43 protein-coding genes, 3 tRNA genes and 1 pseudogene are annotated in these 42,397 nt (G+C 68.5%); 22 read left to right on the forward strand and 25 right to left on the reverse strand.

Annotation, left to right across the window (positions count from 1 at the left end):
* Positions 1-281: pseudogene (locus IG08_RS0146380) on the reverse strand (hypothetical protein); the annotation flags it as partial.
* A 64-nt stretch (positions 282-345) separates the two neighbouring features.
* Positions 346-690, reverse strand: coding sequence for a WhiB family transcriptional regulator (locus IG08_RS0146385; RefSeq protein WP_078656018.1), 345 nt, complete (start codon positions 688-690; stop codon positions 346-348).
* Between the two features lie 234 nt (positions 691-924).
* Here IG08_RS0146385 and IG08_RS0146390 point away from each other — a divergent pair, with 234 nt between their 5' ends.
* The 5 genes from IG08_RS0146390 to IG08_RS0146410 all read left to right on the forward strand — a co-directional run bounded on the left by IG08_RS0146390 (position 925) and on the right by IG08_RS0146410 (position 3,641).
* The gene (locus tag IG08_RS0146390; RefSeq protein WP_030618538.1) at positions 925-1,404 is read left to right on the forward strand and encodes a helix-turn-helix domain-containing protein; all 480 of its coding nucleotides are present in this window, start codon (positions 925-927) and stop codon (positions 1,402-1,404) included.
* Positions 1,405-1,679: 275 nt separating this feature from the next.
* Positions 1,680-2,093: a hypothetical protein gene (locus IG08_RS0146395; RefSeq protein ID WP_030618541.1), complete on the forward strand. Its 414-nt coding sequence runs from the start codon at positions 1,680-1,682 to the stop codon at positions 2,091-2,093.
* A 132-nt stretch (positions 2,094-2,225) separates the two neighbouring features.
* Positions 2,226-2,825, forward strand: coding sequence for a phage tail tube protein (locus IG08_RS0146400; RefSeq protein ID WP_030618544.1), 600 nt, complete (start codon positions 2,226-2,228; stop codon positions 2,823-2,825).
* A 91-nt stretch (positions 2,826-2,916) separates the two neighbouring features.
* The gene (locus tag IG08_RS0146405) at positions 2,917-3,207 is read left to right on the forward strand and encodes a hypothetical protein (RefSeq protein ID WP_030618547.1); all 291 of its coding nucleotides are present in this window, start codon (positions 2,917-2,919) and stop codon (positions 3,205-3,207) included.
* Positions 3,208-3,272: 65 nt separating this feature from the next.
* Positions 3,273-3,641 (forward strand): hypothetical protein, encoded by a 369-nt coding sequence (locus IG08_RS0146410; RefSeq protein ID WP_030618551.1) that lies wholly within the window; start codon positions 3,273-3,275, stop codon positions 3,639-3,641.
* A gap of 62 nt (positions 3,642-3,703) precedes the next feature.
* Here IG08_RS0146410 and IG08_RS0146415 read toward each other — a convergent pair whose 3' ends face one another.
* A complete protein-coding gene (locus IG08_RS0146415) occupies positions 3,704-4,507 on the reverse strand; it encodes a hypothetical protein (RefSeq protein WP_030618554.1) in 804 nt (267 codons plus the stop codon).
* A 362-nt stretch (positions 4,508-4,869) separates the two neighbouring features.
* Here IG08_RS0146415 and IG08_RS0146420 point away from each other — a divergent pair, with 362 nt between their 5' ends.
* A complete protein-coding gene (locus IG08_RS0146420) occupies positions 4,870-5,076 on the forward strand; it encodes a hypothetical protein (protein WP_030618556.1) in 207 nt (68 codons plus the stop codon).
* 75 nt (positions 5,077-5,151) lie between these two features.
* Here IG08_RS0146420 and IG08_RS0146425 read toward each other — a convergent pair whose 3' ends face one another.
* Together IG08_RS0146425 and IG08_RS0146430 are read right to left on the reverse strand one after the other, a co-directional pair.
* Positions 5,152-5,445: a hypothetical protein gene (locus IG08_RS0146425; RefSeq protein WP_030618559.1), complete on the reverse strand. Its 294-nt coding sequence runs from the start codon at positions 5,443-5,445 to the stop codon at positions 5,152-5,154.
* Between the two features lie 166 nt (positions 5,446-5,611).
* Entirely contained in the window at positions 5,612-6,007 is a 396-nt protein-coding gene (locus IG08_RS0146430; protein WP_158812371.1) for a DUF3592 domain-containing protein, read from the reverse strand.
* A 118-nt stretch (positions 6,008-6,125) separates the two neighbouring features.
* Between IG08_RS0146430 and IG08_RS0146435 the strand changes: the two genes are divergently transcribed.
* The 13 genes from IG08_RS0146435 to IG08_RS0146495 all read left to right on the forward strand — a co-directional run bounded on the left by IG08_RS0146435 (position 6,126) and on the right by IG08_RS0146495 (position 18,185).
* Positions 6,126-6,992, forward strand: coding sequence for a hypothetical protein (locus IG08_RS0146435; RefSeq protein ID WP_030618566.1), 867 nt, complete (start codon positions 6,126-6,128; stop codon positions 6,990-6,992).
* Positions 6,993-7,022: 30 nt separating this feature from the next.
* The gene (locus IG08_RS0146440) at positions 7,023-8,219 is read left to right on the forward strand and encodes a phage tail protein (RefSeq protein ID WP_030618569.1); all 1,197 of its coding nucleotides are present in this window, start codon (positions 7,023-7,025) and stop codon (positions 8,217-8,219) included.
* Positions 8,216-9,505 (forward strand): phage tail family protein, encoded by a 1,290-nt coding sequence (locus IG08_RS0146445; RefSeq protein ID WP_030618572.1) that lies wholly within the window; start codon positions 8,216-8,218, stop codon positions 9,503-9,505. The genes IG08_RS0146440 and IG08_RS0146445 overlap by 4 nt, the downstream gene beginning before the upstream one ends.
* 19 nt (positions 9,506-9,524) lie before the next feature.
* On the forward strand, positions 9,525-10,445 hold the full coding sequence (locus tag IG08_RS0146450; RefSeq protein WP_030618575.1) for a phage distal tail protein: 921 nt from the start codon (positions 9,525-9,527) through the stop codon (positions 10,443-10,445).
* A 315-nt stretch (positions 10,446-10,760) separates the two neighbouring features.
* Positions 10,761-11,984, forward strand: a complete 1,224-nt coding sequence (locus tag IG08_RS0146455) for a hypothetical protein (protein WP_030618578.1) — start codon at positions 10,761-10,763, stop codon at positions 11,982-11,984.
* A gap of 16 nt (positions 11,985-12,000) precedes the next feature.
* Positions 12,001-13,197, forward strand: a complete 1,197-nt coding sequence (locus IG08_RS0146460) for a hypothetical protein (RefSeq protein ID WP_030618580.1) — start codon at positions 12,001-12,003, stop codon at positions 13,195-13,197.
* A gap of 37 nt (positions 13,198-13,234) precedes the next feature.
* Entirely contained in the window at positions 13,235-14,338 is a 1,104-nt protein-coding gene (locus IG08_RS0146465) for a hypothetical protein (RefSeq protein WP_052425192.1), read from the forward strand.
* A complete protein-coding gene (locus IG08_RS0146470) occupies positions 14,335-15,486 on the forward strand; it encodes a hypothetical protein (RefSeq protein ID WP_030618588.1) in 1,152 nt (383 codons plus the stop codon). The genes IG08_RS0146465 and IG08_RS0146470 overlap by 4 nt, the downstream gene beginning before the upstream one ends.
* Positions 15,486-16,175, forward strand: a complete 690-nt coding sequence (locus IG08_RS0146475; RefSeq protein ID WP_030618590.1) for a hypothetical protein — start codon at positions 15,486-15,488, stop codon at positions 16,173-16,175. The genes IG08_RS0146470 and IG08_RS0146475 overlap by 1 nt, the downstream gene beginning before the upstream one ends.
* Before the next feature lie 40 nt (positions 16,176-16,215).
* Positions 16,216-16,716 carry a carbonic anhydrase family protein gene (locus IG08_RS0146480; protein WP_063757842.1) on the forward strand — a complete coding sequence of 167 codons (501 nt, stop codon included), beginning with the start codon at positions 16,216-16,218 and terminating at the stop codon, positions 16,714-16,716.
* A 103-nt stretch (positions 16,717-16,819) separates the two neighbouring features.
* The gene (locus IG08_RS0146485; protein ID WP_030618595.1) at positions 16,820-17,689 is read left to right on the forward strand and encodes a peptidoglycan-binding protein; all 870 of its coding nucleotides are present in this window, start codon (positions 16,820-16,822) and stop codon (positions 17,687-17,689) included.
* 14 nt (positions 17,690-17,703) lie between these two features.
* On the forward strand, positions 17,704-17,928 hold the full coding sequence (locus IG08_RS0146490; RefSeq protein WP_030618598.1) for a hypothetical protein: 225 nt from the start codon (positions 17,704-17,706) through the stop codon (positions 17,926-17,928).
* Entirely contained in the window at positions 17,925-18,185 is a 261-nt protein-coding gene (locus tag IG08_RS0146495; RefSeq protein WP_030618601.1) for a hypothetical protein, read from the forward strand. Before IG08_RS0146490 ends, IG08_RS0146495 begins: the two co-directional genes overlap by 4 nt.
* 67 nt (positions 18,186-18,252) lie before the next feature.
* Here the strand turns inward: IG08_RS0146495 and IG08_RS0146500 are convergent, their stop codons facing one another.
* The 11 genes from IG08_RS0146500 to IG08_RS0146550 all read right to left on the reverse strand — a co-directional run bounded on the left by IG08_RS0146500 (position 18,253) and on the right by IG08_RS0146550 (position 32,405).
* Positions 18,253-22,152: a DNA-directed RNA polymerase subunit beta' gene (locus IG08_RS0146500; RefSeq protein WP_030618604.1), complete on the reverse strand. Its 3,900-nt coding sequence runs from the start codon at positions 22,150-22,152 to the stop codon at positions 18,253-18,255.
* Between the two features lie 101 nt (positions 22,153-22,253).
* Positions 22,254-25,739 carry a DNA-directed RNA polymerase subunit beta gene (rpoB, locus tag IG08_RS0146505; protein WP_030618607.1) on the reverse strand — a complete coding sequence of 1,162 codons (3,486 nt, stop codon included), beginning with the start codon at positions 25,737-25,739 and terminating at the stop codon, positions 22,254-22,256.
* 575 nt (positions 25,740-26,314) lie between these two features.
* Entirely contained in the window at positions 26,315-26,701 is a 387-nt protein-coding gene (gene rplL / locus IG08_RS0146510) for a 50S ribosomal protein L7/L12 (RefSeq protein WP_030618609.1), read from the reverse strand.
* Between the two features lie 117 nt (positions 26,702-26,818).
* On the reverse strand, positions 26,819-27,349 hold the full coding sequence (gene rplJ, locus IG08_RS0146515; protein ID WP_030618611.1) for a 50S ribosomal protein L10: 531 nt from the start codon (positions 27,347-27,349) through the stop codon (positions 26,819-26,821).
* Positions 27,350-27,636: 287 nt separating this feature from the next.
* Positions 27,637-28,485, reverse strand: a complete 849-nt coding sequence (locus IG08_RS0146520) for an SCO4651 family lipoprotein (RefSeq protein WP_030618613.1) — start codon at positions 28,483-28,485, stop codon at positions 27,637-27,639.
* A gap of 106 nt (positions 28,486-28,591) precedes the next feature.
* A complete protein-coding gene (locus tag IG08_RS0146525) occupies positions 28,592-29,446 on the reverse strand; it encodes an SCO4651 family lipoprotein (RefSeq protein WP_030618617.1) in 855 nt (284 codons plus the stop codon).
* 122 nt (positions 29,447-29,568) lie between these two features.
* Positions 29,569-30,294, reverse strand: a complete 726-nt coding sequence (gene rplA, locus IG08_RS0146530; RefSeq protein WP_030618620.1) for a 50S ribosomal protein L1 — start codon at positions 30,292-30,294, stop codon at positions 29,569-29,571.
* 79 nt (positions 30,295-30,373) lie between these two features.
* The gene (rplK, locus tag IG08_RS0146535; RefSeq protein WP_020135826.1) at positions 30,374-30,808 is read right to left on the reverse strand and encodes a 50S ribosomal protein L11; all 435 of its coding nucleotides are present in this window, start codon (positions 30,806-30,808) and stop codon (positions 30,374-30,376) included.
* 181 nt (positions 30,809-30,989) lie between these two features.
* Entirely contained in the window at positions 30,990-31,859 is an 870-nt protein-coding gene (gene nusG / locus IG08_RS0146540) for a transcription termination/antitermination protein NusG (protein WP_030618625.1), read from the reverse strand.
* A gap of 77 nt (positions 31,860-31,936) precedes the next feature.
* Positions 31,937-32,224 carry a preprotein translocase subunit SecE gene (secE, locus tag IG08_RS0146545; RefSeq protein WP_030618628.1) on the reverse strand — a complete coding sequence of 96 codons (288 nt, stop codon included), beginning with the start codon at positions 32,222-32,224 and terminating at the stop codon, positions 31,937-31,939.
* Between the two features lie 108 nt (positions 32,225-32,332).
* A tRNA-Trp gene (locus IG08_RS0146550) sits at positions 32,333-32,405 on the reverse strand.
* 272 nt (positions 32,406-32,677) lie between these two features.
* Here IG08_RS0146550 and IG08_RS0146555 point away from each other — a divergent pair.
* Positions 32,678-33,904: a pyridoxal phosphate-dependent aminotransferase gene (locus IG08_RS0146555; protein WP_030618631.1), complete on the forward strand. Its 1,227-nt coding sequence runs from the start codon at positions 32,678-32,680 to the stop codon at positions 33,902-33,904.
* Between the two features lie 121 nt (positions 33,905-34,025).
* The gene (locus IG08_RS0146560; RefSeq protein WP_030618634.1) at positions 34,026-35,066 is read left to right on the forward strand and encodes an adenosine deaminase; all 1,041 of its coding nucleotides are present in this window, start codon (positions 34,026-34,028) and stop codon (positions 35,064-35,066) included.
* Here the strand turns inward: IG08_RS0146560 and IG08_RS0146565 are convergent.
* The 9 genes from IG08_RS0146565 to IG08_RS0146605 form a co-directional block, all read right to left on the reverse strand.
* The gene (locus IG08_RS0146565; RefSeq protein WP_030618636.1) at positions 35,047-35,712 is read right to left on the reverse strand and encodes a hypothetical protein; all 666 of its coding nucleotides are present in this window, start codon (positions 35,710-35,712) and stop codon (positions 35,047-35,049) included. The genes IG08_RS0146560 and IG08_RS0146565 overlap by 20 nt on opposite strands.
* An 82-nt stretch (positions 35,713-35,794) precedes the next feature.
* Positions 35,795-36,850 carry a UDP-N-acetylmuramate dehydrogenase gene (locus tag IG08_RS0146570; protein WP_030618638.1) on the reverse strand — a complete coding sequence of 352 codons (1,056 nt, stop codon included), beginning with the start codon at positions 36,848-36,850 and terminating at the stop codon, positions 35,795-35,797.
* A 142-nt stretch (positions 36,851-36,992) separates the two neighbouring features.
* The gene (locus IG08_RS0146575) at positions 36,993-38,426 is read right to left on the reverse strand and encodes an MFS transporter (RefSeq protein WP_030618641.1); all 1,434 of its coding nucleotides are present in this window, start codon (positions 38,424-38,426) and stop codon (positions 36,993-36,995) included.
* Between the two features lie 103 nt (positions 38,427-38,529).
* Positions 38,530-39,099 (reverse strand): TetR/AcrR family transcriptional regulator, encoded by a 570-nt coding sequence (locus IG08_RS0146580; protein WP_030618646.1) that lies wholly within the window; start codon positions 39,097-39,099, stop codon positions 38,530-38,532.
* A 125-nt stretch (positions 39,100-39,224) separates the two neighbouring features.
* Positions 39,225-39,653 (reverse strand): MaoC family dehydratase, encoded by a 429-nt coding sequence (locus IG08_RS0146585; protein ID WP_030618648.1) that lies wholly within the window; start codon positions 39,651-39,653, stop codon positions 39,225-39,227.
* 7 nt (positions 39,654-39,660) lie between these two features.
* The gene (locus tag IG08_RS0146590) at positions 39,661-40,113 is read right to left on the reverse strand and encodes a MaoC family dehydratase N-terminal domain-containing protein (RefSeq protein WP_030618652.1); all 453 of its coding nucleotides are present in this window, start codon (positions 40,111-40,113) and stop codon (positions 39,661-39,663) included.
* Between the two features lie 106 nt (positions 40,114-40,219).
* Complete coding sequence (rpmG, locus tag IG08_RS0146595; protein ID WP_006347275.1) at positions 40,220-40,384, reverse strand: 50S ribosomal protein L33; 165 nt, start codon at positions 40,382-40,384, stop codon at positions 40,220-40,222.
* Positions 40,385-40,472: 88 nt separating this feature from the next.
* Positions 40,473-40,545, reverse strand: a tRNA-Met gene (locus IG08_RS0146600).
* Between the two features lie 46 nt (positions 40,546-40,591).
* Positions 40,592-40,664: transfer RNA gene (locus IG08_RS0146605), tRNA-Thr, on the reverse strand.
* A 265-nt stretch (positions 40,665-40,929) separates the two neighbouring features.
* Between IG08_RS0146605 and IG08_RS0146610 the strand changes: the two genes are divergently transcribed.
* On the forward strand, positions 40,930-42,297 hold the full coding sequence (locus tag IG08_RS0146610; RefSeq protein ID WP_030618662.1) for an amidohydrolase family protein: 1,368 nt from the start codon (positions 40,930-40,932) through the stop codon (positions 42,295-42,297).
* The last annotated feature ends 100 nt before the right edge of the window (positions 42,298-42,397 follow it).

Here is a 42,397-nt window from a genome sequence, read left to right on the forward strand (position 1 = left end):
GGGGCGAGTTCGGTGGAGAGCTCGGGGAACTGCAGGAGGAGCATGCCGATCCAGAGGGCGGCGTTGTCGGTGGGGTGGGTGGTGGGGGACGGGGGTGACGGCGGGGGCGAGGTGGCGAGATTGCGGGGGGTGGGGGTCGGGTGGTCGTCCCGCGTCGGACGGGCGTCCCGAGCCGGACGGGCGTCCCGAGCCGAACGGGCGTCCCGAGCCGAACGGCCGTCGGGAGTCGGGCTTTGGACGGAGGCCGGCAGGTCGTCGGCAGCCTGGCGATCGTCGGACATCCGCCGCCGGCCAAGCGACGGTCTCCCGCCGGGCGTCGGTCGGCGGTCAGGCATAGGGCACTGATCAGGCAACGGAGCCTCCGCGAAGCCCGCCCTGCACGGCCGGCAGGAAGTGCGCCGGAAGCTCCACCGGGCGGCCGCGGCGCCACAGGCGGCCACCGCAGACGCCGTCGAACCAGTTGTCGGCCGGGGCGACGATCTCCTCGCAGTTGCTCCGCACCGGGCAGCCGGCGCAGGCCCGCAGCGCGGGGGCGGCCTCCTTGACCTTCTTCGAGAAGACGACCCCGGGCGGGAGCCCGGCGCAGGCGGCCGCGGTCTGCCAGGCGGCGGAGTCCGCAGGCTCCTCGTCGGGGCGGGCGGCCCCGGACGCTCTCGGTCGGGGCGGTGGGCACGAGCCGGTGACGGACATGGGGCCTCCCAGAGTGACGGGTGTGAAGCGAGCGCCGCCCAGACTTACAGATTGCGCGCGCGCTCGCAACAAATATGCCAACGACCCTTTCGGAAGATCCGGACCACTCGGACGCCACCCACACCGAATCCCCTCCCCTCTCACAGACTTTCCTCATTACTTGCGCGAGAGCACGTAATTCCGCGCGCGCAAGCAAGCTAAACTTGCCGCACTCCATAGGAAGCGAGCCCTCAGATGACCAGCCAGGATCTGGACGCGTTCGCCGCTTGGGTCGAGGACCTGATGCGCGACCGCGGCTACGACATCGACAGCCCACGCGGCGGCGGCAAGTCGCGCATCGCGGACGAGGCGGGGGTCCATCGCGCCGCCGTCACCCGCCTGCTGCAGCGCCAGAGCATGCCGGACCTGGAGACCACGCGCAGACTCGCCCGCGCGCTGGGTGTCCCGGTCCGCGAAATGCTCATCCGCTCCGGCCGGCTGACCGCCGAGGAACTGACCGATCCCCGCGACCACTTGGCCTCCCCCGCCCCCAGCGCGGAGTTCGGCCGTCGCCCCACCCTGGAGGAGGTCGCCGACCTGCTCGGCGTGCCGGCCGACCGACGGGAGATGTTCGTCCGCGTGGTGGAGCAGTTCCTGCCGAACGACGTACCGACCCTGGAGCACGACCACGAGGAGCCCCGCCAGCTGGCGGACGCGGCCACGACCGCCGACTGACCCCTCTTCGACTGCCGGACGCGCCATAGAGGACACCCGTGGGCCGACGGGTGGCCCGCACGGGGGCGGCGCAGCTCCGGCGCTTGTGAACGCCCCTGTGCATCAGTTTTCAGGGGCGCGGGGAACTACGCGACCAGCCCCCACGCACCCGCAGCGACCCCCCAACCTCAAGCCCCTCCCCCCGTGCGCGCACGCTCGCATGTCACAGTTGCTGCAGCGGCGGAGCTGCGCCCACTCACCGCAACCCACCCAACGCTGCCCCGAGGTGACCCGGCATGACCACACCCACTCCCCCGAGCACCTTCCCCGACGTCGAGGCCATGATCGTCGACATCCTGGGGGACGACTCAAGACTCTCCGGCGCGATCGTCGACGTACAGGCACCGTCCGGCTTCGACGGCACCGCCGCCGCCGTGTTCGTCAACCGCCGCGGCGGCGCCTGGGTCGGCGAACTCCACGTCGACCAGCCGCTGATCGAGCTGGAGGTGTACGGCCCGACCAAGCAGGCCGCGCACGTCCTGGCCAACGACGCCCGCCAGGCCGTACTGGCGATGGCCAACACCCGATACGGCACCAGCCTCGTCACGGAGGTGGAGGAACAGGACGGCCCGCGCTGGCTGCCCGACTACCTCTACTCGGCGGCCAACCGCTACGTCGCCGTGATGAAGGTGTACGTGGACGTCTACTGACGGACGCTCCACCGACAGGCGCTCCGCGCCCCACAGACCGAAGGCCCCGCCACCCCCGGCGGGGCCTTCGTCGTACCCGGACCACCACTCGGGCACGACAACCCACCCATATGAACAAGGAGAACCACCACCATGGCAGGAACCAACTCCTCCGAGATCCGCATCGCCGGCGTAGGCCGCCTCTACGTCGCCACCGCCGACACCGACGTACCGACGACCTTCTCCTCCGACACCTCCACCGACTGGGCGAGCTGGAAGAACCTCGGCTTCACCTCGGGTGACGGCGTCACTTTCAGCAAGAAGGACAAGCTGGAGCCGGTCGACGTGTGGCAGGCCGTCAGCCCGGTGCACTTCGTGTACTCGGACCGCGACCTGACCCTGAAGTTCTCGCTGATGCAGTTCAACGAGGACACGCTTCCGTTCTTCATGGGCGGCGGCACGGTCGAGGCCGTCACCGGCTCGACGGGCGTCTACAAGTACGACATCGCCGACCGGCCGTTCGCCGACGTGCGCGCCCTCGGCCTGGAGTTCACGGACGTCAAGGCGAGCGACGGCACCGCCGTCACCTACCGCTTCGGCATCCCGCGCGGCCAGGTCACGGCGGCGGACGACATCAAGCTGGCCCGCAAGTCCGCGGCCCAGCTCGGCATCACCTACACGGCGATGGCCGCCGCCGACGGCTCGGCGCTGGCCAGCTTCGTGATGAAGGACAGCGCGTACGCCGCGTCCTGACCCACCGGGGTGGGACAGGCGCCCCCGTCTGTCCCACCCCGGGCCCCGACCACCCAGCCCCTTTAGAGAACCCCAAGGAGCATCCATCACCATGACCCGTTTCGACGTCAACGCAGCCCGCGCCCAGCGCCTGGAAGCCCTCGGCCGTACCTGGTCGTTCGAGCTCGACGAGGAGAGCTACACCCTGCCCACGGAGCTGACCCGCGCCACCGCGAAGGCGCTGCGCAAGCTCGACGACAACGACGTGGACGGGCTGCTCCAACTGCTCCTGGGCGAGAAGCAGTTCGCCCGCTTCGAACAGCACGAGATCACCATGCAGGACATCGCCGCCATCCTGGAGGCCTACGGCAAGGAGACCGGGCTCGGCCTGGGGGAAGGCTGAGCCTCGTCGGGTTCGTCGACGAACACGCCGAGGCCCTCGAAGCTGACCTGCTCCGCTATTACGGCATCGATCTGCTCGACTGGCACCGCGAGACGCTGTCCGCACGGCGGCTCGCGTTGCTCGTCAAGCACCTGCCGCGCGACAGCGCCCTGAACCGGGAGCTGCACGGCGAGGCCGCGGAGTGGTCGGTGTCCGACCATCTCCTCGCCGCCGCCGTGGACCATCTGGCGGCCGCGAACTGGATGTTCGCCTGCGTCAACTCGGAGGAGGGCGACCAGCCGGAGCCGCCGACGCCGGTGCCGCGTCCGTCGTACGACGACGAAGGCGAGGCACCGCCGACCACCGAGCCGAGCCCGAGCCCGAGCCCGGACCCGGGCTCGACTCCAAATGACGAGGCCCCCTCCGCCGTACAGCTGGCCCGGTTCTTCGGCTGAGCGTGCTTGTACAGCGGGGTCGGTTCGGCCCTGTCGAGCTGAGCGTGCTTGTTACGGCGGACTCAGTGCGGCCTCGTCGGCTCGGCCTGCTCGTCCCGGCGCCGGCCGGGGGCCCGGCCCTCCAGCTCGTCCGCGAGGGTCCGGGCCCGGTCCGAGAGACGGGTCCGCTCCTCCCCTCCCTGGGCGCCGGGCGGATCGGCGGTCTGTTCCTGAGGCGACCAGTCCGCCGAGTCCGTCCTACGCCCCTTGTCCCGGCCACCGCCCGCGTCGCCCGGTCGGCGCAGCGGAGGCACGCTGGGGCGCCCGTTGCGCCGTACGACAGAACGCCGTTCGGGCGGCGCGGCACGCTTCTCCCGCACTTCGCGAGCGGACAGCAGGGGTTCGGCCCCAGGCCCGGCCTCCGCGCCCTCCGGCACCTCGCCCCGGCCGTCCGCCACGCTCCGCTCCCGCTCCCCGCGCTCTTCTACTCGCGTCAACTCGGAGGGTGGACGCAGGAGTTGGACATAAGGCAGCGGAATGACCTCGCCACCATGCTCCCGCTCCCCCTCGGTCCGACGGGCCCGGCGCGGCCGACGCCCGGCACGGGCATCCTCCTGCCCCTGCAGATAAGCAGCGGTGATCCGCTGCTCGTACGCCTCCCGGACGGCCGGGAGCTGCTCGTCGACCACATCGGCCCAGCCGGCGCTGTAGGCGGCGGTCTCACGCCGGTCGAGCTCGGCGCGCGGGAGAATCACCAGATCTTCAGGCTCGTGACCGAGGCGCAGGACCAACTCGGAGAGACGGGCGATGAGATGTGGCAGATCGGAGGCCTGTTCGAGCCAGTCGATCACATGCCTTTGCCGCGCGTTGCTCGCGTCCCCGTCCACCCCGTAGGCCTTGCTCTCGTCCCTGCCCCACCGCGCGCCCCCCGCGCGAGGACGGCTGTCGGTCGCCGCCCACCGTCGTATGACAGGCCCTCAGCTGCCTTGTCAGGCCTCACCGTTCACTTTCGATTCACCGACGGGAGAACGGCCGGATCCTACTCCACGAATCTGACACAACTTCCACCGCACTCCGGTATCTCCGCAGGTCCGGACCTTGATCAGACGGACCGTCACGCAGCGTCTTCGGCAAACACGGAGCGACACCGCCGAGCTACTCGTACACTAGTTCGAACAGACGCTTCGAACGCCCTCGGGAGCGCCACCTGTACCACCAGCCCAGCGGACAGACCGGAAAGCAGGCCGACATGGCGACTGGCACGAGCAACCAGCAGCAGCCGATCGACTCCTACACCCGCCTCGCCCACCTCCTGCACGCCCCCGCGCCCAATCGCGAGGCCCTGCTCGACCAGGTGTACGAAGAGCTGCTCGCTCGCGAGTCCCGCGCCTACGCGGCGGGGTGGACGGACGCGCTGTCGGAGACTCGGCGGGCCCGCAGGGGCAGCCGGCCGTAGCCGCCGAACCGCCCCCGCCACCTCTCGCGCCGCGAGGTCACGGCATCCCAGCCGGTCGACCCCGCGGCCGATGCGTCACATCACGGCACCGACGAGACAGAGCAGCGCCCCGACGCCGACCAGCGCGAGGCCGGCGCCCCCAAGGAGGAGTACGACAGGCCGCTCCTTGTCGAAGTCGAGCTCCTCGCGAGTCCCCGTCTTCGCTCGCTGCGGCTTCCTCCTGTCGTAAACGACCGGCACGACCGTGCCCTCGGGGCCGGGCAGCCCCTGCATGTACTCGTGGAATTGGGCGCGCGGCTCGCCCTCCGGCAGGCAGACGTCGAAATAGACCCGTTGCGATCGCGGGTTCGCGTATTCATGTCCGCCCACCCCTCCCACTCCCATTTTGAAGTCGGCGGATCTTAACAGCCGGTGACAACCGGGAGCCCCCGTCGGCACCAGGCCATCCTGAGCTGAAGGATCAGACCGCATAGTCCCAGGAATGTAAAAAGGAATCCTAGAACGTCGATCAAACCGCCGCGCTCAGCCGGCTGATTCACCAGAAGACGAGCGCGAGTACTGCGCCCGCGGCAATACACGTCAGTCCAGGAACCCAGAAGAACATCACCAGGGACCGCTCTTCGGACAGATCGATGTCCGCCAGCGTTCCGGTCTTGGCGCGGCTCGGCTTCCTCGGGTCATACACCACCGGCACGACGCTACCCACCGGCCCCCGCGGCTCCACCCCCACCTCGATGAACCGAGGCACTCGACGCCTGCTCGGGTCCTCGGGGAGCCGGATCTGGTAGTAGACGCGGTGTCCCTCGCGGATCCATTCCTGACGCTCGGAGAACGCTTCCCCTTCGACGCCGTGGCGTTGCAGATTCCGCCGCTTCAGGAACTTGAGAAGCCCTGTGAGGTCAAGGAAGCAGATCAGGGCGCCCAGGCCCATCAGGACAAATCCCACACCCGCAGTATTACTCATTCCCGCCCCTCCGCATGGAAAATGCGCGCGCAGATTATCAGCAGCACCACCCACAGTCAACCCTCACTTCCACTCTGGAGAAACAATGTCCGAGGCCAAGGAAGATGAAATCCTGAAACAGGTCGGGGAAGTCCAGAAGGACGTCACGACCGTGAAAAACCTCATTTCATCACCGAACGAACCCGCCACCAAAAAGCAACTTGATGACAAGACGACGAAAATCCTGGACGAAATCAAGAAGGGTCCGGAAACCAACAAGAACCTCTTCGAATCACTCTTCGAAGCGCTCGGCCTGAAGGATCTCTTCAGCGCGATCAAGGACGGCGAAAACTGGAGCAGTAAGCTGATGCTTGCCTTCGGCGCCCTTGCTGCCTTGGTGCTCGGGAAACTGCTCGACTTCGGAAAGATTTTCAACGCGGGGCTCGAAAAGGCCACACGGGCTTTCCTGAACCGGAACATACCTGCCGACCAAGCACAGAGAACGGGGCGGGTCCTCGCCGTCGGCGAATCCGGCCTTCCGCAGCACATGACCCGCGCCGACATGGACGGCCTCAACTCCGTCTCCATCAATCCGCGCGGCCTCACCACAGAACTGCTCAACGACCTCAAGACCGCACTCGACGGACTCACCCCGAAAATCCGTGAGTTCAATTCAGCGACCGCGGACATGAAGTCCGCCAGCACGATCAACAAGATCGCCAAGGCTATCGGGGCTCTGAAGAACAAGCTGACCCCGAACCCCACGGAAACCATCAGCGGAGTCAGCACAGCCATCGGGAATCTCGACACAACGCTCGGCTCCTTCAGCAACGACAAGCTCCCCAAGGCCCAGACGCTGAAGGACATCGCCAAAGCCGCCGAGAATGTCCAGCGGAACGCCTCAGGCCTCAAGAAGCTGTTCGAGGAACTGGCCGCCGCGTCCACCGCGACCGCCAACTCCATCACCGGTTAGTGATCCCGCTCTCTCCGAAGGAGGTGTGCAATGAGTCTCGTCAGTTCCCTGAAAAAGGCATCCGGTTCCCTGCAGGACTTCAAGTCCAAGGCGTCCGGTGCCGCGACCGCGGCCAAGGGGATAGGCGGCGCCGGTCAGAAGAGCGCCGGTCAGCTGAAGGCCCTCAAGACGGCCGCCGACGGTTCCGGTAAGGAGCTCAAAGACCTCAAGTCCGCGTCCGACCAGGCCGAGAAGTCCATCAGCAAGGCCGGCAAGACCGGTTCCACCGCCGGCAAGAACCTCGGCAAGTACGAGTCCGGGGCGAGCAAGGCGGCCAAGGGCCAGGACAAGATGAACAAGTCGATGAAGGGCAACTTCTTCGGCATGCTGATGGACCTGCTCATGCCGCTCATCGAGAAGGTCGTCGAGATGGCGACCAGGTCGAAGACCATGCAGAAGGTCCTCAAGACGGCCTTCGGCGCCATCAAGTCCGTGATCAGCAGCGTCATGAAGGCCATCGGGCCGATCATGAAGAACGCCGGCAAGCTCATCAAGTCGGTCTGGAACGGCATCAAGACGGCGATCTCGAAGGTCGTCAAGGCCGTCGCCACCGTCATCAAGACCTACGTCAACATCTGGAAGAAGGTCATCAGCACCGCGCTGAAGGCCATCAAGACGGTCGTCTCCGGTGTCTGGAAGGGCATCAAGGCCGTCATCTCGCCGGTCGTCAACTGGGTCAAGTCCGCGATCCCGAACGCCTTCCGGGCCGTCAAGGACAAGCTGTCCAGTATCTGGGGCGGTCTGAAGGGCATCGCGAGCCGCGCCTTCGACGGCATCAAGAGCGCGGTCAAGGGCCCGATCAACGCGGTCATCGGCATCATCAACCGCGCGATCGGCGCCCTCAACGGCATCAAGGTGTCCATCCCGGGCTGGGTCCCCGGCGTCGGCGGCAAGACCTTCGGCGTCAGCCTGCCGAAGATCCCCATGCTGGCGACCGGCGGTGTGGTCATGCCCCGCTCGGGCGGTGTCCCGGCGATCCTCGCCGAAGCCGGTGAGGCGGAGGCCGTGCTGCCGCTGAGCAAGCTGGACCGGTTGCTGAGGCGGGCCGCCGCGCAGGGTTCGGCGTACGCCGGCGCCTCCGGGGCGGGCAGCGGCGCGCTGCACATCGAGCACTACTACGCGGCCGAGACCGGCAGCCCGCAGCGGACCGCCGACGCCCTGATGTTCCTGGCGAAGGCGCGCGGATGAGTGGCGCCGTCGCCGTAGGCGGTGGCGGCACGTTCCGTAATCCGTTCAAGGGGACCGCCCCCGTCCTGCGTTCCCTCCAGGGCAAGGTGGAGCAGACCCACTCCGCCGTGCGTTCCCTCACCGGCCGGATCAAGGGCGCCGCCTCCGCCGTCGACCGCATCCACCCCGCCACCGACCCCGCCGCCACCGCCCTGCGCCAGGTCAAGGCGAACGCCGACACGGCCGCCCGTTCCGTCACCAGGACCGGCCAGACGGCCACCACCGCCGCGTCCGGGATCAAAGCAGCCGGCGGCAAGGGCTCCACGAGAACCCTGGGCAAGCTCACGTCCGCCCTCGGCGGTGTGTTCGCCCTCGTCGCCGGGTTCATCGACATCGCCGGCATCGTCGGCGACCTGATGGGCGCCTTCGGCCTCGCCATGACCATCGGCTCAGGCGTGATGCTGGTCATCAACGCCCTGACCCGCGCCAACCCCATCGGCTTCGTCACCGGCCTCCTGCTCCCGGTCGCCGGCTGGCTGCTCGATCTCGCGATGAACTCCGAGACCGGTCAGCGGCTGATGGAGCAGCTCGCCACCCTCGTACTGAAGTACGTCGAGGGCTATCTGACCGTCATGACCCCGCTGCTCAAGGCCGTCGCGAGCGCGGTGAACACCTATGTCACCGGCTACCTCGGCCTCTTCACCACCGCCCTCACCGCGATCGGCGCGGTCATCGGCACCGGCTTCGCCGTCCTGAAGGCGCTGACCACCGGAGACACCCGGGCGCTCAGCGGCAAGGTGTCCTCGGTCTGGCGGGGGTTCAAGGACGCGGTCAAGCCGGCCCTGGAGTGGATCACCAAGGACATCCCCAGGATGTTCACCCGGATCAAGGAGGCGACCTCCAACACCCTCGGCGCGATAGGGAAGTTCGTCACCACCGGCGCCCAGACCGTCGCGGGCGTCGTCAAAGGTCCCATCACCGGCCTGATCGCCTTCGCCAACTGGGTCATCGACGGACTCAACAGCCTCAGCGTCAACATCCTCGGCAAGAAGTTCGGCGTCGACCTGGACAAGATCCCGATGCTTGCCGAAGGCGGCGTCGCCGTCCCCGGCGCCACCGCCCGGTCCGGCAAGGTGCTGCCCCTCGCCGACCTGGAGCGCCGGCGAGCCCCGGCCGTCCGGAACCGGACCGCGGCAAAGGCCCAACACCGCCACCGCGTCAGGGAGTTCCACGAGAACGCGCGCGCCGGCGCCCACGGCACCGCGGAGGACCTGCTCTTCCTGGCCGCGGCCCACGCACGCACATGAGAGTGAGGTGACGGCCCAGATGGCCGAGATCACGACAACCGCATACACCGAAGACGTTCCCCCCGGCTCACTCATCACCCGCGACGGGCAGATGCAGTGGGCCGGACTGCTGCTCGGCCCCGGCACGCCGTACGAGATCGGGAGGGACGGGCTCAGCGGCTGGGAGGACCTGCCGGAGTACGACAGCACGGACGCCGACCACCCCACCGCGCACGGCGCCTGGCCGGGCGCCCGCTACGCCAAGCCCCGCAAGATCGGCGGCACGGTGTGGACCGTACCGGCGGCCGACGACACCGCCTCCTCCCTCGCCGCGATACGCGCCCTGCGCCAGGGCCTGCTGCTCGGCGACGCGGAGCGCTGGCTCGCCGTACGGCTGCACGGCGAGACGCTGGCCGTCCGGGCCAGGGTCGGCCAGCGCGTGCTGGCGGCCGACCGGACGTACACCACCCAGGGCGTCTCCAAGGCATCCGTGCAGTGGTACGCCACCGATCCGCGCCGCTACGCCGTCGACGAGCAGGCCGCCGTCACCGGCGCCCCGCAGCCGGAGAGCGGCCTCACCTGGCCGCTGACCTGGCCGCTGTACTGGGGCCAGACGGCCTCCACCGGTGACGTCGGCGCCGACAACAACGGCTCGGCGCCGACCCACCCGGTGCTCACCTTCACCGGCCCCTGCACCAACCCCACGGTCACGGACCGGACTTCGGGCCGCCGACTGCGCTACGAGATCGGGCTCGCGGCGGGCGACGAGCTGGTCGTGGACACCGCGGCCGGAACCGTCACCCTCAACGGCACCGCCTCCCGCCGCCACACCGCGGCCGCCGACAGCAGCCCCGAGGAACTCTTCGCCTTCGAACCGGGCCGTGCCGAACTGGCGTTCCGTCCCGACACCTACGACACCGGCGCGCAGCTCGCGGTCCGGTGGCGCTCGGCGGAGTGGTGACCGCATGACCGTGACAGCGGCCTGGCTCTCCCCCCACCGGCCGGACCCGACAGGACACCGGCTCACGCGGCGCGCGGATCCACCGGAACGGCTCCGGTGTCCCGCGCGCCACCTGGCTGGTCGGCACCGGCCCGGGCGCGACCACCGTCGGCGGCGGCGCGCTGTTCAAGGGCGCGGCCGGCGACAAGCTCGCGCTCCACGGGTTCCAGAACTCGGGCTCCACGATCACCACCCTCGGCGGCTCCGGCTACGCCACCGCCCTCACCGCCGAACGGCTCCCTTCCTGATCCGCACGACACCACAGGAGACCAGCAGATGAACCTGCGCAGCTCATGGGTGGCCGAGACCGGCCAGACCCGCGAGGACACCCGGCTGACCCAGATCGGCGCGACCACCCCGACCAATCCCCTCGAAGTCCGCTCCGGCATCCTGCCCGGCTCCTACGGCGGCCTCTACCGGATGTCCGGCTTCTGGATGGAGGGCACCTCGGGGACCATGAAGGCCAGCGTCCACGAGGGCCGGGCCGTCGTCGCGGCCGCCGCCGGCCAGGGCGCCTATCCGGTCACCCTGGACGAGCCGGCCGCCCTCACCTTCGCCGACGGCGACGCGACCAACCCCCGTATCGACCTCGTCGTACTGAAGATCTACGACTCGCTCTACGACAACTCCGGCCGGACCGAGGCCGTCCTGGAGATCGTCCAGGGCACCCCGGCCGCCGCCCCGGCCGTGCCCGCCGCCCCGGCCATCGGTCTGCCGATCTACCAGGTCAGGGTCGGCGCCGGGATCAGCGCCGGCAAGGGTGGCATCAACTGGAGCACCGACGTCACCGACCTGCGGACGCCCACGGTCGCGATCGGCGGCATCCTGCCGGTGTACGGCGAGACGGGCAACGGCGCCTACCCGGGCCAGTACCGCGACTCGGGCAGCACGCTGCAGCGCTGGGACGGCTCGGCATGGGTGTCGTACCCGAGCGCGCTGGGCGGGATCGCCCCGGCAGGTGCGGTCACCACGGCGACCTACACCGGGCAGTACCGGGACTCCTCCGCCGGGGTGCTGCAGCGCTGGAACGGCACGACCTGGGTGTCGTACCAGCCGGTGCCGACCTGGACCGACTACACGCCGGTCTGGGGCGCCGAGAACGGCACCATCGCGCCCGCGATCGGCGACGGGACGCTCGCCGGGTCGTACGTGAAGATCGGCACGGTCGTGCACGTCCGGATCTATCTGAAGATCGGCTCGACGACCAATCTCTCCGCCCAGGACGCCAACGCCAACTGGACGTTCTCGCTGCCGGCCGCCCCGGTCTCCACCCCCGCCTGGAAGCTGGACGGGCGGGTGCTGAACGCGGAGGCGTTCGACTCCTCGGAGTCGCTGTTCCACCAGGGCGCCGGCCTGCTGTCGACGAACAACGGCGGCGTCGTCCGCTCGCTGCGCGACACCCTCGCGACCAGCACCGGCATCTGGGACAAGTCCCTGCCGTTCACCTGGGGCTCCGGCGACGTCCTGTCCATCCACGGCACCTACGAGTCCGCGTCCTGACGCCGGAGGGTTCTTCATGACCGTACACAGCGCCTGGCTGCCCCCCAGCGGCCAGACCCGACAGGCCACCCGCCTCACCGCCCTCGGCGCCACCACCCCGACCGGCCCGCTCCGGTCCCGCTCCGGCATCCTGCCGGGCAACGACGACCCCCGGTACCGGGTGGGCGGCTTCTGGGTGACCGGCATCACGGGCGGGATGTCCGTGATCGTCACCCCCGGCCGGGCCGTGATCCAGGGCACGGTCACCCAGGGCGCCTATCCGGTCGCCCTGGACGAGGACATCACGGTCACGTTCGCCGACGGCGACGCCCAGTACAACCGCATCGACCTCGTCGTCCTGCGCGTCCACGACGACACCTACGACGGCTCCGGCCGCAGCGAGGCCGCCGTCGAGATCCTGCGGGGCACCCCGGCCGCCACCCCGGACGCCCCCGAACTCCCGGACCTGGCACTGGCGTTGGCCCAGGTCACCGTCCGGGCCGGAATCAGCGCGGGGAGCGGCGGCATCGACTGGGCCGGTGACAAGACCGACGTGCGCACCACACTGGTCTCGGTCGGCGGCATCCTCCCGGTCTACAACAACGGGGCGGTGGCCGGAAGTTATCCCGGCCAGTACCAGGACAACGACAACCTGGGCCACCTCCAGCGCTGGAACGGAACCGCGTGGGTCGCGTACCCCAAGGCACTCGGCGGCATCGCCCCGGCCGGCGTGGTCAGCACCGGAAGTTACACCGGCCAGTACCGCGACTCCTCCCTCGGCGTCCTGCAGCGCTGGAACGGCTCGGCATGGCAGTCGGCGATCACGCCGGCGCCGTTCGCCTCGTCCCTCGACGCCGGCTACACCACCTCGACCACCTACACGGCCGCCCTCACGGACTCCGCCGTCACCGCCCTCACCCTCGCCTTCACCGCCCCCACCACCGGCGCCGTGCTCCTCCACTTCGGCACCCGCGCGCTGACCCAGAGCAGCACCACCGCCACCGCGTACATGGCCCCGCAGGTCACCCAGGGCACCACCGTCGTGTGGACCGCGAACGACGAGGCCTCCGTCTCCCACGGCGGCACCGTCTACTCGTCGGTCTCGACGGTGTGGCGGCTGGGCGGGCTCACCCCCGGCGCGAGCTACACGGCGACCGCCATGCACCGCTCCAACGACGCCGCGGTGACCTGCTGGTTCGACAACGTCTTCCTGCGCGCCGATCCGGCCAACTGACCCAGCCAACTACCCCGCTCCAGATAGGGAGTTCACCATGCCCGTACGCTCCGGCTGGCTGTCCCCCGACGGCCAGTCCCGTGAGGACACCCGGCTCGTCTCGCTCGGCGCCCTCACCCCGACCTCGGCCGTCGCCACCCGCTCCGGGATCCTGCCGGGCTCCCCCGACGGCCAGTGGCGGATCTCCGGCTTCACCCTGACCGGTACGGCGAACACCATGACCGCGAGCGTCAGCCCCGGCCGCGCGGTCCTCCAGGGCACCGACAGTCAGGGCGCCTACCCGGTCGCCCTGACCCAGTACCTGCCCCTGACCTTCGCCGACGGCGATGCCTTGTACGACCGGATCGACCTGGTCGTGCTGCGGGTGTACGACGACGCGTACGACGGCCTGGACCGTACCGAGGCCGTCGTCGAGATCATCCCGGGCACCCCGGCCGCCACCCCGGTCGTCAAGCCCGTACCCGCCCTCGCGATCCCGCTGTACCAGGTCACCGTGGCGAAGGGCACGAGCGCGGGCGGCGGCGGTCTCGCCTGGTCCTCCGTCCTCGCCGACCGCCGGACCGCGACGGTCGCCGTCGGCGGCATCCTGCCGGTCACGTCCGACACCACCATCGGCTCCTACCCCGGCCAGTACCGCGACCTGAACGGCCAGTTGCAGCGCTGGACCGGCAGCGCCTGGGCCGACTACCCGGTGCTGCCGACCTGGCAGAGCTGGACACCGGCCTGGACGACCGGCACCGGAAGCGCCACACCGTCGTTCGGCAACGCCACCGTCAACTGCCGGTACCTCAAGTCCGGTACGACCGTGCACCTCAACTTCGTGATCCAGTTCGGCACCACCACCGACTTCGGCACCAGCCCCAGCACCGCGGACAACTGGCGCTTCTCGCTGCCGGTGACCGCGGCCACCGCCCAGCCCGTCATCGGGTTCGCCGAGCTGTCCGCCACCAACGCCGCCCGCCTCATGGGCCGGATCTACCTCGCCAACACCAGCACCTTCGAACTGAACATCGGCACGGGCCGGGTCGACGCCGCCACGATCGCCGCCGCCAACCAGGGCACCGTGGACTCCCTGTCGCCCTGGACCTGGGTCGCCCCGTACGCCGTCCGCGGCACCGCCACCTACGAGGCCGCCTCATGAGCACGATCAACACGCCCTACCGGGCGATCTTCTGCGACCTGCTCACCGACAACACCATCGACATCCTGCCGCTGCGCGACGTCACCGTCGACGACTACATCGGCAAGGCCGGCTCGCTCTCCGGCACCATCCCCGTCCCGAACGCGGAGATGGCCGCCCGGGTCCGCCGTATCGAGGAGGGCCGCACCTCGGTCTACCTCCAGCGCGGCAACGACCTGTGGTGGGGCGGCATCATCTGGACCAGCACCCTGCAGAGCGACGACCAGGGCGTCCTCACGCTCGGCATCCAGGCGGCGACCTTCGAGTCGTACGCGGGACGGCGGCTGATCCGGGCGACGACCGCCGCGTACGACGCGGACTACCAGCTGGCCTTCGCCGGCGTCGACCAGCTCGTCATCGCCCGGGGCCTGTGGCACGACCTGCAGACCTCGCTGGACGGCGGGAACATCCTCGTCACCTACGGGACCGAGACCTCCGGCGTGACCCGCACGGTCAGCTACCGGGACGGCGACGAGACCTCCTACCTGGAGGCCCTGGACGCGCTGGCCGCGCTGGAGGACGGCTTCGAGTACCACGTCACCGTCTACACCGACCCGGTCTCGGGGGCCCGGGTGCGCCGGCTGGTGCTGGGCCACCGGAAGATCGAGACCGGCAGCACCGACCTGGTGCTGGACCGGCCGGGCACGATCCTGTCGTACTCCTTCCCGCGCGACGCCACCCGCGGCGGCACCACCGCCCGGGCCCGGGGCGCCTCCACCAACGCCGACCAGGCCAGCGAGTCCCGGCCGCTGGCCTCCACGGTCGCGGTCGCCGACCAGCTGATCGGGACCGGGGAGGGACACGCCGGATTCCCGCGCATCGACCTGTCCTCGGACCACAACGAGATCACCGCCCAGAACACCCTGGACGCCACCGCCCGTACCGAACTGGCCGCGGCCACCGGCGCGGTGGTGATCCCCGAGATCAGCGTCCGGCTCGACGATCTGGTGCCGACCGCGCTGCTCGGCCGGACCGCGCGCATCCGGATCGCCGACGAGTGGTTCACCGAGGGCCTCGACGCCCGCTACCGGATCATCGGCGTCAAGGTCAGCCCGGCCCAGCGCGGCCGCCCCGACACCGCCGAGCTCTACCTGGAGGAGGCCGACTGATGCCCCAGTTGCCCGAAGACATCATCGACCGGCTGACCCAGATGGAACGCCGGATCCAGCAGCTCTCCACCGCCGTCAACACCCGGCCCGCCCTCAACACGGTCTCGGGCGGCGCCCTGTCGGTCGGTCCGTCCGGCGGGCCGGTCATCTTCCGGGTCGGCAACTGGAACGGCAGCGAGTACCAGATGGAGCTCCGGCGCCAGAGCGGCAACCGGGCCCTGAGCATGTACAACGGCGACGGCACCGCCACCTCGCAGCAACCGCTGCGCATCTACGACGCCGACGAGCGCGAGATCATCTCGGACGACATCGGCAACGGCGGCCTGGCCCGGCCCTGGCTGACCATGCTGCCGCCGCAGGACTCGACGTACACCCGCTGGCCGCAGACCACGGCGACCACCATGACGACGGTCGCGATGTCCTACAACGTGGCCTGGCAGCCGAAGATGCGGCTCCTGATGAACACCCGCGTCACCTCCGGCTACACCGGCACCGTCCAGGTGCTCGTCAACGGCGCCCAGTGGGGCAGCACCGTCGCCGCCGGCTCGGACTTCAACTACGAGGGCCTGATCGGCTCCGACTTCGCCTCGCTCTTCGGCACCCTGCTCAAGGTCGAGATCCAGGCCCAGGCCGCGAGCGGAGGCACCGTCTACGTCAACCCCGTGCTGATGCACGGCCGCCAGACCTGACTCCGGGAACTCCGGAAACTCCGGGAAAGGACACACCGCCATGGACATCGACACCACCCAGCCCTGGGGCCTCGCCATCGACTTCGCCGGCCGCGCCACCATCACCGAGGCCGGCCACACCGTCTACGTCAACGTCTCCGACACCAGCCTGAGCAGCATCATCGCGCCCGACTCGATCACCGGCACCTACTCACCGGTCAACATCACCGCCCAGTTCACCGAGTCCGGCACCCACGGCTCCGTCCTGCGCGGCTCCGGCCGGGTCACCGTCATGCCGGCCGGCACGGATCCGGTGGTCCCCGACCAGACCGCGATCCAGCGGGCGGTGGCCGCCGCACTCGTCAACTTCGAGGAGAACACGGCGGCTTACCGGGCCCTGTGCGCGCAGTGGCCGAGCGGCGGGGGCGACTCGGACGGGGGATCGGACGACGGGTCGGGCGACGACTCGGGCGACGGGTCCGGGGACACATCGAGCGACAGCGGCTCGGATACGGCGGCCACGACCGACTCGGACACGACGGCCACGACCACCGACTCCTAGCCCCTTCCCCCCGCCCCGCCCCACCCCACCCCACGCCACGCCACGCCCCGAGCCGCTCCGGCCGGGGTTTTCTCATGCCCGCGTCTCCCCCGAAAGGCAGCCCATGGCCACACCCCTCTCCGCCGACGCCCTCGTCTCCGCCCTGCACAAGGAAGGCGTCACCGTCGTCGAACACGCCGGCTGGCGCACCAACAACCGCAACCACAAAGGCAGTTGGGGCCCGGTCAACGGCGTGGTCATCCACCACACCGTCACCTCGGGCACCGCCGCCACGGTCAGCCTGTGCTTCAACGGCCGCTCCGACCTGCCCGGCCCCCTCTGCCACGGCGTGATCGCCAAGGACGGCACCGTCCACCTCGTGGGCAACGGCCGCGCCAACCACGCCGGCAGCGGCGACGGCGACGTACTGAACGCCGTGGTCGCCGAACGCACCACACTCCCCTCCCCCAACGAGAACGACACCGACGGCAACGTCCACTTCTACGGCTTCGAGTGCGTCAACCTCGGCGACGGCAAGGATCCCTGGCCCGAGGCCCAGCTGGACGCGATGGCCCGCGCCTCGGCCGCGCTGTGCCGGGCGCACGGCTGGAGCGCGAACTCCGTCATCGGGCACAAGGAGTGGACCAGCGCGAAGATCGACCCGCGCGGTTTCACGATGGCCGACTTCCGGGCCAGGGTCGCCACTCTGCTCGGCAAGCAGCCGACGAGTGCCACCAAGCCCGCCTACCAGCCCTTCCCCGGCACCGCCTGGTTCAAGAAGAACCCGAAGTCACCGGTCGTCACCGCGATGGGCAGACGGCTCGTCGCCGTCGGCTGCTCCGCCTACAGCGACGGCCCCGGCCCCCAGTGGACCGAGGCCGACCGCAGGTCCTACGCCAAGTGGCAGCGCAGGCGCGGCTACACCGGCTCGGCCGCCGACGGCTGGCCCGGCGCCACGTCCTGGGCGGCGCTGAAGGTCCCGTACAGCTCCTGAGAGAGGAGGCTCCCATGTCAGAGGCCGCCAAGCGGACTCTCCGCACCGTAGTCCAGACCGCTGCCGGCCTGTGCGTCCTGCTGCCGACGGTCGTCGACGCCGCCGGCATCTCCAGGACGCTCCCCTGGGTGGCCGGCGCCCTCGCCGTCGCCGCGGGCGTGACCCGGGTCATGGCCGTGCCCGGCGTCCAGGCGCTGCTGCCCGCGTGGCTGCGCACGGAGACCGGGGGTGACGGATGACGCCCCCTGAACAGCAACAGCACGACGTCGCGCTCGAGCTGGAACGCCTGCGCGGAACCGTCGAGGCCGGGTTCGCCCGCGTCGACGGCTCCCTCGCTCTCCTCGTCCAGCGCAGCGACCAGACCGACAAGCAGCTCGCCGACCATGAGCAGCGCCTGGACGCCCTGGAGCGCTCCCGCTGGCCGCTGGCCAGCATCGGCGCGGTGGCCGCCGTAGCCACTGTGGTCGTCACGGCCTGGGAACTGACGCCGCGCTGAACACGCCGAAGGGCGGCCACCCCGTACGAAACGGGATGACCGCCCTTCAGAACCTCAGAACCAACTACTACTGGTTGTACGGACCGTAGTCGTAGTCCTCCAGCGGAACGGCCTGGCCGGAGCCCGTGCCGAACGGCGAGTAGTCGATGTCGTCGTAGCCGACGGCCGAGTACATCGCGGCCTTGGCTTCCTCGGTCGGCTCGACCCGGATGTTGCGGTAGCGGGACAGGCCCGTACCGGCCGGGATGAGCTTACCGATGATGACGTTCTCCTTGAGGCCGATCAGGGAGTCGGACTTGGCGTTGATCGCCGCGTCCGTCAGAACCCTGGTCGTCTCCTGGAAGGACGCCGCCGACAGCCAGGACTCCGTGGCCAGCGAGGCCTTGGTGATACCCATGAGCTGCGGACGACCGGAGGCCGGGTGACCGCCCTCCTGCACCACACGACGGTTCTCGGTCTCGAACTTCGACCGCTCGACCAGCTCGCCGGGCAGCAGCTCGGCGTCGCCGGACTCGATGATCGTCACGCGGCGGAGCATCTGCCGGATGATGATCTCGATGTGCTTGTCGTGGATCGACACACCCTGCGAGTTGTAGACCTTCTGGACCTCGCCGACCAGGTGGACCTGGACGGCACGCTGACCCAGAATGCGCAGCACGTCGTGCGGGTTGGTGGCACCCACGGTGAGCTTCTGGCCCACCTCGACGTGCTCGCCCTCGCTGACCAGGAGTCGGGCACGCTTCGAGATCGGGAACGCCGTCTCGTCGCTGCCGTCGTCCGGGGTGACGACGATCTTCTTGGTCTTCTCGGTCTCCTCGATCCGCACGCGGCCGTGGGCCTCGGAGATCGGGGCGACACCCTTCGGCGTACGAGCCTCGAAGAGCTCGACGACACGGGGCAGACCCTGGGTGATGTCGTCACCGGCCACACCACCGGTGTGGAAGGTACGCATCGTCAGCTGGGTACCGGGCTCACCGATGGACTGGGCGGCGATGATGCCGACCGCCTCACCGATGTCGACCAGCTTGCCGGTGGCCAGCGAGCGGCCGTAGCACATGGCGCAGGTGCCGACGTGGGACTCGCAGGTCAGGATCGAACGGGTCTTGACCTCCTCGACACCGTGGTGCACGAGCTGGTCGATGAGCACGTCGCCCAGGTCCACGTTGGCCGGCGCGATCACCTTGCCGTCGATGACGACGTCCTCGGCGAGCATGCGGGCGTAGACGCTGGTCTCGACGTCCTCCGCCTTGACCAGCACGCCTGCGGCGTTCTTCGAGGCGATCCGCAGCTTCAGACCGCGCTCGGTGCCGCAGTCCTCCTCGCGGATGATGACGTCCTGCGAGACGTCCACCAGACGACGGGTCAGGTAACCCGAGTCGGCGGTACGCAGGGCGGTGTCCGCCAGACCCTTACGGGCACCGTGCGTGGAGATGAAGTACTCCAGCACGGACAGGCCCTCACGGAAGGACGCCTTGATCGGACGCGGAATCGTCTCGTTCTTGGCGTTCGACACCAGACCACGCATACCGGCGATCTGCCGCATCTGCATCATGTTTCCTCGGGCACCCGAGTCAACCATCATGAAGATGGGGTTCGTCTTGGGGAAGTTCTCGTTCATCGCCTCGGCGACCTCGTTGGTCGCCTTGGTCCAGATCGCGATGAGCTCCTGAGTGCGCTCTTCCTTGGTGATCAGACCGCGCTCGTACTGCTTCTGGACCTTCTCGTCCTGCGCCTCGTAGCCCGCGACGATGGCCTTCTTGGCCTCGGGAACGACGACGTCGGAGATGGCCACGGTGACACCGGAACGGGTGCCCCAGTAGAAGCCCGCCGCCTTCAGGTTGTCGAGCGTCGCCGCCACGATGACCTTGGGGTAGCGCTCGGCCAGGTCGTTGACGATCTCGCCGAGCTGCTTCTTGCCCACCGAGTAGTCGACGAACGGGTAGTCCTCGGGCAGCAGCTCGTTGAAGAGCGCACGGCCCAGGGTCGTCCGCAGGCGGAAGGTGTCACCCTGCTGCCACTCCGGGTCGCCCTCCTCCTGCGCCGGCGGGGTCCAGCCGCGCGGCGGGATGGTGCCCACCGGGAAGCGGATGTCGACCGCGGACTGCAGCGCGAGCTCGCCGGCGTCGAACGCCATGGTCGCCTCGGCCGTGGAGCCGAAGGCACGGCCCTCGCCCTTGACGTCGCGCAGCTCGCCGTCGGTGGTCAGGAAGAACAGACCGAGGACCATGTCCTGGGTCGGCATCGTCACCGGACGACCGTCGGCGGGCTTGAGGATGTTGTTCGAGGACAGCATCAGGATGCGGGCCTCGGCCTGCGCCTCCGCGGAGAGCGGAAGGTGCACGGCCATCTGGTCACCGTCGAAGTCCGCGTTGAACGCGGTGCAGACGAGCGGGTGGATCTGGATGGCCTTGCCCTCGACCAGCTGCGGCTCGAAGGCCTGGATGCCGAGGCGGTGCAGGGTGGGCGCACGGTTCAGCAGCACCGGGTGCTCGGCGATGACCTCTTCGAGGACGTCGTACACGACCGTGCGGCCGCGCTCCACCATGCGCTTGGCGCTCTTGATGTTCTGCGCGTGGTTGAGGTCCACCAGGCGCTTCATCACGAACGGCTTGAAGAGCTCCAGCGCCATGGCCTTCGGCAGACCGCACTGGTGCAGCTTCAGCTGCGGACCGACGACGATCACGGAACGCGCGGAGTAGTCCACACGCTTGCCGAGCAGGTTCTGACGGAAACGACCCTGCTTGCCCTTCAGCATGTCGCTGAGGGACTTCAGCGGGCGGTTACCCGGACCGGTGACCGGACGGCCACGACGGCCGTTGTCGAACAGCGCGTCGACGGCCTCCTGAAGCATGCGCTTCTCGTTGTTCACGATGATCTCGGGCGCACCGAGGTCAAGGAGTCGCTTCAGACGGTTGTTGCGGTTGATCACACGGCGGTACAGGTCGTTCAGGTCGGAGGTCGCGAAGCGGCCACCGTCCAGCTGCACCATCGGGCGAAGGTCCGGCGGGATGACCGGGACGCAGTCGAGGACCATGCCCTTGGGGCTGTTGGAGGTCTGCAGGAACGCAGACACGACCTTCAGCCGCTTCAGCGCACGGGTCTTCTTCTGGCCCTTGCCGGTACGGATGATCTCGCGAAGCCGCTCGGCCTCTTCGTCGAGGTCGAAGGACTCCAGGCGCTTCTGCAGCGCCGCGGCACCCATCGAACCGTCGAAGTACGTGCCGAAGCGGTCCCGCAGCTCGCGGTAGAGGAGCTCGTCGCCCTCGAGGTCCTGGACCTTGAGGTTCTTGAACCGGGTCCACACCTCGTCGAGACGGTCGATCTCGCGCTGCGCACGGTCACGCAGCTGCTTCATCTCACGCTCGGCACCCTCGCGCACCTTGCGGCGTACGTCGGCCTTGGCGCCCTCGGCCTCGAGCTCGGCCAGGTCGGTCTCGAGCTTCTTGGCGCGGGCCTCCAGGTCGGAGTCGCGACGGTTCTCGACCTGCTGACGCTCGACGGAGACGTGCGCCTCCAGCGAGGGCAGGTCGCGGGTACGGCGCTCCTCGTCGACGAACGTGATCATGTACGCCGCGAAGTAGATGACCTTCTCGAGGTCCTTGGGAGCCAGGTCGAGCAGGTAGCCCAGCCGCGACGGGACGCCCTTGAAGTACCAGATGTGCGTGACGGGGGCGGCCAGTTCGATGTGGCCCATCCGCTCACGACGCACCTTGGCGCGAGTGACCTCGACGCCGCAGCGCTCACAGATGATGCCCTTGAACCGGACACGCTTGTACTTGCCGCAGTAGCACTCCCAGTCCCGGGTCGGACCGAAGATCTTCTCGCAGAAGAGTCCGTCCTTCTCGGGCTTGAGGGTGCGGTAGTTGATGGTCTCGGGCTTCTTGACCTCGCCGTGGCTCCACTGACGGATGTCGTCAGCGGTGGCCAGACCGATCCGGAGCTCATCGAAGAAGTTGACGTCGAGCACTATGCGTCAATCCCTCTCAGGGTTGTAAGTCTTAGGGGTCTGATACGGGGGTCCAGGGGCCGGCCGGAGGTTCCTCACCAGGGCCTCCGGCCGGACTCCCGTCAGACCTCTTCGACGCTGCTCGGCTCGCGCCGGGACAGGTCGATGCCGAGCTCTTCCGCAGCGCGGAAGACGTCCTCGTCGGTGTCGCGCATCTCGATGGACATGCCGTCCGAGGACAGCACCTCCACGTTGAGGCACAGGGACTGCATCTCCTTGATGAGCACCTTGAAGGACTCGGGGATGCCGGGCTCGGGGATGTTCTCGCCCTTGACGATGGCCTCGTAGACCTTCACGCGACCGGTGACGTCGTCGGACTTGATGGTCAGCAGCTCCTGGAGGGCGTAAGCGGCGCCGTAAGCCTCCAGCGCCCACACCTCCATCTCACCGAAGCGCTGGCCACCGAACTGGGCCTTACCACCCAGCGGCTGCTGGGTGATCATCGAGTACGGACCGGTCGACCGGGCGTGCAGCTTGTCGTCGACCAGGTGGTGGAGCTTGAGGATGTACATGTACCCGATCGAGATCGGGTCGGGGAACGGCTCACCGCTACGGCCGTCGAACAGCCGCGCCTTACCGGTCGGCTGCACCATGCGCTCGCCGTCGCGGTTCGGGATGGTGTGGTTCAGCAGACCGGCGAGCTCGTCCTCACGCGCACCGTCGAAGACGGGGGTCGCGACGTTCGTGCCCGGGTCGACCTGGTCGGCACCGATGACCTGAAGACGCTGCGCCCAGTCCTCGCCGAGCCCGGAGACGTCCCAGCCGCGGCTGGCGAGCCAGCCGAGGTGGATCTCCAGGACCTGTCCCGGGTTCATTCGGGACGGCACACCCAGCGGGTTGAGGATGATGTCGACCGGGGTCCCGTCCTCGAGGAACGGCATGTCCTCGATGGGCAGGATCTTGGAGATGACACCCTTGTTGCCGTGGCGGCCGGCGAGCTTGTCACCGTCCGTGATCTTGCGCTTCTGCGCCACGTAGACACGAACCAGCTGGTTCACGCCCGGCGGCAGCTCGTCGCCCTCTTCACGGTCGAAGACGCGGACGCCGATGACCTTGCCGATCTCGCCGTGCGGCACCTTCAGCGAGGTGTCGCGCACCTCGCGCGCCTTCTCACCGAAGATCGCGCGGAGCAGGCGCTCCTCGGGGGTCAGCTCGGTCTCACCCTTGGGCGTGACCTTGCCGACGAGGATGTCACCGGCGACGACCTCGGCACCGATGCGGATGATGCCGCGCTCGTCGAGGTCGGCGAGGACCTCCTCGGAGACGTTCGGGATGTCCCGGGTGATCTCCTCGGGGCCGAGCTTGGTGTCACGGGCGTCGACCTCGTGCTCCTCGATGTGGATCGAGGAGAGGACGTCGTCCTGCACGAGGCGCTGCGACAGGATGATCGCGTCCTCGTAGTTGTGACCCTCCCACGGCATGAACGCCACGAGCAGGTTCTTGCCCAGCGCCATCTCGCCGTTCTCGGTGGCCGGACCGTCGGCCAGGACCTGGCCCTCGATGATCCGGTCGCCCTCGTTGACGATGACCTTCTGGTTGACCGAGGTGCCCTGGTTGGAGCGGGCGAACTTGGCCAGGCGGTACGTGATGTACGTGCCGTCGTCGTTCGCGGTGGTGATGTAGTCCGCGGAGACCTCCTGGACCACACCCGCCTTCTCGGCCTTGACCACGTCACCGGCGTCGACAGCGGAGCGGTACTCCATGCCGGTGCCGACGAGCGGGGACTCGGACTTGATGAGCGGCACGGCCTGACGCATCATGTTCGCGCCCATGAGGGCACGGTTGGCGTCGTCGTGCTCGAGGAACGGGATCATGGCGGTCGCGACCGACACCATCTGGCGCGGCGAGACGTCCATGTAGTCCACGTCGTCACCGGGGACGTAGTCGACCTCGCCGCCACGACGGCGGACCAGGACGCGGTTCTCGGTGAAACGCATGTTGTCGTCGAGCGTGGCGTTGGCCTGCGCGATGACGAATCGGTCCTCTTCGTCGGCCGTCAGGTAGTCGACCTCGTCGGTGACGACGTCGCCGTCGACCTTGCGGTACGGCGTCTCCACGAAGCCGAACGCGTTGACGCGGCCGTAGGAGGCGAGCGAACCGATCAGACCGATGTTCGGGCCTTCGGGCGTCTCGATCGGGCACATACGGCCGTAGTGAGACGGGTGCACGTCACGGACCTCGAAGCCGGCCCGCTCACGGGAGAGACCACCCGGACCAAGCGCCGACAGACGGCGCTTGTGGGTGAGACCCGACAGCGGGTTGTTCTGGTCCATGAACTGCGACAGCTGGCTGGTGCCGAAGAACTCCTTGATGGAGGCGACGACCGGCCGGATGTTGATCAGGGTCTGCGGCGTGATCGCCTCGACGTCCTGGGTCGTCATGCGCTCACGGACGACTCGCTCCATACGCGCCAGACCCGTACGGACCTGGTTCTGGATGAGCTCGCCGACGCTGCGCAGACGACGGTTGCCGAAGTGGTCGATGTCGTCGGTCTCGACGACGATCGTCTGGCCGTTGTCGGCGGCCGTCTCGGTCTCGCCCGCGTGCAGCTTGACCAGGTACTTGATCGTCGAGATGACGTCCTCGACGGTCAGGACGCCCGCGTCGAGCGGAGCCTCCGCACCCAGCTTCTTGTTGACCTTGTAGCGGCCGACCTTGGCGAGGTCGTAACGCTTCGGGTTGAAGTACAGGTTCTCAAGAAGCGTCTGCGCGGCCTCACGCGTGGGGGGCTCGCCCGGACGCAGCTTGCGGTAGATGTCCAACAGCGCGTCGTCCTGGCCCTGGGTGTGGTCCTTCTCCAGGGTGGCGCGCATGGATTCGTACTCGCCGAACTCCTCGAGGATCTGCTCGGTGGTCCAACCGAGAGCCTTGAGCAGGACGGTGACGGACTGCTTGCGCTTGCGGTCGATGCGCACACCGACCATGTCGCGCTTGTCGATCTCCATCTCCAGCCAGGCACCCCGGGACGGGATGATCTTGGCGGAGAAGATGTCCTTGTCGGACGTCTTGTCGATCGAGGAGTCGAAGTAGACGCCCGGCGAACGGACCAGCTGCGACACGACGACACGCTCGGTGCCGTTGATGACGAAGGTGCCCTTGTGGGTCATGAGCGGGAAGTCGCCCATGAAGACCGTCTGGGACTTGATCTCGCCGGTCTCATTGTTGGTGAACTCGGCCGTGACGAAGAGCGGGGCCGCGTACGTGAAGTCGCGGTCCTTGCACTCGTCGATGCTGTTCTTCGGGGGCTCGAAACGGTGGTCGCGGAACGTCAGCGACATCGACCCGGAGAAGTCCTCGATCGGAGAGATCTCCTCGAAGATCTCCTCCAGACCGGACTTCGTGGGGACGTCCTGACCCGACTCCAGAGCCGCCTCGACCCGACTCTGCCAGGCGGTGTTCCCGAGCAGCCAGTCAAAGCTCTCGGTCTGCAACGCGAGCAGGTTGGGAACCTCGAGGGGCTCCTTGATCTTTGCAAAGGAGATGCGCAGCGGGGCGGTGCTGGCGCCGTTGTTCGTATTCGCGGTCGAGGCGTTGCGCGAGGCGGCCAAGAGGGGGTCCTTCCGAGGGCTCGGACTCACTACGCGCGTGCCGGTCCCTCTCCCAGACACAGAGACAGATTTCCCCAAATCGGCCAAATAGCCAGGTCAGGGACTTCTAGTCTTCGATGCTAAAGCGAGGGCATGCCCCTGGTGACGGGCAGGGGACAGCTAACAGGCAGCGCAAAGGGTCAGTGTAGCCACTTGGCGCACTGATGTCCAGCCCCGATTTTCTGTGACCCTCGTTGTCCTCAACGCCCTTGGCATGCCTGTACTCAACGCACGTTGATACTGCCCTCTTCGTCGCCGATCCATGCCTCGGATTCGGACCGTTCTGCGACGCGTCCTGAGAATTGCGCGCTGCGTGCGGTTCGTCAAGGCCCCCCTGCCCGAACCGGGACATTCGGAGACACGACGAAGATCACCATACCCCCCGCCTACACGAGCGCAAGGTAACCGTGACCGACCCCCCGACAACGCCGAAGAGCGACCACCCAGATGGATGATCGCTCTTCGCTGCTTCAGCGTTACAGCCCTCTCAAAGGGACTGTGTCAGCCGGCAAGGGAGTCCTGCGGACTCCGTGGGGTCACTTGACCTCGACGGAGGCGCCGGCGGCCTTGAGGGACTCGGCAGCCTTCTCAGCGGCCTCCTTGGCGACCTTCTCGACGACGGGCTTCGGGGCGCCGTCCACGAGGTCCTTGGCCTCCTTCAGACCCAGGGAGGTCAGCTCACGCACGACCTTGATGACCTGGATCTTCTTCTCGCCGGCACCCGTGAGGATGACGTCGAACTCGTCCTGCTCGGCCTCGGCCTCGACCGGGGCGCCCGTGGCGGCGGGGCCGGCAACGGCGACCGCGGCGGCGGCGGTGACGTCGAACTTCTCCTCGAACGCCTTCACGAACTCGGAGAGCTCGATGAGGGTGAGGGACTCGAACTGCGCGAGCAGCTCTTCCTGGGACAGCTTCGTCGCCATGTTGGGCGATCCTTCCACTTAATCGGCTGGTGCCGTGATGTACATGTCGGCGGGCGTACGTTCGGCCCGCGTCGACCACCGCCGCGTCATGCGGCTGCGGTCAAAGTGCGAGCCGAATTACTCGGCACCGCCCTGCTCGGCCTGCTTGGCACGAAGCGCCTCCGCGGTGCGGACGAACTTCGAGGGAAGCGCCTGGAAGACCTGGGCAGCCTGAGTCTGCTTGGCCTTGAAGGCACCCGCCAGCTTGGCGAGCAGAACCTCGCGGGACTCGAGGTCCGCAAGCTTCTTGATCTCATCGGCGGACAGCGCCTTACCGTCAAGGACACCGCCCTTGATGATGAGGTTCGGGTTGTCCTTGGCGAAGTCACGAAGACCCTTCGCCGACTCCACCGGGTCACCGGTGACGAAGGCGACCGCCGTCGGACCGTTGAACAGGTCGTCGAGCGTCGAGATCCCGGCCTCGTTGGCCGCAATCTTGGTCAGCGTGTTCTTCACCACGGCGTACTGGGCGTTCTCACCGAGCGAACGACGCAGCGTCTTGAGCTGCGCCACGGTGAGACCCCGGTACTCGGTCAGCACGGCGGCGTTCGAGCTGCGGAACTGCTCCGCGAGCTCGGCTACCGCGGCAGCCTTGTCGGGCCTTGCCATGAGCGTCGGCCTCCTTCCGGGTGATGACGACCGCTCAGAAGGGGCTGGGACAAACGAAACGCCCCGGCGCAGGCGCACGGGGCGTAGCTCTACCGGCATTCGCACGCTGTTGAGCAGCGAACTCCGGGAACATATCCACAGTCACCTGCGCGGGTCGTCCGCGAATTTCAGCGGATCCTTCGGCCACCGAACCCTCTTGCGAGAGCACGGCAACGACCAGCGGTCTTTGGCTTCTCCGGAAGAGTACGGGACCCGATCCCTGTCAAGCAAATCGGGCCCTACGACGCTCAGCCCTGGGCTTCCTTCATCATCTCCGCCAGGTCGGTGGTGTCCTTGGCCGGCGGGGCCGTGATGGTCACCGGCTTGTTGTAGTCGAGGAAGGTGATGGTCATGTCGAGCGTGCCCTTGGTGGCGTCGCCCTTCATCCGGAACTGCTTGGTGTGGTCGTCGCCGTCGACCCACATGTCCATCGCGAGTTTGTCGATGCCCAGCTTCTCGTACTGCTTGACGCTCTTCTCGCGCTTCTCGCGGGTGGCCTTGTCCTCGTCCTTGAAGGAGTCCCGGAGGGTGTCGAGGGTGACGGTGCCCGAGTAGTGGGTCGTCTTGACGCCGTCGACGGTCTCGGTGCCGACCTTCTTCACGTCCTCGGCGCCGGTGAGGAAGGTGGACTCGGTGGCCGGGTTCTGGTCGGCCTGATCGATGCCGGAGCCCTCACCGAGGCCGTCCTCGCCCAGCGTGGACATGTCGAACTTGAGCCAGGTCTTGCCGTTCATCTCCTTGGCCATCTCGGCGTTGCCGCCCATGTACATGGCCTTGTCGACGAGCCGGATCTCGACGGTGCCGTCCGCTCCCTGGTCGAGCGCCGTCATCTTCATGCTCATGGCGACGGTGGGCTCGGTCCGCATGGAGGCCGTGGCCTTGATGCGTCCCTGCTCCGGAACCTCGCCGGTCATGCGGTAGCGGAAGGAGGTGATGTCCTCCGTGTTCTTCGCCGCCTTGGCGACCGCCGCCGCGGGAGTCATCTTCGGCGACTCCTCCCCCTTGGCACAGCTCACCGCGCCGGCGGCGAGGGCCACGGCGGCGAGCCCGGCGCCGATCGTCCTGCGTCGCGTGGAACGTCGTACAGAAGTACCCATTTGATTCCCCCCAAGGAACACATGGCCGATACACAGCAAGGACGCGAGCGTATCCGAGTGTGGTTGCAGCGTTCTTCTGAATTCCGTGGGGCTCAGGAGGCGGGACTCAGGAGGTGCTGCCGCCCTGCTGCTCCAGCAGTTTCCTGAAGTCCTCGGTGTCGGCGGCCGGGGGCTTCACGACGGACACCTTCACTCCGTAGTCGCGGTAGTGGGCGGTCTGGGTCACCTGCCCGTTCGCCGTCCGGCTCTTCTCGACCTTCTTGACCAGCAGGTTCTTGGCGTTGATCCAGATGTCGACGGTCTCGGTGGTGACGCCGGCCTGCTGGAGCTGCTTCCTCAGTGCCGTGTCGGTGACCTCTCCCACCCGCACGGTGCCGGAGTAGTGCGTGGTGGTCTGTCCGTCCGCCGCCTCCTCGCCGACCTCGCGCACGTCCGAGGAGTTCAGCAGCAGCTTCACCGACTGGTTGGGGGTGGTGCTGCGCATCTGGTCGGCGAAGTTCGCGCCGCCGCCGAGGTCCTTGAGGTCGTCGTACGCGTACTTGAGCCAGTGCTTGCCGCCCATCTTCGCGGCGAAGGTGTCGCCCATCTGCGCGTAGTAGGCGTCGGAGAGATAGCGGGCCTCCATCGACGTGACACCGAGTGCGCGCATCGTCTCGGCCGTCGTGCCGCCGGTGTACTCGATCGTCGCGGTGCCTATGAGACCGTCGCCCCAGCCGAGGACTCCGTCGGCCTTGACGGACAGCTGCGTGCCCATGACGGTCGTGGACCGCACCCTGGCCGACGCGGCCCGGTCGGTGGACCGCTCGGCGGAGCGCAGGGCCGCGAGGGACACCGTGGGCGTCGCCGTGCGCTTCTCCTCGGGCTTGTCGGCGGAGGAACCGGAGGAGGTGCAGGCCGATGCCGTCAGTACGGCCGTCACCGCGACCGAGCAGGCCAGACGGCGTCTCGTCGTGCTCTTCATGCGTCCCCCTGGTGCGATTGCCCTGAGCGCACGCTAACCCAGAGCACAGCGCCCTCACATGGGAACGGGCCCCGCACCTCGAAAGGTGCGGGGCCCGTTGCCGACTGGGGCGAGCCTCAGGCTCAGACCGCGGCCGGGTCCTCCTCGACGAGGAGGTTGCGGGTGCGGTTCGGGTCGAGCGGAATGCCGGGGCCGATCGTGGTGCTGATCGCGGCCTTCTTGATGTAGCGACCCTTGGCGGCCGACGGCTTCAGACGGAGGATCTCCTCCAGCGCCGCGCCGTAGTTCTCCACCAGCTTGGTGTCGTCGAACGACGTCTTGCCGATGATGAAGTGCAGGTTCGAGTGCTTGTCGACGCGGAACTCGATCTTGCCGCCCTTGATCTCGTTGACAGCCTTGGCAACGTCCGGGGTCACGGTGCCGGTCTTGGGGTTCGGCATGAGACCACGGGGACCGAGCACGCGGCCGAGGCGGCCGACCTTGCCCATGAGGTCCGGGGTGGCGACGACGGCGTCGAAGTCCAGACGGCCCTTCGCCACCTCGTCGATGAGCTCGTCGGAGCCGACGATGTCGGCGCCCGCGGCAGTCGCGGCCTCGGCACGGTCACCGGTCGCGAAGACCAGGACCCGGGCGGTCTTACCGGTGCCGTGCGGGAGGTTCACGGTGCCACGGACCATCTGGTCGGCCTTGCGCGGGTCGACACCCAGACGGAAGGCGACCTCGACGGTGCCGTCGAACTTGCTCGTGGAGGTCTCCTTGGCGAGACGGACGGCCTCGAGCGGGGCGTAGAACTTGTCCCGGTCGATCTTGGCGTCCGCAGCGCGGAGAGACTTGCTGCGCTTGCTCACTACTGCTCCTGATGTGTTCTGAGGAGTCGTGGTGTGGGCCGAGCAGGCCCTGCCACTTCTTCTGCTGGGGAGTTGGGGCTCAGCCCTCGACCGTGACGCCCATGGAACGCGCGGTACCGGCGATGATCTTCGCGGCGGCGTCCAGGTCGTTGGCGTTGAGGTCGGGGAGCTTGGTCGTGGCGATCTCGCGGACCTGCGCCTGGGTGATCTTGGCGACCTTGGTCTTGTGCGGCTCGCCGGAGCCCTTCTCGATGCCCGCGGCCTTGAGGATCATCTTCGCGGCCGGCGGCGTCTTGGTGATGAAGGTGAAGGAGCGGTCCTCGTAGACCGTGATCTCCACCGGGATCACCCAGCCACGCTGCGACTCGGTCGCGGCGTTGTAGGCCTTGCAGAACTCCATGATGTTGACGCCGTGCTGACCCAGCGCGGGGCCGACCGGCGGAGCCGGGTTGGCGGCACCGGCCTGGATCTGGAGCTTGATGAGCCCCGTGACCTTCTTCTTCTTGGGAGGCATAGCTCTCCGGGTCCTTTCGATTCGGGTCTACCCGCCTCCGGGTCGCGTCCCGGCTGCAGGCATACCGCACAACGATAACGGGTATAGATGCGCGGCCAAAAACCGAGCAGGTCAGACGGGCTTTCGAGAGCCCCTCTGACCTGCTCGGACGTGATGGGTCCAGGAAGAAACTGGTGAGGAACTAGTTCTTCTGGATCTGGTCGAAGCTCAGCTCGACCGGCGTCTCGCGGCCGAAGATCTCGACGAGACCCTTGACCTTCTTCGAGTCGGGGTTGATCTCGTTGATGGTCGCCTGCAGCGTGGCGAAGGGGCCGTCGGTGACGGTGACCGAGTCGCCGACCTCGAAGTCCAGCACCTGGACCTCGACCTTGCGCTGCGGAACCGGCTTGCCCTCGGCCTCGGCGGCCTCACGGGCGGCCTTCTCCTCGGCCTCCGGGGCGAGCATCTTGACGATCTCGTCCAGGGTCAGCGGGTACGGGTCGTAGGCGTTGCCCACGAAGCCGGTGACGCCGGGAGTGTTGCGGACGACGCCCCAGGACTCGTTCGTCAGGTCCATGCGCACCAGCACGTAGCCGGGGAGCTTGTTCTGACGGATCGTCTTGCGCTCGCCGTTCTTGATCTGCGCGACCTCTTCCTGCGGCACCTCGGCCTGGAAGATGAAGTCCTCGACGTTCAGCGAGACGGCGCGCTGCTCGAGGTTGGTCTTCACGCGGTTCTCGTAACCGGCGTAGGTGTGGATGACGTACCACTCGCCGGGGAGGGTGCGCAGCTCCTCGCGCAGGGCGACGACGGGGTCGACCGGCTCGGCCGGCTCTTCCTCGACGGCCTCTTCGGCCTCGTCCGCATCCTCTACGGCCTCGATGTCTCCGCCGGACTCTTCCTCGGCGTCCTCGTCCTCGACGTGGAGAGCGGCTTCCTCGGCGGGCGCGCCCGCCTCGACATCGGCAGCCTCGACCTCGTCCAGGTCATCGTCCGCGCCCTCGACGATGTCGAGCTCGTCATCCACGGACTCGTCCGGCTCGACGGCCTCGTTCAGGTTCGGGTCAGACACTGTGGCTGCTTCTTCCTGGATACATGGGGGTGGAACACGCGAAAGGGGCGCCGGTGACGGCGCCCTTCGCTCTCGGCTCAGCCGAAGACGTACTTCGCGGCGTGGTCGAGTCCATAGTCAATCACGGTGACCAGACCGATCATGACGATGACGAACACAATCACCACGGTCGTGTAAGTGGTCAGCTGGCTGCGCGAAGGCCAGACGACCTTGCGGAGCTCGGCGACGATCTGCCGGTAGAACAGCGCGAGGCGCTTCAGCGGACCCTTCTTGGCACGCTTGCCGCCCTTACGAGTCTTCTTACTGGACTCCGGCGTCTCATCCTGGGCATCAGGCGTATCGATGGAGCCCACGGCGTCCGCCATTCGTCCTCACCTGTTCCCGGGTCGTGGCCGTGCCGCGCCCGGTCTGAGCCGCACGGCGGTGCATTGCTGTACGTACATGCGCACACATCCTGGCGAAGGTGTGTGTAGCAGGGCCGGAGGGACTTGAACCCCCAACCGCTGGTTTTGGAGACCAGTGCTCTACCAATTGAGCTACGACCCTTTGTGTGCTCCCCAACGTACCGCATCCGACCGGGTGCTCGGTGTGCACCGGTTGAGCGCGGCCGCTGTGAGGCCAACGAGGTGAGAGTGTACGTGCTCTGTGGCCCCTCGTCGAACAGAAAGCGCCCGTAAGGGGCTTGGCGAAGGAAGATCGGCGCAAGATCGCCCTGTCCGCGAGCAGGATCCGGACGGGTGTTCTGTGGTTTGCCCGCACATGTTCAGTCCGTGAAACCCGTGTGCCGGAGGCGTTTCCGGTCTGAAACGATGGGCCCCATGAGCGCTGCAACCCCTCCCACCGAGCGCCGGGTCTCCGCCCGAGTCGGCGCGATCTCCGAGTCCGCCACCCTCGCCGTGGACGCCAAGGCCAAGGCCCTGAAGGCCGCCGGGCGCCCGGTGATCGGCTTCGGCGCCGGTGAACCGGACTTCCCGACCCCTGACTACATCGTCCAGGCCGCCATCAAGGCCTGCTCGAACCCGAAGTACCACCGCTACACGCCGGCCGGCGGCCTGCCGGAGCTGAAGGCCGCGATCGCCGCGAAGACGCTGCGTGACTCGAACTACGAGGTCGACGCGTCCCAGATCCTCGTCACCAACGGTGGCAAGCAGGCCATCTACGAGGCCTTCGCCGCGATCCTCGACCCGGGCGACGAGGTCATCGTCCCGGCGCCCTACTGGACGACGTACCCGGAGTCCATCCGTCTCGCCGGCGGTGTCCCGGTCGACGTCGTCGCGGACGAGACCACCGGCTACCGCGTCAGCGTGGAGCAGTTGGAGGCGGCCCGTACGGAGAAGACGAAGGTCGTCCTCTTCGTGTCGCCGTCCAACCCGACCGGCGCCGTCTACAGCGAGGCCGAGGCCGAGGCGATCGGCCGCTGGGCCGTCGAGCACGGCCTGTGGGTGCTGACCGACGAGATCTACGAGCACCTGGTCTACGGCGACGCCAAGTTCACCTCGCTGCCCGCGCTCCTGCCCGAGCTGCGCGACAAGTGCATCGTGGTCAACGGTGTCGCGAAGACGTACGCCATGACCGGCTGGCGCGTCGGCTGGGTCATCGGTCCCAAGGATGTCGTCAAGGCCGCGACCAACCTCCAGTCGCACGCCACGTCGAACGTGTCGAACGTCGCCCAGGTGGCGGCCCTCGCCGCGGTCTCCGGCAACCTCGACGCGGTGGCCGAGATGCGTACGGCCTTCGACCGGCGCCGCAAGACCATCGTGCGGATGCTCAACGAGATCGACGGCGTGCTCTGCCCGGAGCCCGAGGGCGCCTTCTACGCCTATCCGTCGGTGAAGGCCCTGCTCGGCAAGGAGATCCGCGGCAAGCGTCCGCAGGACTCGGTCGAGCTGGCCGCGCTGATCCTGGAGGAGGCCGAGGTCGCGGTCGTACCCGGTGAGGCCTTCGGTACGCCGGGTTACCTGCGGCTGTCGTACGCCCTGGGTGACGAGGACCTCGTCGAGGGTGTCTCGCGGATCCAGAAGCTGCTGGCGGAGGCGCAGGACTGAGTTTCCGCGCCAGGGGACCACCTACCAGAGTTGGTAGGTGGTCCCCTGTCGTTTGTGCGAGCAAGGCCACGTTCGGGGAAAGCGCTACCGGGACGGCAGGGACGTACGGCAGGATCCTGGAATGGAGCGTGTACGTGATGTCTCTGAGCTGCCGAAAGCCCATCTGCACCTGCACTTCACCGGGTCGATGCGGCCCACCACCGTGCTGGAACTTGCCGACAAGTACGGCGTACGGCTGCCCGAGGCGCTGACCGAAGCACTGACCAGCGGGGAACCGCCGAAACTGCGGGCGACGGACGAGCGGGGCTGGTTCCGCTTCCAGCGCCTGTACGACGCGGCGCGCTCGTGCCTGAGAGAGCCCGAGGACATCCGGCGGCTGGTGCGGGAGGCCGCGGAGGAGGACGTGAAGGACGGTTCGGGCTGGCTGGAGATCCAGGTGGACCCGACGTCGTACGCCCCTCGTCTGGGCGGTCTGATCCCCGCCCTGGAGGTCATCCTGGACGCGGTGGAGACGACCTCGCGCGAGACGGGGCTGGGGATGAGGGTCCTGGTCGCCGCGAACCGTATGAAGCACCCGCTGGACGCGCGCACGCTGGCCCGCCTCGCCGTGCGGTACGCGGAGCGGGGCGTGGTCGGTTTCGGGTTGTCGAACGACGAACGCCGGGGCATGGCACGGGACTTCGACCGTGCCTTCGCCATCGCGCGGGAGAGCGGGCTGCTGTCGGCACCGCACGGCGGCGAACTGGCCGGTCCGGCGTCGGTACGGGACTGTCTCGACGACCTGCACGCCAGCCGGATCGGGCACGGGGTGCGGGCCGCGGAGGATCCCCGGCTGATGAAGCGGCTGGCCGACCGGCAGGTGACGTGCGAGGTGTGTCCGGCGTCGAACGTGGCCCTCGGTGTGTACGAGAAGCACGAGGACGTTCCGCTGCGGAAACTGTTCGAGGCGGGGGTGCCGTTGGCGTTGGGTGCCGACGACCCGCTGTTGTTCGGCTCCCGGCTGGCCGCCCAGTACGAGATCGCCCGGCGGTATCACGGCTTCTCGGACGCGGAGCTCGCGGAACTCGCCCGGCAGTCGGTGCGGGCTTCGGCGGCGCCGGAGGACATGAAGACGAAGCTGTTGTCCGGCGTCGACGACTGGCTCAGCGGCCCGGTCGCCTGAAGTGGGCGTACGGCGGATACGGCTTGAAGCAGATCACGACCTCGGGGTCACGTGAGATCCCGCGGTCGGGGGCCAGTTCGCCCTTCAGGGCGGTCACGAAGGCCGAGTGTCCTCTGACGACGCGCTTCTGGCGCGGGCCCCAGCCGGCCGCGTAGGCGAAGGTGGTGGCGGCGGTCGCGAAGACGTCCCGGCCGCCGATCAGGAAATACGTGCACGCGTGCGTGGTGTGACGCAGCTGCTCGCGCGCGTACGGCCGGTCGAGCCAGGCCTGGGCGTCCCTGTCGGTGCGGGCCTCGTCGGTGCGGACGGTCAGCGGGGTGCCGCGGCCGAGTCCGCGGCGCAGCTGCGGCCACTGGGTGGGGCGCAGGCCCGCCTCCGGGTGGGCCAGGACCAGGTCGAAGAATTCACCCTGGCCCTCGTCTGGGGGTACGCCGTCGCGCAGGTTCACGTGCACGATCGTGTGCCGGGAGTACGCGGCGAAGGAGAACAGGCCGGCCAGGCGGTTCAGGCCGTCGTGGTCGCCCATGAGGAGGCCGTAATCCTCGGGGTCACGGAGTGACGTGTGGCGCAGGGGGGTTCGGGGCTGGACGACCCGGTGGGTGTGCGGGCCGGTGCGGGGGCGGAACTCGGTGAGTCTCAGGCGCATGGGCGGGCGGGGGTTACGTGTCTCATGGAGCGAGCCTGGCTGTCGTGAGGCGCCGTCCGCAACGGAAATACCGGCCTGCCGACTACAGGGTCACGCCGACCGTCACGGGCTCGTTGACCAGCGTGATCCCGAACGTCTCGTGGACGCCTGCCACCACCTCGCGGGCCAGGGTGAGGAGGTCCTCCGTGGTTGCCTCGCCCCTGTTGGTGAGCGCGAGGGTGTGCTTGGTGGAGATGCGGGCGGGGCCAGTGCCGTAGCCCTTGGTGAAGCCCGCCTTGTCGATGAGCCAGGCCGCCGAGGTCTTGGTGTGGCCCTCCCCCGCCGGGTAGGCGGGCGGCACGGCGTCTGTGCCGAGCCGCTGCTCCACGCGCGCGTGGAAGGCGGCGAACTGCTCGTCGGTGAGGATCGGGTTGGTGAAGAAGGAACCGGCGGACCAGGTGTCGTGGTCCTCGGGGTCCAGGACCATGCCCTTGCCGGAGCGCAACTTCAGTACGGTCTCGCGGGCCTTGTCGAGGGGCACGCGGTCGCCCGGTTCGACGCCGAGGGCTCGGGCTGTCTCGGCGTACTTGATGGGGGCGGAGAGGCCTTCGGCGTCCTCCAGGCGGAATCGCACACGCAGGACGACGTATCGCTCGGGGTCGGACTTGAAGCGACTGTGGCGGTAGGAGAAGGCGCAGTCCGCGTTCGGGACGGTGACCGTTTCGCGGGTCGTGCGGTCGTAGGCGACGACCTCGGTGATCGTCGACGAGACCTCCTGGCCGTAGGCGCCGACGTTCTGGATCGGGGTCGCGCCTGCCGAGCCCGGGATGCCTGCGAGGCACTCGACGCCGGCGAGTCCGGCTTCCACGGTGCGGGCGACCGCGTCGGTCCATACCTCGCCGGCTGCCAGCTCCAGGTGGGTGCCGTCGAGGGTGACGCCCTTGGTGGCGATGACCAGCGCGGTGCCCGCGAAGCCCTTGTCGCCGATGACCAGGTTGGAGCCGCCGCCGATGACCAGCAGGGGTGTGCCGGTGTCGTCGGCCTCGCGGACGGCTTCGATCACCTCGGCGTCGGTCGTGGCGGTGACCAGGCGGGTCGCGGGGCCACCCAGGCGGAAGGTGGTCAGCGGGGCGAGGGGGGCGTCGTGTCGTTCCAGCACGCGGTCAAGAGTACGAGACGGGGTGCCTGCGGCGGCCTGTGCGGGGTCTGGGGCGGACCTCCCGGCGACAGCAACCCGGACCGACCCGCACCCACGCGAACGGCCCCGTCCTCTCGGACGGAGCCGTCGTCGTCTCCCAGGGTCACCCCGCGACTGTCTCCAGGACCGGCGCCGGAGTCGACTCCCCGGTCTCCACGGAACGCTTCCGCGAGGGGATCAACAGGGCGGCGACCCCCGCGAGGGCGACCACCGCGGCGCCCGTGACCAGCGCGGGGCGCAGGCCGTCGACGAAGGTCTGACCGGTCTCGTAGCCACCCTGGGCCGAGAAGATCGACGCCATGACGGCGATACCGAGCGCGCCGCCGACCTCGCGCAGGGCGTTGTTGGCGCCGGAGGCGATGCCCTGTTCCTTGGGGATGACGCTGGACATGACCAGGTTGGCGGCGGGCGCGAAGAACAGGGCCATGCCGACGCCGCTGATGATCAGGCCGGGCAGCTGGCTGGCGTAGGAGGCGTCGGTGGTGGCCACGGCGGCCATGTAGGCGAGACCCGCCGCCTGGAGGAAGAGGCCGGTGGCCACGACCGGGCGGCCGCCGATGCGGTCGGAGAGGATGCCGGCGATCGGGGCGACGAGCATCGGCATGCCGGTCCAGGGCAGCATGCGCAGGCCGGCCTCGGTGGGCGAGTTGCCGAGCACGCCCTGCATGTACTGGCTGAGCAGGAAGATCGAGCCGAACATGCCGAGGAACATCAGAAGGCTGGCCGCGTTGATCCCGGCGAAGGCCCGGGAACGGAACAGGCGCATCGGGAGCATGGGGTTCTTGGCCCGGGTGCTGTAGAGGACGAAGCCCACCAGCAGCGCCGCCCCGGCGAACAGGCCGGTCAGGACGAGGGAGCCGGTCCAGCCCTCGGCGGGGCCACGGACCAGGCCGTAGACGATTCCGAAGAGGCCGCCGCTGGCGAGCAGGGTGCCGGGGATGTCGAGCCGGGAGCCGGTGCCGAAGGACTCGGCGAGGCGGAGGCGGGCGAGGGGCAGCAGGGCGAGGCCCAGCGGCACGTTCAGCCAGAAGATCCACTGCCAGGAGATGTGTTCGGTGAGGCTGCCCCCGATGAGGGGGCCGGAGGCCACCGCGAGCCCGTTGACGGCGCCCCAGATGCCGTACGCCATTCCGCGTTTGGCGACGGGAACGGCCGCCGTGAGGAGTGTGAGCGTCAGCGGCATCATGATCGCGGCGCCGACGCCCTGGACCGCGCGGGCTGCGATCAGGCTGTCGATGCCGGGCGCCATGGCCGCAGCGGCGGACGCGCCGGTGAAGATCGTGAGACCGGTGAGGAAGAGACGGCGACGGCCGAACCGGTCGCCGAGTGCCGCGCCGGTCATGAGGAGGACGGCGAAGGTGAGTGTGTAGGCGCTCACCGTCCATTCCAGGTCGTCCATCCCCCCGCCGAGGTCCTTGCGGATGGAGGGCAGGGCCGTGGTGACGACGAGGTTGTCGAGGGCCGCCATGAATCCGGCGACGCTGGTGATGACGAGGGCCCAGACGGCCCCTCCACGACGTTCGGTCTGCTGTGACATCTCTCCCCCAGAGAGCGATCATCGATAATGGCTGATTAGTTAGTGATTACTAACCTTCGTGCTCATGAAAAGGCGCCGACGACGCCTTCCTTTCCTCGTGTTCCTAGTGCTCCAGCCGGCCCTTGATCCGCGCCGACGGGTACAGCCCTTCCCAGACCCGGTGCCCGGGCGGGAAGCCCATCGCCACCAGACAGTTGATGAGCATTCCGTACGCCAGGAAGGTCGTCGTCTCGTTGACGTCGGCACCGAGGGGCAGATGGACGGTGTCCCACAGCCGCATCCAGCCGGCCCGCACCGACTCGCCGAACTCGTGCTCACCGGCCTCCTCGGCGGCGGCCACGGCGACGTACATCTGCATCTGCATCATCAGCCGCTCGGGCCGCTCCGCGATGACCTTGGTGTACGCGTTCGCCATGGCATGCAGGGCCTCTTCGCCCTCGAGTCCCTTGGCGGCCTCCTCGAAGGTACGAATCGTGTCCTCGACGCACCGTTCGGCCGCCGCGAGGAACATCGCCTTCTTCCCCGGGAAGAGCCGGAAGAGGTACGGCTGCGAGACGCCGACGCGCTTGGCGATCGCCTCGGTCGACGTGCCGTAGTACCCACCGCGGGCGAACTCGGCCGTCGCCGCACGAATGACGCTCTCGCGCCTCTCTTCTGCGCTCATCCTGACCATGCGAGTAAGTTAGTACTCAATCACTAACTTCGTCAAGGGGTCTCCTCTTGGGGAGTCCCCTCACAGGGGTATAAGTAAGGGGCGCCCCGCCATGGAGGGCGCCCCTTACCGCTGCTGCTCCGGCGTCAGGCCAGTCGTACGACCGCACGTGACATACCCAGCACCTTCTGCCCGGCGCTGGTCGCCGTGAGGTCCACGCGGACCGTGTGGTCGTCGAGCTTGGCCGCGACCTTGCCGCTGACCTCGACGGTGGCGCCCTGGTCGTCGTTCGGGACGACGACCGGCTTGGTGAAGCGGACGCCGTACTCGACGACCGCGCCCGGGTCGCCGGCCCAGTCGGTGACCACGCGGATGGCCTCGGCCATGGTGAACATGCCGTGCGCGATGACGTCCGGCAGTCCGACCTCCTTGGCGAACTTCTCGTTCCAGTGGATCGGGTTGAAGTCCCCGGAGGCGCCCGCGTACTGGACGAGGGCGGCACGGGTCACAGGGAAGGTCCGGGCGGGCAGCTCGGTGCCGACCTCGACGTCGTCGTAAGCGATCTTCGCCGTCATCGGTTCCTCACGCCTCCTCGGCCGCGCGGGCCACGAGCTTGGTCCAGGCGGTCACGACATGCTCGCCGGCCTCGTCGTGGACCTCGCCTCGGATGTCCAGGATGTCGTTGCCCGCCATGGACTTGATCGCCTCGATGGTGGAGGTGACGGTGAGCCGGTCGCCGGCGCGCACGGGGCGGACGTAGGCGAACTTCTGGTCACCGTGCACCACGCGGCTGTAGTCCAGGCCGAGCTGCGGGTCCTGGACGACCTGTCCCGCGGCCTTGAAGGTGATCGAGAACACGAAGGTCGGCGGGGCGATCACATCGGGGTGACCGAACGCCTTGGCGGCCTCCGGGTCGGTGTACGCCGGGTTGGCGTCCCCCACCGCCTCCGCGAACTCACGGATCTTCTCCCGGCCCACCTCGTAGGGGTCGGTGGGCGGGTAGGTCCGCCCCACGAAGGACTGGTCGAGCGCCATGAGCTCGGCACCTCCTGGTGTCGATAACGAACGTTCGCTGCAGCGGACGAAACGACGCGAGGCCGCCCCCCGAACTGCAGGGGACGGCCTCGTGTACGAGCCTGATTTATCGCGTTTCGCGGTGCGCGGTGTGCGCCTTGCAACGCGGGCAGTGCTTCTTCATCTCCAGTCGGTCCGGGTTGTTACGCCGGTTCTTCTTGGTGATGTAGTTCCGCTCCTTGCACTCCACGCAGGCCAGCGTGATCTTCGGGCGGACGTCGGTGGCAGCCACAGGAGTGCTCCTTGACGAACGGATGGGACGATTAACGCACAGAAGAGTAGCCGATCGAAGGACCGACCCCACAATCGGCTACTGTCAGTAGCGGTGACCGGACTTGAACCGGTGACACAGCGATTATGAGCCGCTTGCTCTACCGACTGAGCTACACCGCTGCGATGCGATCGGCCCCCGCCTTGCGACGGGAACCTTTCACACCAGAGCCCCAATACGGAATCGAACCGTAGACCTTCTCCTTACCATGGAGACGCTCTACCGACTGAGCTATTGGGGCGAGCGATGAAGACATTACACGCTCGGCTGCCGTTCACCCAAATCCGTTTCGCGGCACCCGCCTCGGCCGGTTCCGCGGGCCTCGAACCGGGCCCCCAGGGGTCTCAGGAGCCCCTCCCGTACGGCGGACCACACCGGTACGACTATTGCGCTCCTCCCCGTGACCGGCGGGTCGTCACCCTAGGCTCGACCCACTCTGCGTGATCTTGCGTCCCCTTGCGCGGTCCGAGCTCGCGCAGACCCCGAGCCCGAGCCTCTGGAGCGCGATGCCCGACAGCCAGCCGCAGCCGCCCCACTCCTCTTCCGGGTCGTCGTCAGGGGCGTCGTCAGGGTCGTCGTCGAGTTCGTCATCCGGTTCTTCGTCTTCTTCGTCCGGTTCCTCGTCGGGGTCGTGGGCGGGGTCGGCGGCGGGGTCGGCGGCGGGGCAGGCCGAGGGGGCCGCCCTCCTGTTGTGCGGGGCGCGGCTGACCGATGGGCGGACCGTGGACGTACGGCTGGGCGGCGGGCGTATCGAGGCGGTCGGTACGACCGGAAGTCTGGCGGTGGGCGGCACGCGCGCGCGTGGCGCGCGCGTGGACCTCAGCGGCTATCTGCTCCTGCCGGCCCCGGTCGAGCCGCACGCCCACGGCGACACGGCACTGTCTGACGACGTCGGCGGACCGGTCTCGTACGACCCCGAGGACGTCCAGCGCCGGTCCACGGAGGCGGCCCTGCTGCAACTCGGGCACGGGGCGACCGCGCTGCGGGCACACGTGCGCGTGGGCGATGTTCAGGGGCTGGGCGCTCTGGCCGCCGTACTGCAGGCACGGCGTTCGCTGCGCGGGCTCACCGAGTTGACGGCGGTGGCGATGCCGAGGGTGCTGACCGGGGTGGCCGGGGCCGACGGGCTCGCGATACTGCGCGACGCGGTGAAGATGGGCGCCTCGGTGGTGGGCGGTTGTCCGGATCTCGATCCCGATCCGACGGGCTATGTGGAGGCGGTCCTGGAGGTCGCCTCCGAGCACGGCTGCCCCGTCGACCTGCACACCGACGCCACTGACCCCGCCCGGCTAGCCCGGCTCGCGGCGATGGCCGGCGGGCTGCGCCCCGGCGTGACGCTCGGCCCGTGCGGCGGCCTCGGTCGGCTGCCCGCCGAGGTGGCGTCCCGGACCGCCGACCAACTCGCCGCGGCCGGGGTGGCGGTGGTGTGCCTGCCGCAGGGCGGCTGCGGAGGCGTCGACCGGCGGGGCACGGCTCCGGTACGGCTGCTGCGTGCGGCCGGGGTGCAGGTGGCTGCCGGCAGCGGGGCGCTGAGGGACGTGTCGAATCCGGTCGGGCGTGGTGATCCGCTGGAGGCCGCCTATCTGCTGGCCTCTCGGTACGGGCTGCGGCCCGAGGACGCGTACGACGCGGTGAGCGCGTCGGCTCGGGCTGTGCTCGGGCTGCCCGAGGTGCGCGTGGAGGCCGGTTTTCCGGCCGAGTTGCTCGCGGTGCGGGGGGATCGGCTGGCGGGGGCTCTGTCGCTGGCGTACAGCCGGATCGTGGTGCATCGGGGGCGCGTGGTGGCGCGGACGAGCGCGGTGCGGGAGTACTACAACTCGGCCGTGGCTGCGGAGTTGGGGCTGCCTCGGCAGGGGCGGGGGGAGTTGTCGTAGGGGTGGGTGCCTGCGGCGCCTGTGCGGGTGTGGTGGGGGTGGGTGTAGCGCCTTGGGTTGTGTGGTGGGTCGGGGCCGTGCCGGGGGGGGGCCCTCCTCG

The organism is Streptomyces fulvoviolaceus, from assembly GCF_000718165.1.
Taxonomy (GTDB): domain Bacteria; phylum Actinomycetota; class Actinomycetes; order Streptomycetales; family Streptomycetaceae; genus Streptomyces; species Streptomyces fulvoviolaceus.

Bases quoted from the DNA above. Each gene is read 5' to 3' on its own strand.
- IG08_RS0146395 (WP_030618541.1), top strand. From the start codon at position 1,680: ATGACCACACCCACTCCCCCGAGCACCTTCCCCGACGTCGAGGCCATG.
- IG08_RS0146450 (WP_030618575.1), top strand. From the start codon at position 9,525: ATGGCCGAGATCACGACAACCGCATACACCGAAGACGTTCCCCCCGGC.
- rplJ (WP_030618611.1), bottom strand. From the start codon at position 27,349: ATGGCAAGGCCCGACAAGGCTGCCGCGGTAGCCGAGCTCGCGGAGCAG.
- IG08_RS0146590 (WP_030618652.1), bottom strand. From the start codon at position 40,113: ATGGCGCTCGACCAGTCCTTCGTGGGGCGGACCTACCCGCCCACCGAC.
- rplL (WP_030618609.1), bottom strand. From the start codon at position 26,701: ATGGCGACGAAGCTGTCCCAGGAAGAGCTGCTCGCGCAGTTCGAGTCC.
- IG08_RS0146495 (WP_030618601.1), top strand. From the start codon at position 17,925: ATGACGCCCCCTGAACAGCAACAGCACGACGTCGCGCTCGAGCTGGAA.
- IG08_RS0146475 (WP_030618590.1), top strand. From the start codon at position 15,486: ATGCCCCAGTTGCCCGAAGACATCATCGACCGGCTGACCCAGATGGAA.
- IG08_RS0146385 (WP_078656018.1), bottom strand. From the start codon at position 690: ATGTCCGTCACCGGCTCGTGCCCACCGCCCCGACCGAGAGCGTCCGGG.
- rplK (WP_020135826.1), bottom strand. From the start codon at position 30,808: ATGCCTCCCAAGAAGAAGAAGGTCACGGGGCTCATCAAGCTCCAGATC.
- IG08_RS0146585 (WP_030618648.1), bottom strand. From the start codon at position 39,653: ATGACGGCGAAGATCGCTTACGACGACGTCGAGGTCGGCACCGAGCTG.
- IG08_RS0146470 (WP_030618588.1), top strand. From the start codon at position 14,335: ATGAGCACGATCAACACGCCCTACCGGGCGATCTTCTGCGACCTGCTC.
- IG08_RS0146465 (WP_052425192.1), top strand. From the start codon at position 13,235: ATGCCCGTACGCTCCGGCTGGCTGTCCCCCGACGGCCAGTCCCGTGAG.
- IG08_RS0146525 (WP_030618617.1), bottom strand. From the start codon at position 29,446: ATGAAGAGCACGACGAGACGCCGTCTGGCCTGCTCGGTCGCGGTGACG.
- IG08_RS0146455 (WP_030618578.1), top strand. From the start codon at position 10,761: ATGAACCTGCGCAGCTCATGGGTGGCCGAGACCGGCCAGACCCGCGAG.
- IG08_RS0146435 (WP_030618566.1), top strand. From the start codon at position 6,126: ATGTCCGAGGCCAAGGAAGATGAAATCCTGAAACAGGTCGGGGAAGTC.
- IG08_RS0146445 (WP_030618572.1), top strand. From the start codon at position 8,216: ATGAGTGGCGCCGTCGCCGTAGGCGGTGGCGGCACGTTCCGTAATCCG.
- IG08_RS0146390 (WP_030618538.1), top strand. From the start codon at position 925: ATGACCAGCCAGGATCTGGACGCGTTCGCCGCTTGGGTCGAGGACCTG.
- IG08_RS0146430 (WP_158812371.1), bottom strand. From the start codon at position 6,007: ATGGGCCTGGGCGCCCTGATCTGCTTCCTTGACCTCACAGGGCTTCTC.
- IG08_RS0146580 (WP_030618646.1), bottom strand. From the start codon at position 39,099: ATGGTCAGGATGAGCGCAGAAGAGAGGCGCGAGAGCGTCATTCGTGCG.
- IG08_RS0146420 (WP_030618556.1), top strand. From the start codon at position 4,870: ATGGCGACTGGCACGAGCAACCAGCAGCAGCCGATCGACTCCTACACC.
- IG08_RS0146575 (WP_030618641.1), bottom strand. From the start codon at position 38,426: ATGTCACAGCAGACCGAACGTCGTGGAGGGGCCGTCTGGGCCCTCGTC.
- IG08_RS0146610 (WP_030618662.1), top strand. From the start codon at position 40,930: ATGCCCGACAGCCAGCCGCAGCCGCCCCACTCCTCTTCCGGGTCGTCG.
- IG08_RS0146485 (WP_030618595.1), top strand. From the start codon at position 16,820: ATGGCCACACCCCTCTCCGCCGACGCCCTCGTCTCCGCCCTGCACAAG.
- IG08_RS0146490 (WP_030618598.1), top strand. From the start codon at position 17,704: ATGTCAGAGGCCGCCAAGCGGACTCTCCGCACCGTAGTCCAGACCGCT.
- IG08_RS0146405 (WP_030618547.1), top strand. From the start codon at position 2,917: ATGACCCGTTTCGACGTCAACGCAGCCCGCGCCCAGCGCCTGGAAGCC.
- IG08_RS0146565 (WP_030618636.1), bottom strand. From the start codon at position 35,712: ATGCGCCTGAGACTCACCGAGTTCCGCCCCCGCACCGGCCCGCACACC.
- IG08_RS0146555 (WP_030618631.1), top strand. From the start codon at position 32,678: ATGAGCGCTGCAACCCCTCCCACCGAGCGCCGGGTCTCCGCCCGAGTC.
- IG08_RS0146520 (WP_030618613.1), bottom strand. From the start codon at position 28,485: ATGGGTACTTCTGTACGACGTTCCACGCGACGCAGGACGATCGGCGCC.
- IG08_RS0146400 (WP_030618544.1), top strand. From the start codon at position 2,226: ATGGCAGGAACCAACTCCTCCGAGATCCGCATCGCCGGCGTAGGCCGC.
- secE (WP_030618628.1), bottom strand. From the start codon at position 32,224: ATGGCGGACGCCGTGGGCTCCATCGATACGCCTGATGCCCAGGATGAG.
- IG08_RS0146440 (WP_030618569.1), top strand. From the start codon at position 7,023: ATGAGTCTCGTCAGTTCCCTGAAAAAGGCATCCGGTTCCCTGCAGGAC.
- IG08_RS0146560 (WP_030618634.1), top strand. From the start codon at position 34,026: ATGGAGCGTGTACGTGATGTCTCTGAGCTGCCGAAAGCCCATCTGCAC.
- IG08_RS0146480 (WP_063757842.1), top strand. From the start codon at position 16,216: ATGGACATCGACACCACCCAGCCCTGGGGCCTCGCCATCGACTTCGCC.
- IG08_RS0146460 (WP_030618580.1), top strand. From the start codon at position 12,001: ATGACCGTACACAGCGCCTGGCTGCCCCCCAGCGGCCAGACCCGACAG.